Here is a 57,671-nt window from a genome sequence, read left to right on the forward strand (position 1 = left end):
TGTCGCTTATCGATAAAACCGTAAGCAAATGAAGAGATCAACTGCACAGCGTACTTAATTAAAATGGGTAACAATAGAAAAAAAATGGCCACACGCACAGGCGTTAATGCACCGATAGGGGTATGCGGAATGGTCAACGCCAATACAAATACCGCCGCTGAAATTAGGTAAAAAAAGGTAACCCAGAGCGCAAAAGGGCTCAGTTTTTTTATTGATTGAAACATTGAGAGTAACGATTCCCCGGTAAACCATTGTCAATTAAAACTGACGAATCGACCCGTCTTTCCCTGAGTGGGTATATGATTATTATTGGCGCGAAATTATGCCAGCGGTTGAATCGTTTAAACAGTGCTTTGTTATTTCTTTTTGAACTGGCTCACAGAAGTCGATGTTTTACAAATCAATAAGTAGGTGAACAATGCCCTTCAGCGAACGACCTCAACAGGCACAATTAAATGCTTTGGTACATCTGAATAGTTCTACATTCACTATGCCTGTCAAAGTCATAATCCTTTACATAGCTTGAATAGCGTATTCGCTTCGAATGTTATTTAGCGACACCGAGTCCGGCAAAATACTGCTTAAAGACCGATGCTTCAATTGCAAAAGTACCATCCGGGTTCGCCAACTGAATCGGACGCCACCAGCTCACATCGTGCAAGTACACAGTACCACTACGTGAGCCTACGGAGGCTTCCTTTTGTCCCCAAGGGTTTCGCAACAACACGTATTTTTTGTTGCAATGATAATCCCAACCTAAAATGGTATAACAATGCGAACCAACGATATTGGCATCGTTATAGTCCAGACCATCAGGCGCACTACCATACGTCCAACAAGTCATGGGATGAATAGTACGTCGCCCCATAGAATTACTGCGAACCAGATCCCAAATCTGATTACCACTTAATGACTCATTGTTATAATAGAAGCGCTTACCACCATTAAGTTGTGCAGTAGCATACACACAATCCCCCCAACCGGTCGCTGTGATGTCTGGGTGGTCTGTTGTAGTACCCGTTTCTAATTTGGCAAATGCTTTTTCATAAATTGCTGGCCAAATCTCACCTGCCTCGCTAGAACGACAATAGATAAAGTTACCCGTTGTACTGTTCACCGGAACCGTATCGGTCACTTCAACTTCTTTATCAATTTGACCATTACTGTCGGGCTTAAAGAACTTAATTAAATTAGTGAATTGCTGTTGGCCGGTACCGGTCGCTCTGGTTAGGTGTGAAACACGATAGGGCGTCGCCCAGGCGACAGCAGACAAAGCGGCAATAAAATAACAGTTTGCCACCGCGCCCTGAACCGGATCAAAAAACTCGGCGGTTTCATTAAAGAAAGTCCCTTTGTCTTGCCACACTGCATTAGCCGGTGTCCAGCCATCCTTTTTACCGTGTTTCATTTCTGGATCAAAAGCCACTGAATTAATGATTTCTGGGCGAAAAACTTTGGCCAGCGATTGCAACCGCTCTTTTTCCGGAATTCGAATAGTGAGAGCGATTGTATGCGGATTGCAAAGATCAATTTTCTGCACTTGCAAGCGCGTAACATCGTCTACCTGAAAACGCGCCCCTAAATCACCTAACTGTTTCACTTCGGTTAATTGGTCGAGCGGTAACTCGAGATCATTAATATCAGTATTAAGTGTTACATCCAGTAGAGGGGAGCGAAATCGTTCCAGCTGTTTTTGTTTATTTAGCTTTAATCCAATATACAGAGGCCCTTCGAACTTCGGGTCAAACAGTTCCTGGTAAGGTGTTTGTAATAGGTTTTCCAACAACTGAGGCACATCATCCACTTTGTGCCAATCGATTCGCCGGCCAGAAATATATTCGGCGAGCGCATACGGGTTGATCACGCCCACCTTTCGTGCTGCATTTTTATCGCTTTCAAACAGTGTTTTTTCCATGATGATTCTCCATTACAATTTATGGTAAAAGTACTTTTACTTTGCCACGTTTCTTGAGCAAGGACAGAAGGGCTTCTTCTTAAACAACACATCGCTTTTAGAAATAAAGTATTTGGAGCAGCACGCAAAACAAGAACGCCAGATTAGAAGTGGTAGGAAGGAAGTCGAAATTGAAGTGCTGCTTCCTATTACTCAAGAGTAGACATTCAATAGTCTAGAAGGCTTTGCAAAAACAGCAATGTCATTACAATCACAAATCAAGAAATACATCGACTTTTAATCCATTTATCTCACTTCAGAAATGCCAACTTGCGATAAAGGAATGGTTTCCACCTTTAAATACCTAAAGAATGATCAATGATTGCTCGCAATAGCAATCTCCATTAATCTCTGCTCAAGACAATCCAACTTGTGAAATCTCGAAAGACTATTATTCTTGTAACAGAGGGTTTTGAATTTTACTGGTGTTGTACAATACCGGTGACTGATCCTTCAGATAAAATTAAGAACCAAAGTTGTACTGAGGAATACCACCAATGGAAGATCTGAAAGAGGGACAACCCGCTGTTGTTTCGGACTCTATTACCCATATTTGGCAAATTGGTAATCATCGGGTCGATTTTAACCAAGGTACTATCACAAGGCCCAATGGCGCTACTGAATCGATTCCCCCAAAAGTACTGCATACTCTGCGGGTATTGATCGCCAATCGACACAAATTCATCAGTATTCCCGAACTGACTCATTTGATTTCGGAAAAAGTGACCATAGGAGAAACATCTGCGCGCCAATATATAAGGCAGATCCGAAACTTACTCGAGGACGATGACAAAACCGGCATTGAAACCCGCCCCGGATACGGTTACCGATTCAACTTTCCGGTAAGCCCTTGCCCTGCAGCTTCTCGCAAAAACAACTCACTTAGCCGGTCGGCAGCACGCTTCGGCTCTCCCGTTATCTGGCTATCATTACTCATGTCGCTGGCCACCATCGCGGTTATCAGTTGGCTTCTTTTTCCATTTCCAACCCATGATAAAACACGGCTTTACAGTCATGGCTATACCCCCGTGACCTACCTTGATGGATTGGAGTTTTTCCCATCCACTTCTCCAAATGGCAAATACCTGGTTTATAGCTATCAGCCGCGCGGAAAATCCAACTGGCAGTTGTATTTACGCGACTTAAATTCTGAGCTATTGCTACCTCTAACCGACGGACGTTATAACGACAAACACGCTAAATGGTCGCTAGACGGAAATTTCTTGACGTTTACACGCTTCGAAGGCAATCACTGTACATTTATGGTGGCCGAGTTTGATAGTGAACTGAAGCAGTTACGTCAACCACGGGCCGCTCGAGCTTGCCCGCAAGGCACTATGGGAGCACAGGCAGTGCTCTGGAAAGATAACCGCGGACTGTATATCGCTGAAGACGATGCACTCAACTCACCTTACACGCTCTATTCCTATGCATTCGATACACAGGAAAATATTCAGCTCACAACCCCTTACCCAGCGAGCAAAGGCGACTACTTTCTCGAACTCTCACACCAAGGTGACAAGCTGGCTTTTTTACGTAGCAAAACCAGTGATAAAAAAGAAGTTTGGGTGTTAGATATTGCGACGGGTGAAAGCCGTCTGGTAGATTCTGTAAACTTTACCCTGTATAAAGTCAGCTGGTCAGCGGACGACCGCTTTTTGATTTACAAAGATGATTACAACCGAGTGATTCGGAAAAACCTACAAGAAGGTAAAAAAGAAATCATAGCGCAGGCCTCAACGCCCATTTATGCGCCCGTAATTATTGATTACCAGGATAACCGCATAGCGGCAATGCAAGGCGGACTCTCACGCACAGCTATTGTGAAAGATCGACTCGATAACAAAGCCGCCATTCCAATGGTAGAAACCTCGTTCCGTGAGTACCTACCCACCGTATCCAGCGATGGCAAGCGATTGGCTTGGATTTCAAATCGCACCGGTCTGTATCAGATTTGGTATCGAGATGAAATGGGGCAAGAAACCCGGCTGACCAAGCTGCGTCGTATTACCCGCTTCACTTCGCTGAGCTTTAGCCCTAATGGTCAAAAACTGGGAGGCAGCGCCGACGGTCAATGGTTTGTCTACGACTTTAATACCGAAAAGCTGTATTGGAGCACCCAAAAAGAAGCCTATATCAACAACTTTTCCTGGCGAGCAGACTCTGTTCACGCACTCATTGCCAAACACAATAACGGCCACCACAGTCAATACCAGCTCAATACCGACAGTGGAGAAGACACTCTGTTTGAGTTGTTTCCGAATGCGTTCATGGTCATCGAATCCGTTGATGGTGAGTTTCTTTACGCTTGGAACTTTCATAGTAAACGCATTCGCTACATCAACACCCAAGCTCAAACTTCTCATGAGCTACCTATTACAACCGACTATGCCAGCACTAACCAATGGAGCTTGACACAACAAGGCCTATACTTGGTGCGCCAGACAGGACCACATCAACAACTGTATTTCATATCTCGCAATGGCGACAAAATTGAACTGATCAATCCCGAGTTAGGTTCGACTCAAATCAGCGCGCCTCAGTCGGGCGAGTGGCTCGCTACCACTCGCTCAACGCAGGGATACACCGAGTTTATTCTTTTGTAAGCTCAATATTTATTATCGAGATAACTTAAGCTATTTTCTCAATGCCCGATATTATTCACGCGTTCTATCACTAGAAATCACACCTCTTTTTTTTCAATCCCTTACACTCTGACTTAGTGAGACGTCTCAACTAAGCCGTTAATTTTTTCCGCAAACCACAAGGTTAGAGCTATGTTAATGAACAATTTCTGGTGGTTACTGATCGCATCGCTATTTGGCGGCGATATAGAGCTGTCTACAACTTACAAGTCACAAATACAACCCTCAATAATGGAACAACCAATAATACAACCCAAAAGCTGTACCCCATATCCAGAGTGTGAGGACTGGGAGCAAGATCCGAATAAAAGCGGCTCTAACAACGGTTGAAGTAACTGACTTTAAGCTTTGAATAGACACCACTTTGTAAATGGAAGACGACTCAAAATAGCATGAGCAGTGGTACTTTTTTTCAAGGAATGACGCTATTTTGTGCCGACTTCTAGTTACATCAAGCGCAAAACCGACCTATGAGACAAGGAACTCCTGTGGCAGGACGCCACTTATTTTAAACGGCAACCTGTTCAGCTAAATAACAACCCACCCCAACCTTTGACAAACATAGGGGTTTCACAGTATAACCTCCCACATGAACGTAATAATTACCCCCAACAAGTCTTCAGGCGCCATTTTTGCCAGCCGCAACGGCTGCAAAAACGTCTACATTTAAGCACGAACCTCATTTCAAATTACTGCGGTATGACCTTACTGTTTGCGCGTTCTATTTCAACTACAATAATCGGATACCTTTGAAGGAATGAATCATGACCGAAAACCGTTCAAATCCCAGCCAGCGCATCGATTCAAAAAAAGCGCCAGAGCCCGTTGGTCTTTATCCGCACGCACGCCGAGTTGGCAATTTATTATTTCTCTCTGGAGTCGGCCCTCGCCAGCGGGGTAGCAAAGACATTCCCGGTGTAACTCTTGATGCCAATGGCCAAATTGTCGACTACGATATTGCCGCACAGTGTCGCAGTGTGTTCGATAATATTCGTTGGATCCTCGAAGAATCCGGTTCCAGTTGGGAACAGTTAATCGACGTCACCGTTTTTCTAACGAACATGAAAGATGATTTTAAAACCTACAATGAGGTTTATGCCGAATATTTCAAAGACAACCAGCCTTGTCGAACGACGATTGAGATCAATGCGCTGCCCACGCCTATAGCAATCGAGCTCAAATGCGTTGCAACGATTGATTAAAAGTAAGCCAATAGCAGCTCATAACTTGTAGGCTGTGGTGGTGGAGTAACGCAACCCAACGGAAACACACTGGGACTGCCCGTGCAATTAAAATTTAAAGTTTGAAACCAGGAGTCGCTATGAGTGCACCGATGCAAGTGATCAATTTTCAACAATGGATCGATAACAACCGTGACAAACTGAAGCCACCGGTGTGCAACAAAGAAGTCTACCGCGAAGGTGACATGATCATCATGGTGGTTGGTGGGCCAAACGGACGAAAGGACTTCCACTACAATGAAGGTCCAGAGTTTTTTTACCAACTCGAAGGTGAAATGTTACTACGTACCCAACAAAACAACCAAGTGGTCGATTACCCGATTAAAGCCGGCGAAATCTTTTTATTACCACCCAAAATTCCTCACTCTCCTGTAAGGTTCGCAAACTCCATCGGTCTGGTGATTGAGCAGGTGCGTCGGCCGGAAGACACAGATGCCTTAATGTGGTTTTGCGAAGCTTGTAACCATAAGTTGTACGAAGAACGCTTTCCACTTCGCGATATTGAAAAAGACTTTGGGGCCGTGTTCAATCGTTTTTTATCCAGCGAAGAATTACGTACCTGCGATGCTTGTGGGAACGTCATGCCACACAACCAATACGAGTTTGAATCATGAAACTGATCCTGTCTTTGGCGGATAACCGCTATCGGGTAAAAGCAAACGAGCCACATTCATTGGCTATTCCACTCGATTTCAACGGACCGCAACCCAATCACTTTGGTGCAAAAAAAGCCACCCAACTAACACTGGAAGACAATGGTTTTGTCGGCGATACCTCTCGAGGTGGCAGTTGCAATGTAAAACAAGTCACACTGGTACCGCATTGTAATGGCACCCACACCGAATCGGTCGCTCATATCATTGATTCTCCAGTTGCCGTTGGCGAATTAGCATGCGAGCTTGTACCAGCAACGGTCATTACTCTGTTACCGGAACATGGCGCAGTAACACACGATAGTTATCGACCTGAGCTGGAAGAAAACGATAAGGTGATATCGAAAGCCATGTTGGTGCAGGAGCTTTCAATGATTGATCATCATTGGTTAGAAGCGCTCGTCATTCGAACATTACCCAATCCGCAGGTAAAAATGCGCCAAACATACGATATCGATCATCAACCGCCCTTTTTCACCAGCGAAGCCATCGACTATTTGAACGCAAAAGGCGTCAAACACTTATGCGTTGATTTCCCATCGATCGACAAAATGTACGATGAAGGGTTACTGAGCAATCATCACCAATTCTGGCAGGTAAAAGATAAATCGCTCGAGCTCGACGGTCACGTGCTTCAGCAAAAAACCATTACCGAAATGATCTACGTCAGTGACGCCATCAACGATGGTCATTACCTATTAAGTTTAAACATTGCCCCTTTTCAATCTGATGCGGCGCCGAGTCGTCCGCTGCTATACCCTGTGGAGATAATTGAATGAGTTACCGCTTTCCATTCAAAAATACCTTAACTTTTGCACAACAAATGGATGCCGATGATCCCTTACACGATCTGCGCAATGAGTTTCATATTCCAAAACAAGCCAATGGTGAAGACGAAATTTATTTTTGTGGCAACTCACTGGGTTTGCAACCAAAGCGAACACAAGAATATTTGAATTATGAATTATCTCAATGGCAAAAACTTGGCGTAAAAGGTCATTTTTCAGGAGATTTTCCATGGATGCCTTATCATGAATTTTTAACCGATGGCTTTGCCGAACTCGTTGGCGCACAACCTTCTGAAGTGGTCGCGATGAACTCCCTCACCGCTAATTTGCATTTTATGATGGTAAGTTTTTATCGCCCGACGGAAAAACGTTTTAAAATTTTGATCGAAGATCATGCCTTTCCTTCCGATCACTACGCGGTAGAGTCTCAAGTAACATTTCATGGTTTCAAACCTGACGATGCCTTGTTATTGATTAAGCCGCGCGATGGAGAAAGTACCTTTCGGACTGAAGACATTCTCGATGTGATCGAGCGCGAAGGCGACAGTATTGCCCTAATTATGTTACCCGGCGTGCAATATTACACGGGGCAGGTTTTCGATATGAAAGCGATCACCGAGGCCGGTCATGCCAAAGGATGCAACGTTGGTTTTGATCTGGCGCATGCGGCCGGCAATATTACGATGCAACTGCACAACTGGAACGTGGATTTTGCCTGCTGGTGTACTTATAAATATTTGAACTCGGGTGCCGGTTCTGTCGCGGGTTGTTTTGTGCATGAGCGACATCATAGTAATAAAAACTTACCACGCTTTGCAGGCTGGTGGGGACATAATAAAAAGACGCGCTTTAAAATGGAAAATCACTTTGATCCCATTGAAAGTGTCGAAGCCTGGCAGTTATCGAACCCTCCTATTCTGTCGTTAGCAGCTATTCGTGCTTCGCTCGACACCATCAAACAAGCTGGAGGTATTGACGCGCTACGCGAGAAGTCATTAAAGCTCACTGGATTTCTGCGCTTTTTATTGCAACAGGAATTGGGCGACGATATTGCCATTTTAACACCGGAAAACAGTGATGAGCATGGGAGTCAACTGAGTCTTACTGTTGATACACACGGATTGGATGGCAAAGTGGTATTTGAACGTATTGAAGCTGCAGGCGTTACCGGAGACTGGCGTTACCCCAATGTGATTCGAGTGGCACCGGTTCCGCAATACAATAGCTTTGAAGATTGCTACCGTTTCGTTCAAATACTAAAACAAAGTTTGCAGGTCTAACGGAAGCATTATGAGTCAAAACACACAGCAAAAAATCACTTTAATTGGTGCCGGACTGGTAGGCAGTTTAACTGCCGTATTTCTTGCCAAACGTGGCTATTCGGTCGACATTTACGAACGTCGCCCCGACATGCGAAAAGAAAGCATTTCTGCCGGTCGCTCCATCAATTTGGCATTGGCCAATCGCGGAATTTATCCATTACAACAAGCTGGACTCATGCCAGCAGTGGAAAAAATGTTAACACCAATGAAAGGGCGCATGATCCACGACATAGAAGGCAACCAAACTTTACAGCCATACGGACAACGACCGGAAGAAGTGATTTATTCGGTGTCGAGAGCCGATTTAAATAAACTGTGTATGACCGCCGCAGAACAACACGGCAACGTTAACCTCTATTTTAATCAACGCTGTATCGATGTTGACTTTGACAATATGCAATTGCTCTTAAAAGATGAAATCAGCGGTGAAGAATATCAACGCCCCTTTGAACGCGTGATTGGCACCGACGGCAGCGCTTCAGCCGTTCGCGATGCCATTCATAAGCGTCAATCGACACACCATTCGGTCGAACCACTGGGTCACAGCTACAAAGAACTCAGCATTCCACACGATGCTAACGGCCATTTTAAAATGGAGTCTGAAGCTCTGCATATTTGGCCGCGTGGCGGCTATATGGTTATCGCGTTACCAAATAAAGACGGCAGTTTTACGGTTACATTGTTTATGCCTAATCAAGGCGACATCAGTTTTCAATCCATTAACGATAGCGCGGCACTGCTCGCGTTTTTTCAACAGCAGTTTCCCGATGCGTTAGCGCTTATGCCAGAACTAACTAAAGATTATTTTGAAAATCCAACCGGCAACTTGGCAACGGTGCGTTGTGCTCCCTGGCATTATCAGGATAAAGCACTTTTAATTGGCGATGCCGCTCACGCCATTGTGCCTTTTCATGGTCAGGGAATGAACTGCGGTTTTGAAGATGTATCCGAGCTGGATCGTCAAATCGATAAGTTCACGGGCAACTGGCAACAAATTTTCTCCGAAACCGATCGTTTACGTTACCCCAACGGAAATGCCATTGCCGATATGGCCATCGAGAATTACATTGAAATGCGCGACTCGGTGAACAACCCACGTTTTTTGTTAAAAAAGCAACTCGCCTTTGAACTGGAAAAACGTTGCCCCAATCGTTTTGTACCACGTTACTCGATGGTAATGTTTCACCGGTTACCTTATACCGAAGCCAAAGCACGAGGCGAAATACAAAATGCCATCCTCGACCAATTGACAGAAAACATAGACAGTTTATCAGCGATTGATTACCCGTTTGCTGAGCAACTGATTATGGATAAACTTTCTGTAGTTGAATTAAATCCTCAATAAAAAGTTCATCGAATTATTAGAAGGTTTCTAGCTCTGTTCGTTATTAACAGTAGAAACCTTCACTTATCGTCCTATTCAATATGAGCGGCGACCTGTTTTTTCTTTTTGCCCCATTGCTCCCAATCGACTTTGCGTGTCAACAACATGATGAGTGACAAACAACCAAAGCACAAAATGGCTCCTGAAATAAGCGCATAATCTTCCGATAGTATGATCAGATAGAGCACAGCGTATAAACCCATCAACCCAACCAACAATCCTATTGCTTGAAGCTTGCCCAATTGGTAACTCATATAACTCCAAATAAGTAATGAACAAGCGGTAGAAGAAAGCCAATAAGAAAATCCGAAAGACAAATGTTCCGACAGCGCCACCAATAACAAATAAAAAACCGTCAGTGCGGTTCCAACAAGCAGATAATGTACCGGATGCAGTCGTATGTTTTTGATCACTTCAAACAAAATAAACCCTGCAAAGGTCAGAAAAATAATCAACAAACCATACTTGACCGATCGCTCCGACATGGAATAGTGATTAACCGGTTCAATTTGCTTAACACCAAAGTTAAGCTGAATTAAAGCCGAACAATCTCCTTTGCTGCACTCTTCTAATCTTTCATCAACAGCGGAAGCAAAATAACTGGTACGCCAGGAAGCTCGATACCCTTGCTCACTGATGTCTCGTTGATCCGGTAAAAAAGCCCCTATAAAAGAAGGATGTGGCCAATCACTGCTGACGGAAAGGTCAATACTTCGAGCACTGGGTAAAAACGCTAATTGACTCATTCCTTTTAGGTGAAAACTTAAAGTGACGGTCTGACTTTTTTCAAGAGATTGAAGTTCCACTCGAAATCCGTTCGGATTGAATTCTAACCCGCTTCCGGGAATGACGTTTGCCAACTCGCCATCTAGCGTTAATTGTGGATCACCGCTAATACCACGTTGGTCGCTCACACCGATGGCCAAATAAGGCGGTTGTTGGAATCGTACATCGCGACTTTCTTTAAATGACAAATAAGGCGATGCATCGAGCCAACCCTGCATATTGACCTCAGCCTGATACACCGGAATATCAAACAACCCACGCTTCAGTTTTTGTGACTTTAGCACAGCCTTCATGTTTGCAGATTCCAGTGGAAAATAAGCGACTTGATTCAGATAACGAGGCTCATGACGATAAAGCCGCTGCTGCTCGTCCCATACTTTTTCATTAACCACTTTTTGATAGGGTACGACCAAAATTGGAAACACCAGCGACTGCTCACTGGTCCAGCTTTGCGCAACCGAGTGCTGCGCATGCTGCTGAAAATCTTCGCGTTCACGAATGGTACTCTCAATGTTGATCAGCATGATAAAGAGTACAAGCAAAATAAGCCCAAGGAAGCAGGCTTTCCAGAATAGTGAAAAATTCATTGTCTTCTCCGTTCATTGAAATAGACAACGATACGGATGAAAACGGGCAAAAAAATGGCGCAGCTATGGTAATGCTGAGGTAAAAATGTTTACCGTGAACTTATGGAAAAATTACTTAACAGTGAGTTCATTTTCGGTAATAGCAGAAAGTATCCTTACTTTAACGGCCTCAAGTTGTTCGGCTTGATAATTTTTGGCCGGATGCGCCCCCCAAACCGGCCCTGGCCAGGCAGCATCGTTTTCAAACCGAGCAATCACATGAATATGCAGTTGACGAACAATATTTCCCAGCGCGCCGATATTGATTTTAAGTGGAGAATATAAGTTTTTCAGTAGTTTGCTGATCTCTGCAATTTCCGTCCAGAGCTGCTGCTGTTCGGGAATTTCAAGTTCGTACATTTCTTGAACCTCCGCCACGCGTGGTACTAAAATCAACCACGGATATTGGGCATCGTTCATCAATAACAATCGACTTAACTTAAGGTCAGCAACAACCTCACAATCCTTTTGTAATCGGGTATCCAGTTGAAACGGCTTCATGTTTATCTCGGTCCTGCTATTGTGCTTTTTCAAACACTATAATTACGTAAATGAGTAAATTATTTCAAGCTTTTATATTGGTAATTTAACCTAAACAGTTAAGTACTGTTTACGCTTTGAACATCTAGCATTCGTTATACTCGGCAGGGATAAATCCAGCAACAAAAGGCTGGCAGTCGCCAAGCCAGCCCGACTTGGCTTCGACAATTCCAGCTGGCTTAGTCAACGTCAGCGGCTCGTATTCGATTTGGCGAATAGCATCCATCCACACCAACATCGCACCGGAAGCGCCGGTTAATCCTGTTGGTCGGTTATCATCTATTCCGAGCCAAGCAACAGCCAAGTAATTTTCACTAAAACCAGCAAACCAGCTGTCCTTTAAATCATCGGTTGTCCCAGTTTTACCTGCCACTTGCAGCGAAGGAATACGACTACCAAGAAAGTGCGCGGTTCCATTGCGCACGACCTGTTGCAAAATACGATTAACCAAATAAACACTTTCGGCGGGTATAACTTGTTCCGCTGTGACCGGATATCGGTCAAGCAACTGCCCTTGACTATCAACGACTGCTTTAACAATGGAAGACTCGACTCGTAATCCTCCTGTAGCCAACAACTGATACAACTTCAACAGCTCCCAGGGCGACATTTCCTGCGCGCCCAGTGCGAGCGAAGGAAACGCTTTTAGCTCTCGTTGAAATCCGGCGTCATAGAGCGTATCGACCAGTTTGTCGACACCGACCTGCAACATCAATCGCGCTGTAGAAAGGTTGTAAGAATGAGTGAGCGCTTGGTGCAGTGGCACTTCACCATGCTCTTGCTTATCGTAATTTTGTGGCGTCCATTTGGAGCCATCACTGGCCGTTAAACTGAACTCGCGATCTTCTAACAATGTTTCCCAGGAAAATTGCGAAGCGCGTTGCAAAGCCGTCAGGTAAACAAAAGGTTTGATGGCGGAACCGGTTTGTCGATAGGCGTGAATAGCGCGATTAAAGCCTGCATAATCAGGATCGCGATCGCCCACCACGGCTAGAATATCTCCGTTTTGCCGATCACTGATAACCAACGCGCCTTGCAATGCATCGGGAGTCTTGGAATGGTTATCGAGCAACCACTGTGTTCGACTAACAAGTGCCTGTTCCGCCGATTTTTGCACCAGCGGATCGATAGAGGTAAACACGGCAAGGTCATCATGATTGAGCTGCTCCAACGAGTAAAATTGTTTGAGTTGATGTCGAACCATGCTCATGACGGCTGGCATATTGCCGCTGCTCTTGCTGCGTGAAGCAATCACTTGCAACGATTTTTGCTGAGCACTTTGCCACTGCTCGGGAGTGATGCGATCCTGTTCTAGCATTTGCTCCAGAATAAGGTTTCGACGCGCTAAAACGCGCTGCGGGTATTTATGTGGCTGATAATAGGACGGGCCACGAACCAGTGCCACGAGTGTAGCCGATTGAGACAAAGACAACTCACTGATATCACGATCAAAATAAAACCGGCTGGCGCGAGCGAAACCGTGGATCGCTCGGCTTCCTTGTTGCCCAAGATACACTTCATTAATATAGGCCTGAAGAATCTCGTCTTTACTGTAACGCCACTCCAGTATCAGCGCCATAATCGCTTCTCGCGCTTTACGCCAAAACGATTTACGATTGTTGAGAAAATAATTTTTAACCAACTGTTGAGTCAGGGTACTACCACCCTGGGTAATTTTTCCTTCGCTCAGATTTTGTGAAAGCGCACGTGCAATCCCACGTAAAGACAGTCCCCAATGCTGGTAAAACTCACGATCTTCCGACACCAATAACGCATCGATTAATACAGCAGGAACTTGATCCAATGTCACCAGGTTACGATCTTCACTCACCAATGGGTTGGCACGATCAATCAACAAGGGTTCCAGTCGCAGTGTCCATTCACTAGCGCCTTCCATCAACAATCGAGAGTCAACAATTCTCCCTTGCTGAATTTTCACATCGGTTTTTCTCGCCGGCGCAAACCCTTCAGCAAAATGAAAGCCACGCAAGTAGATAATAAATTCGTTGTCGTAGAGCTCAAATTCGCCGGGACGCGTTGCTTTAATAACCGGGCGATAATTAAGCATTATCAGTTCCCTTTTCAGTGCATCAGTCGTAACAACCTCCCCCGCAATTAAGCTCTTTGAACGCGCATATACCTTAGCAGGAACAAGCCAGCGATTTGATGCAAACTTTTGTTGAACTTCGGAATCGCAATAAATGACCAACCCTGCTAATAAAACAGTAACGATCAAAGATAACCGTAAGAAAAACTTTTTTAAGGTCAATTTTTTCGTGTTATTGTTTGTAGTCATAACCCGTCTGGCAGGATTGAGTGATAATTACAGCAACGCAGATGTTATCACATAAAACCGACTTATGAAGCTAAGCAATAAAGGCCAACACCGACTTTTTTTCGCCATTGACTTCAGCACTGAGTTAAAGCAGAAAATTGCACTTTGGGCAAACAGCCAGCCGATAAATGGCAACCGAACCGTGCAAGATAATTACCATATTACATTGCAATTTCTAGGAAATGTCAGCAATCATCAGGTATTTAATATTGTGGATGAAATGACGGTTCCGCAGCAGCCACCCTTCGATATATCTTTTACACAGTCAGGCTACTTTCCGAAAAACGGCACCTTATTTCTTGAGGTTCAGCAAGGTCGAGAAAGCCTGCTCCAGTTGTCAAACTTTATTCAGTCTCGATTAAGAGACTTCAACTTTATTAAACGAGAAAAGCGGCGCTTTCATCCGCATCTCACGATTGCTCGCGATGCCAAACCTCCGGTAGATTTCTACTGCAATCCGCCAATATCCACGAACGTTAAATCATTTTGTCTTATGGAGTCCGTATTTATTAAATCTGGCGTTCACTATCAAATAGTCGAGCGATGGCCGGTTTTTCGACCGAGTGATAAAGAGATTTTACTGGGAAAATTGAAAGATTAACGCTATGGTAATGAATAACTGGAAGTACCAAAATTTACTATGAGACCTAAAAACCGAATAACAAACTGGTTATTTCTACCTCAACTTCAGATATGGGATCAACTGGCCTTACTGGCCTTGCGCATTATGGTCGGTAGTTTTTTAGTTTGGGGTGTAGCCGATAATATTGTTAACCAAGAGCGAATGCTGGAATTTACCCACTTTTTGCAAAAGTACGGCTTTCGTTACCCATCCACCATGGCCTGGATTTCAGTATGGGCACAGTTTCTTATTGGGCTCAGCTTTATCTTTGGGTTGTTTACTCGATGGGCCGGCTTTTTATGTGCGGTTAATTTTACCGTCGCGCTGCTCATGGTGGATATAAACGGTGGTATACGGGCCTCTTTTCCGTCTGCCTGTTTGATTGCCATTGGCCTGTATCTGTTTACTCATGGCGCTGGACCACTTAGTTTGGATCAGAAATTGGTTCGATTTTAAGCCTGCAAACCTTCTCGGCCATCCAATTTGATGTTGAAGCCAACCACATGTCGAGCTTTGCAAGTAATACTCGCAGAAACTTAAACTACCTTTCTATTTATTAATTAATTTAGAGTCAGTCAACTTAGAAAAAAACAAAACACCTAACTGAATTAAAGCACAACTTATAGAAGCGATCTGAAGCCATAAATTATTGTCGTACTCCGCAAAAAAAGTCGTTACTGTAAAAACTAATGAAACGCCTGCAGTCATTAGCATTGAATGAGACTTTCGTAAATCACCAGAATAAAATTTAATCCAAATTAACTGCAGTGGAATGATAAAAAACAGTGACCATAAACTCCCATGTAATAACTCAAAAAAAACGACTACCACTGACAAGCCAGCCATAACGGCAAACTTATAGTCCCAATCGCCATAGCGAACATTCGCGTAAATTTTTGTTGTATAGTAAGCTTTCATGTAATCACTCCTTGAATACCCTAGTCTTTTCATTTGCATGTTTATTACAAATAAGTCTATCTCGCCATAGATTAAAAGTTCTATCTTTAGCTTAAGGTCTCATTTCAGTTGCTCATAATTTTCATCAACTTTGTTCAAATAGCTCTCGGTTTGAGCCTATTTGCAGACAGTCGCCACAACTCGAATTATGAAGAATAAACGCGCTCCAATTCATCCGGTTAAATTTATCAATACGTTAATTATCGAAAGTATAACCAACAATATTTCAGACACAGATATTTCAACCTAAGATAACGCATCCAATCTCAAAATTAATACACCTGCACTCCTATCGCCTTGATCAATAATTATGCAACAATTAGTGTCAATAATGAGACGTTCGTACAATAAAAACAGAGGACCAACCATGAAAATAAAAATACTGGTGTTATTGGCAGGTGTGTTTTGGCAATTCGCGACTGCCAACGACTTGGAAAACTTTCGCAATAGCTGGACCTATAAAGCGCTACGACTGCAGCAACAACTCGATATGGGTGAACCCATCGGCAAAATCAGTTTTCAATACACGCACAACAGTTACAATTCCGATGCCTACGCTAATCTTGGTAGCTATTGGGATCCCAATCAACAATACAGTTTGGTGGACCAACTCGACATGGGGATCCGAGCGTTAGAACTAGACGTACATTACAGTTATTCGAAACTCATACTTTGTCATGGCACGAACGATCATACGGGCTGCTCCACATTCGATCGCCACTTTGCCGATGGTATTAAGGAAGTCGCTACATGGCTTAATCAATCCACCAATCGCTCCGAAGTGATCATACTTTACTTAGAAGAACATGTGGACGGTCGCTACGATCAGGTTGTCGATATTCTCGATCAACATTTAGGGGACCTAATTTATCGCCCCGGCTCCTGTCGCTCACTTCCCATGAGTATCAGTAAAGCGGATATTTTAAACAGCGGAAGCCAAGTACTGATTATTGGAGGCAACTGCGGTAGCAGTCGATGGGCGAACACGGTTTTTAATTACGGCTTTCCAACTGACAACGACAATTTCCATCCCTACCCAGCATGTAACACCAACAAGTACTCCGCCAGTTACGTACAAAATAATTTAGTGCGCATTTATGAAGACAGCACGCAATTGTCGAACCTATTTGGTGATCCACCACAACCGATCACGGCATCGCTCATGTCACAAGCCATGCAATGTAACCTTGGCATCATCGGTCTCGACCAGTTGGTGCCCTTTGACACGCGACTGAACGCCGCTATCTGGAGTTGGAGCAGCAATGAACCCAATGACTACAACAACAACGAAGACTGCGCCGAACATTGGGGTAATGGTCGGTTCAACGACAATCAGTGCAATGCATCTCGCAGGTTTGCATGCAAAGCGGACGACAACTGGGCGATCACCAGCCAAAGTAACGCCTGGGAGTACGGCGAGTTTACCTGCCAACAGGAGTTCGGCAGCCATTATCATTTTGCTGTGCCCAAAAACGGTTACTCCAGTCAAATGTTGAGCAATTTAAAACAGTCACAAGGCGTCACAACCGTTTGGGTAAACTATTCCGACCGGAATAACGAAGGCCAATGGCTGCCCGGCGATCACCCACACATAGTGCCACCTAATGACAATGGTGAAATCGTTTGGCGAAAATTACGCAACGACAAAGGGAAGTGCCTCGATCTGGAAGGCCGCAATACCAGCAATGGCACTGAAATTCATCAATGGTCTTGTCACGGTGCCGATAGCCAATTGTGGTGGCAAGATCAATACGGCATGATCCGAAACAAAAGTGCACCACATAAATGTGTTGATGTTTCCGGCGCAGGAACCAGTAAAGGTTCACGCATACATTTGTGGGATTGTCATGGCGGCGCCAATCAAATCTGGTTACGCGGCACCAGTAACTCGTTTAGAATTTCCAACGCGACGCATATGGCAATGGACATTAAAGATCCTTTTTGGGGTAATGGCATGCGCGCGCATTTATGGAGTTTTCACGGTGGCAAGTCGCAACGTTGGAGTTGGGATTAACACTTCAATTCGCAAGCGAGGGTACTTTGTACCCTCCTAAAACCAACACACCTAATATTCAAGTTACCGCCTTTAAAATTTCAATTTTATATAAATCCAAATACACCTGCTAACTGACTCACAGAACTCACAATTACTGTATACATTATATTTCATCTGTTAACTGAGTATACAAACCAAACGGACAATAACGATACGCTACTTGCGTTCCAGTTGTATGAGAACACGGGAATGTTTCAACTGATGAGGAAAATTTTATGACTCTTAAATCGAAGACGGTAAAAAGGATAATCGATACGACTTTGTACGCTTTGATCCTATCTTCCAGTACCGCAATGTTAGCTGAAGGTAAACAAGCGCAAACATCAACTCAAGCGATATCCAAAGCACAACTGGTTTACAGTTACGATGAGATGTTTAATTTCGATATTAAAGCTTTTTTAAAACGTAAAGCCCCACACTTGTTGCCACATGCAGAAGCCATTTCACATTATGCAGGTTATTCTTCTATAAGTCCCAAGCTGTTAATCGCGTTAATGGAACAGCAAAGCCACGCGGTTAGCGAACCCTCGCTTGCAAAGCAGGTATCCGACTCACCCTTTGGTGAGCTTTCTGACAAACAGGGATTTAATGAACAGTTAGCTGATATCAGTGATCGATTGGCCATTGAGTTTTATCGTGATCATGGCTTTACTGATACCGGCATTAATGAAAAGAGAACCTCCGATAAAGACGCAATAAAAGCACTGAAAAGCCTGTACGAAGATGCGCATAAAAAAAGAGGCGATTCATACGATGATACTCTTTTGATGGAGCAACTGAATGAAATTTTTCAGCGGCTTTTTAACCAAGAGCATTCAACATTAATCGATGAAAAAGGTGAGTCGTCCTCAAAACAATCTACCGAACACAATTCGTTAACCAATAAGTCATCTGCTAAAAAGTTATATTCAAACGCAAGCAACGTCTCTCAAGCTCAACGCGCTGCCATCAACAACATCGGTAATTATTTTCAATTACCCTTTCCAGTAAATGAGCGCTGGACCTACGGTGGAAGTCATACCAACACCGGAAGCGGTTCTTATCCTCAATCCTCGCTCGACTTAAACCGTGGTGGCTATTGGGGATCGGATCTGCGTCATATCTATGTAACAGCGGCAGCCCCCGGACGCGTGGTGGTACACTCTTCGTGTTTTATGGAAGTGGTACACGACGAAGGTTGGTCTACGACTTATTATCATTTATCCAACATTCGCGTTGCTCATAACGCCACGATCACACGTAATACAAAGATTGCCAATTACGCCAGCAATCGCAATCAGGCGTTATGCAATGGGGGATCTTCTTCGGGTCCGCATGTGCATTTTTCGTTGAAAAGAAACGGTCAATATTATCATTTGAATGGCATTCATTTTTCCGGCTTTAAAGTAAAAACCGGACGTAACAGCTACGACGGTCATTGCAATTATTTTTGGTTAGAGAAAAACAGCAGTCGTTATTGCGCCTGGAGTTGGATCGATAATCCGGGAGTGGATGACGATCAGGAACCACACATCTGGCCAATGGAAAACGGTCAGGTAAGAAGCAATATTTACGGCGGTCAAGGTGTGTTTTATTACTACCGGATCACAGTCCCCGAGGGTGCCATACAACTCAATATTCAATCCTATAGTGGCAATGGTGACGCTGATATGTACGTACGTCATGGCGATTTACCCACGACCAGCCAGTACCATTGTCGTCCTTTCAAAGGCGATAACAACGAAACGTGTAGCTTTGATAATCCTGCCGCAGGAGATTGGTACATCATGTTGCATGGTTTTAAAGCTTTTAACGGATTGAATTTAAAAGCGGAATACAGTGCGGCTGGTGGTGGCTACTCACAGCATAATTTGTCATTGGCAAAAGGTCAGTGGCTTAACTACTGGATTAATGTACCGGCAGGAATGAGCCAACTTAAAGCAAAAATCACTGGTGCTAACGGCGATGCAGATCTTTACGTAAAGAAAACCGCTTATCCCGATTTGAATAATTACGATTGCCGTCCCTACAATCAGGGCAGTAATGAAACTTGCGAGTTTAATAATCCGGAAGGGCGTCAATGGTATATTTCTATCCATGCCTTTCAGGCCTTTTCTGGCTTAAGTATGGAAGCGGAATGGTCGCCTTAGCAACTCGCATCAATTGATTGATCAATACGAAAAAAAAAGGCTGAACGAATGGAACGTTCAGCCAAACTTTAGGGTTAAAGAAATAGTAAGTAAAACGTTATTGCTTAAATTGTCTTCTTCGCAATATCCACAACATTGGCAGTCCGAACAACAAAATGAAGTTGATTGCACCGCCACCGTCATCTGAACTAATCGCTTCTACTGTTATCGTAACTTGAGCCTCTGCAACTGCACCATTCTCATCACGAATAACATAAATAAATGATTCGCTGCCACTGAACCCTGCTTCCGGAGTATAAGTTACCGAATTATCAGTAAATGTTAGGGTCCCATTTCCTGAATAATTTATGGCAATAATTGTTATAGAATCGCTATCGGGATCATTGTCATTACTCAGAACATTGAATGAATTGTCATTCGAATTTTGCTGAACGGTAAAGTTATCGTTATTAGCAATTGGTAGTGCGTTCACGATTACAGTAACCGAGGCTTCTGCAGTTGCTCCACGCGAATCAGCGATGGTGTAATCGAAGGTTTCACTTCCATAGAAGTCAGATGCAGGAGAATAACTGAGCACACTATTCTCAATGGTGACGCTGCCATTACCGTTATATTCCACGGCGGTGATCATTAACGAATCATCGGCATCCGCATCGCTATCATTTTCTAACACATCAAGCGCATTTTCAGCAGTCCCCATTGTTACAGTGAAACTATCGTTAATTGCAACAGGGGCCGTATTAGGAATTACAAACTCCGCAACCAAAGTCGCATTACTGAAGTTTGAATACGCATAGGTTTTTGCGAAATAAGTACCAGTCTGTGGCGTATTGATTGCACAGGTTTCGTTACTACTACTCGTTTCACTACGACAAATAATGTCACTGTTGGTTTCTGCAATTCCGCCAAAGCTAATGTAAAGGTCGGCGTCACCATTATTCCCTTGCGTTCGAAACGTAACGCTCTCTACGCCTTCCGGTACATCGACATAAAAGTCACGGCTTTCGCCACGATTGCCTTCGATATTAACAGGAACATTAGGCGTTAATTCATCGGCCAAATCCTTATCTGAAGCCGTTGTAAAACTGAAGACTGAAGACGTTGTTTCACCGCATGCATTCGCAGCAATAACGCGCCAGTAAAGTAAAGTTTCTTTGGGTAACGGCTGCGATGGTCGATAGTTCGTTCCATTAGATACATTACCAACAGCAATCACATTGTTAAACTCGGCATCGCTGGCAATTTCAATAGTGTATTGACGTGTATGCCCAGAGGAGCTCCATTGTAAAACAGGTAATGTTGCTATTGTTTCGGCACCATCGACAGGAGAAGTTAAGGTTGCGGTTGATGTTGACTCAACCACAGTCATGTTCACTTCCACCTGACGAGAATCAACATCGGTACTGCTACCTTCAATAGCAAAGGAATAGTCGCCTGCAGTCGCATCATTAGCCAATGATAAAATGGTACTCGATGTTTGGCCAGATGACACCGGGTTAACCGAAAAATTCCCCGAAAAAGCAGCGGGTAAATCGGTATAAGCCAGTGTGACATTTTGATCAAAATTATTGTATCCGTTTATCGAAACTTCAATGGGATCGATTTCACCGGTAAGACACACTTCGTGCGACAAGGGTGTGGCTCTCATTGTAAAACCAGGGTCGCTTGAACCAAAACCGGTACAACCCGGAAACTTCAAACTGGAAATGCGTGTATGCCATTGTCCACCTGCACCGCCGTATTCTGCGGTAAACCAAAACGTACAATGATCAACCGGATCGACCGAAAGATGACTGTAATCACCATTCCGTTCGGTCGCGATACTACCATCGGCCTCTACCAAAGAAATTTCATTGCTTGAAATGGTGCCTACTGGATCGAAAGTGCGACGTCCGGTTGCTCGAATACTTGGGTACTGATCAGCGCCGGTGATCATATAGGCCAATGCCATATTGCCATCACCATCTTGCGCGGCACCTGCCATGTACCGGCTGTTATTGTCATCAATCGCAACAATACCTTCTTGATACAATGACCAGTCACCATCGGTACTTCTGAGCTCAAACCAACGCAATCCTGCAATATTACCGTCTAATCGGGTAACAAAACTGCCCGTAATGGATTGATGACTGTTGAAATTACGATACTGAGGTTTGTAGTTAACAACTTCTCTTAACGGATCGAGTGTCGATAACGACTGACCCGCTTCCGGTCTTTGTTCCAAACAGCCAAAACCATCGGGACACGTAAAGTCAGAATTGAGCTCGTCAATTTCAATATTAATGGGTCCCACTAATTCACTGTTAGCGGGGTTCGAAAAATCCGGTGAAAATTGCCACAATTCCAGGTAATCCTTTTCACCATTATTACTGCCAGAAGCATGCAGCTCATCGTCATTGTGACGAATAAATAATCCCGGCGTGCCATCAACTGGTGGATTAAGTCCATCGGAGTCAATGGGCGAAATGGATTGAAACCCAAACCCATTTAATCTGGGTATTGTGCTACGTACGATAGCTGCAGACTCACCCGCCAACATTTTCGAGCGTTCCAGCGCATAGACCGCACCTCCCGATTCGTTGGCACTCACAAAATATTGACCGCCCCATACCGAAAACTTGGGATAATCTGGGAACGCAGGTGCCGTAAATTCATAAGCATACCAGCCACCCGAAATTGGATCGGCAGATTGCGAAATATAAACACACATTTTGTTGCCATTTCGCGAAAACTCAGAAAGAAACCATCGAGATGCATATTCATCATAAATAATGATGGGATCGCCTAAACCAGTGGCACAATCACCGCCATTAGCTAATGCGCTTAAGTTAAAGGTATTACCAACTTGCTCACCGGTAGTTTTATTAAAAATAGCAACTTCAGCACCACTGTATCCATTGATTGCGTTAATGTAATAAACCTCGCCGACTTCACCACTTGGGTCAGGCGGATTGACACCATTAAAGTCAAACGACTCTCGATTGACACCGACTTCAAGATCAGTAAGACGTTGCGTCGCTTTGTTTTGCTTTTCAACCACTCGTAGTGAACTTTTAGTCACTGGGTTAACAGGCGGTAAAATGTTCTGTACATCATTAATGTGGCGAGGGTTCGCCACTTTAACAGCATCACCAGGCTGCCATTGACGCACTGGATTGATAGTGCGTATATCCTTTTTCACAACGCTGGGTTGAGCAACATCAACCAGTTCAGCCCCTCGATAACGACGAACCCGATTGCGGTCATCGAGTTTTGTCTGTTTCGATACCGGTTGCTTCAGTATCGATTTTGGAAGTGCCTTTTCTTTAGCTGTCACCGAAAAGGTCATCAACGAGAGTGTCGCTGCGCTTCCAGTCATTAATACACGGTTAACAATCCGCGCGAATTTATTGTGATAGAACATTTAGGTTCCTTTTTATTTTCTCATATTAAATTTTTACAATCGCGCTCACCCAAGATGAAACGCATGAAACATCGGTGCGACGGAAAAACTACTGCCCATCCTTTTTTTGCAGAGGCCTTTTATCTTTCGATTTATCACTGCGACCGTCCTGAACTTCCTGAACAGCATCACCGGGTTGCCACTCTTTTACAGGAGGTAACTTGATTAAGTCACCCTCAAATGTTTGCGGTTTACTCTCTGAAGAAGATGATTGTGCCAGTGTATTAATATTGACCTTCCCGCTTACACTGCTCACATTAAATACTCGGAATACCTTTTGTCCTCGCCAGATCAGCTTTGATGTTTGCTTTTCTGCTTGAACCGCCGCTTGGATTTGCTCCGAATCAGAAAAAATTCCCTGTGCAGCAGTGGCATTGACCACAATGGGCGCCTGCTCGAAAAAATAAAAGGTGACGTCACCTGATTTCGACTGGATTGTATTGATATGCTGCTTTTTATCTGAATGAAAAAAGGTTTCTTGCCACGGCAGTAACGAAACGTCGACATTACCTTGATCGCTTTCCGCCCAAAGCATACCGTTCGTTGACGCTTGTATATTCCCAGTGACGGTTTTAGCGCTTAAATCCGACTGGTGTTTTTTTATTTTAATGTCTCCAAACTCGGTTTCCATTTCAACAATCACCGATTTGGGTACATAAACACCAATATCCATTCGACCAATACGGTTGTTGTACTTATCAAGCGTCGCGGTACTGTAGGAAACTTCAAGGATTGTCATGCCATCTTTATTGCTGATAACCACTTCTGGCTCAGGGGCTTTAGGGCCAACTTTCTGAATGACACCGGTCACTTCAATTTTAGAGTAACTGGTATTACGAGTAGATATATTGCCGTATCGATTGATTACCCGCAGCTTACGAGTTTTTGGGACGTCGCCTTGCCATTGATACTTTTCCAATACGACGTCTTTGCTTGTATATTGTTTCGGTGGTTCATCTTTGTGACAGCCAATCAGGCCGAGCAACAGAAAAAAAGAACTCAACGTAAGTGTCATTTTTGTGATTTTCATTCAATAACTTCTTTATTAAAACGCTTTCAATTCGAGACGGAGTATCAATAATTGGTTCCAGCCTAAGGTAAGGAAGGTGCCCATTGGTTCTGCACGAATACTAATTTAGGAAAACAACGAAAAATGAGACTCCTTTCGTAAATAAATCATTGAAAAGTGGCAATATTCACAACGCGGACAATACAGACGAATAAATTACGGCGCTCTAGGTTTTATAAAAAGAGCTTTTTGCATCTAGCAAAATTACTAATAGGCCAAATGATTATAAAAGAAAGAGAATCAATAAGTTACGCACTTTGCAATACGTACCTCTAAAGCCTCCTCCAATTTAATAAAGGCAAGCAAAATTCTTGTGTTCTATACTAAGTCTCATTGAGATATCGCTTCGTACGCGGGAATACTGTAAATGCCCTGTGAACTTGACTGCAAATACCGGGAGTTATTGTCGCTCACCGAAAAGTTCGATCTCCAATCGCTGAACGAACAACTACAGCTGGTAAGCCATCAGTTTTTCCCTGAGCATCAAATACAGTGGTGCTTCCGTAAAGACATGTTTTATTTGGAGCCTGGGCAAGAGTTTCAGCTAAAAATCAATGATGAGTCGAGTGAGCCCTTTATTATTGTACTGTGCCAAGACACTCCTATCGCTCACGTTACGGCAGCCTGCCCTGTTACCGCAGAGCAAATGCAAACGCTTAATCAAATCATCGAAGTTTACTTTAATATCATCTGTCACATTTCCTTATCAAAAATCGACCAACTCACCGGTGTTTTTAATCGTCAAGCCTTTGTTCAAGATTTACATGCTCTGAGTAATAAGGTGACCGAACAACGACGCCGAAAAAACGACCTTCCTCAATTTCTGGCATTAATGGATCTTGACAACTTTAAGCAAATTAATGACCAATTCGGTCACCTAATAGGAGATGAAGTACTGGTGATGTTTGGGCAAAAAATGCTGGAAACGTTCAGAGAGTATGACCAATGCTATCGTTACGGAGGTGAAGAGTTTGCAGTCATTATTAGTCAGTCCACAGAAAATGACATATCTAATATATTAAATCGATTTCGAAAAACCATAGCCAAACACCGCTTTCCTCAGGTGGGACAAGTTACTGTAAGCATCGGTTACAGCATCATCACGCCTCAATTTATTCCCAGTGAGTTGATGGATCGTGTTGATAAGTCACTGTATTACGCTAAAGAAAATGGACGCAATCGAACCTGCGATTATTATCAGTTATTATCGGAAGGTAAAATTAAAGAGCAACAACGTTCAAATTTCGAATTCTTCTGATAATAAATCTTCGAAAAACCATTCAACGCATCACCTTTTACGCTTCCGAATCTCGACGGCAACCATTAAAAATTAGTTAGAACCGTTTAAACTTTAAGATACCATTTTTTACGATAACAACCATACAAAACAGACCACTGTATTAAAAGCAGAGCGATGCAACTGAATAGCGGTTGATAACGCACATCCATTGTGCGCACAATACCGCCAAACAAACTTTTATATACGTACGCCCAGTCAAACAACGCCGTTGAAAGGTAAATAGCAATAGCGTTTATGCCGATCACAGCAAAAAAAAGTCCCAGCATTTTTAGTTTTAATACATCAAACAGAAGGAAAAACAAACAAAGCAGTAGACAGCTGTAGCCTAGACTAAGCATCACAAAAGAACTGGTCCAAAGTACTTTATTTATCGGTAAAACCGTACTCCATATAGAGCCAACGAATAAACAGAATATTCCAATAACAATAAGATTAAACGCTTTTTGTTGATGGCTATGTTGACTGGCCAAAATTTGACGGCCAATTATGGCGCCTGCCAGTGCATTTAAAATGGATGCCATATTTGCTACCAAACCTTCGGGGTCCAAAGGTTGTGCCTGATAATACACACCAGGCAAAAACTGTTGATCAATCCAGGTATTTAGTGAATATTGAGCCGAGTACTCTCCACCTCCGTAATTTCCAATCATTACGAGCTCTTGTCCCCCCCAATAAGCCACCAATCCAATCATCAAAAAAAATATTTGGGCTCTAACATTTAAATGCCAAACGATAAGTGCCGTTGCTCCCCAAGCTATTGCAATTTTACCAAGTACGCTGGCATAACGAATATCATCGAGAGACAAAGGAACTCCAATGCCCCAACCATGGTTGTATATGATGCCAAGAACAATTAATACAGTGCAGCGTTTCAACACCTTAAGGTAGTAAGGTTTACGTTGCGACCAGCTTTTATCAGCCAGTGAAAACGAACCAATTCCAATACTGACACCCGAAATAAAAATAAACAATGGAAAAATCAAATCATAAGCGGTCAGTCCATGCCACTCACTGTGCTGCATTTGCGCCGCTAAATCGTCCCAAATAAAGGCAGGAAACATTACCGCCAAGGCCGCAAATAGTTTTTCTCCGCCAATAATCCAAAACATATCAAAGCCGCGCAACGCATCGACCGACAACAACCGCGATTTTGCAACGCAACTACTCAAATATTTTAACCTTTGAAGAAAAGTATTTTACAGAGATCACCGAAGCAATAAATACGGAGAAATACATAATGGCATCACTCCACTCTTTAAACACCAAACTGCCCGTGGTGAATAAAATGGTATAAGCCATGACAATCGCACTCACCCAGCAAATAAAAAGTTGCAACAGGCTTTTGTTTCCATGCTCTTCTTGACCGCAAAATGGTTTCCAATTGCCTGCCGGCCTAATGCGGTCGTAAAATTTTTGTAAAACCTCACGATCGGTTGTGGGTGTAAGGAAAGTAACAACCACCCAAACCACTGCCGTAAAACTCAAAGTGAAGACAAAGCCACTAGGATCTTCAATGATCGGCTTACCCCATGAAGGGTCAATATAGGGAGCAAAAACAAACTGCGTCAGTGAATAGCCTACAAAAGGAGCAATGGTCGCTGAAATTTCACTCCAGGCAGAAACGCGCCACCAGTACCAGCGTAAAATCAAAACCAATCCTAACCCGGCACCGGTTTGCAATAAGAAGTTCCAGACGCCAGCAATGGACTCCACCTTGGATGTAACATATAGCGCCACCAAAATCATAACAAATACAGCGACTCGTGAAGTTAACACCAATTGCCTTTCATTAGCCTCAGGTTTTATAAAAGGCCTGTAAAAGTCGTTGATGATGTAACTGGTTCCCCAGTTTAATTGTGACGCTGTCGTACTCATATAGGCGGCAAAAAAAGCTGCCAATAGTAAACCTTTAAATCCAGTGGGTAGAAAATCCTTCATCGCCAGCACATAGCCCATGCGTGCTTCAGTGATTTCCGGATATAAAACCAGTGCTGACAAGCCAACCAATACCCAAGGCCACGGTCGAATACAATAGTGTGCAATTTGAAAATACAAGTTGGCGTATACCGCATTTTTCTCATCTTTTGCACTCATCATTCGTTGCGCGACATAGCCGCCGCCTCCAGGTTCAGCACCAGGATACCAACTGTTCCACCAAGGCAACAAAATCATTGCTAAAAAGCTACCCAGCCCTAACGCGAGAATTGTTCCTTTGGAACTCTCACCATCAATGGTTGGAAAAAAGCTTAAGGCTTCTTTTGGCAAGCTGGCTTTTAATCCATCGATTCCGCCAATTTGCTCTGAGTTCACAACAATCACTGCCAATATAATGCTGCCGGTCATCGCAACAATAAACTGTACAAAGTCGGTGTAAACCACACCAAGTAATCCCGAAAAACCCGAGTAAATATATACGATTAACATGGCGGCTAACGCGTACCACAAAGATTCCTCTGGCGAGATACCAAAAAACACTTGCAGCAAAGTAATAAGAGCAAGATTAACCCAACTGATCACCAAGGCGTTAATAAACAATCCCATATACAACGCACGAAACCCACGTAAAAACCGAGCTGGTTTTCCGGAATAACGTATGTTGATCAGTTCTACATCGGTTAGGATATTTGCTCGACGCCAATATCGAGCAAAAAAGAAAGTGGTTAACATGCCACCGGCTAACATATTCCACCACATCCAATTACCGGCGATTCCACTTTGTCGAATCAGTTCGGTAACCGCTAATGGTGTATCGGCAGCAAAGGTCGTTGCCACCATAGAAGTACCGGCCAACCACCAGGGTAAACTCCGCCCGCCCAGAAAAAAGTCACTGGTGCTTTTGCTGGCTCTTTTACTGAAATGCAGTCCCAATAAGGTGATGGATAGGATAAAGCCTACGATGATGACATAATCAATCCAAGCAAGCGTAAATTCTGTTTGCATAGTCGGTCCTGTTAATGTTTTTTTTGGTGGAATAACTCTCCACTCTTTCTAAAATTGAGTAAATGATTGCAACCGCAATCACAATGAGAAAACTTTTTCTCCAGCGACCCAAGTTGTAATAACATTTTGCTTATTATCTAACAATACAAAGTCAGCACGATAACCCAATTCGATAGCACCCATGGAGTTTTGAAACCCAAGAAACGTTGCCGGAATAGTCGATGCCATTTGCAAAGCTTGAAACAGATTAACCTTTATTAATTGTTGTGCATTTCTAATCGCACTCGACATCGTCAAAACGGAGCCGGCAAGCTCTCCGGTCGTCGATGTGAGCTTATCACCATTACGAATAATTTCGCGATTGAAAAAAGGTAATGACTTGTCGTTCGTTCCCACGTGAGCCATGGCATCGGTCACTAACATGAGCTTTTCGATACCTTTACACTGCAAAGCCAGTTGCAAACTTTTCGAATGAACATGGTAACCATCTACGATAATTCCACAATAGCTTTCACTATCAGTTAGTGCAGCTCCAAGCATACCTGGTTCGCGTGCACTCAAGCTCGACATAGCGTTGAACAAATGAGTAAATCCGGATGCACCGGCTCTTAATGCCTCTTGTACGCTTTCATAATCGGCATTACTGTGACCGAGACATACCTTAACGCCATTACTGGTTAATTCTCTGACTTGCTCAATTGGAATCACTTCAGGAGCAAGTGTCACTAAAACCTTTCCGCAGTCTTTTCGGCAAAATAGTGCTATTTCACTATCCGAAAAAGCTCGAATACGGTCCGCACAGTGTGCTCCTTTTTTAATTTCGGAAATGCCCGGACCTTCATAATGAATGCCAATAATACCCGGTAAATTTTGAGCAATCGCAGAACTTACACTATCTGCAGCTCTTTGCATCACATCGAAATGATCGGTTATCACCGTTGGCAACATGGCCGTTGTGCCAAAGCGAGCGTGCACTTCACTTATGGTTTTTAACCCTGACAACGTAGGTTGTTGATTAAATAACACCCCACCACCACCATTCACCTGAACATCGATAAATCCGGGAACCAACAATCCTTCCATACTTTTTATTTTGCTTTCACCTGTCATGTGTTTAAGCATGAAGTCACTGTCACCCATTCCGACAACTCGACCATTTTCTACGGCGACTATTTGGTCTGATAGAAGCTTATTACCGTTAAAGAGTTGTTCTACCCGAAGGTAATCGATGCTCATTGATATTTTTCCAGCTCAAAGGGTTTGCGTTACTTTTTTTAACCCGATCGGACAATCTGGATTGCGATTCATCGCTTGCGCAGCTTGTTCGATATCCAGATAAAATCGAAGCAACAGGGTTAAAGGCGCCAGTCGTTTTGGTAAATTGCGATTCAGTTGAGTCAAATTTAATATTTTTGCGCCACGTTGGTGGAAGTCTTCAACTTGCTGACTGTGTACAGAAAAAGATTCATCTTCCACCAACACGTTTAACATGAGCAGTTGGCTGGCGGCCAAAGTAACCGGACCATGTAAAAACTCGGCGCTACTAAATGCCTCAGCATGAATTCCGCACACTTCTTTTATTTTTAAAGCCATTTCTTTTGCAATCGCGTAACCGAAACCACGCCCAACAACCACCAGATGACTTTCATTGATTAACAAGTGTGAAGGAACTTGAACTTCCGACTTGATCACTTTTTTCAAATTTTGAGGCAGTAAAAGTAGTTCCTGCTTTAACAACGTGTCTTCATGCCAATAAGCAACGATTTGAAGCAGGGCCGCTAAGGTACACAAATAACTTTTGGTTGCAGCAACCGATCGTTCCTCACCCGCTTTTAACGGTATAAACAACTCCACATGAGCTCTTAAAGGTGCCGACTCATCGTTTACCAAAGCCAGGGTTAATGCACCCGCTTCTTTTGCCATTTTTGCTTGAGCTATCACATCGGGACTGCGTCCGGATTGCGAAATAATAATCACCAACGCTGTATCGAGCTGTAACGTTTTTCCATAAACACTCGATACAGAAGGTGCGGCAGAAAATGTCGGAATACCCAACTCAATTTCAAACAAATATTTGGCGAAAACGCCTGCATGATCGGAAGATCCTCGTCCAATAACCATGACCATCTTCGGTTTAAAACTTCGGATCCTATCAGCAACCTGGTTAAACAAAGACTGTTGCTGTTGTTGCTCCGCGATCCTGATGGGTGTTTCGCAGGCTTCCAATCGCATTAACGATTCAGACATTCAGTTGCTCCTCACTTTGCAGTGCAAACAAAACGGCGCCCACCTCGGGCGATTGTAATGCGGGAGCGATTCGGTCTTGCAGATCGGTCGCTAACCAAGGCGATATTCGTTCAGCAATCCCCCCGATCAAAGACAACCTAGGAGGATTACGATCCAATAACTTGTAAGCAACGTGCGAAAGATACTGGCCAGCCTGTCGTAATATTTCTTTGGCAACAGGATCACCTTCATTGGCCGACTCAAAAACAAAAGGTGCCAACTTTGCGTAAAATCGTGGAGGTTTCCCAGAAACCTTTTGCACCAACTCAATGGCATCATTTGCCTGAATTTTTCGACACAACAAACTGGGAGCGCCTAATTGATCCAACGCTAACAAACAATATTCTACGGCTTGTAATCCGATCCACGCACCACTGCCCTTATCGCCGTGTGGAAACCCATGCGCACCAAGTGTGAGTGATTGACCATTCACCGTAACATAACCACAAGAACCTGTACCGGCAATGATCACTGCACCGTCACCACCATGATGAGCACCTAAGCAAGCCGCATGAAGGTCGGTTAATACATAATGTCGTTTAAACGGACTTTTCCATCGCTGCATTTGCTTCATCGCCTTAGGGATATTTACTCCAGCTAAACCAATTCCAGCGTTCATTTGAGATAGCATCGCTTGATTTAGATTAGCATCCTCTAACGCTAATCGACTGGCTTCGACAATTGAACGTTGCGTCAAAACCAAGTCTTGGAAAGCATTTGCCGGTCCAGACAAACCTCGCCCCAGAATACCACCCGTTTGACAATAAACCACCGCGCGACACTTGCTACCGCCGCCATCGATACCGATGTAGTAAGGTCGTTCTGGCTGCGTAGAAACCTCCATTAACACAAGACCCTCGCTTGAGTTGTCATTAGAATGGTGACAGTCTAAAACATTATGACAGCGCTGTCATTAATTAAATAAAGTATCCTTTAGTACCGATAAAATTGTATGAACGTTTAAAAAAGGTGAATTTAAAGAAGTTATCAAAATTAGATGACGGAGAATTGTACGAGGAACTTGGAGAGGATGATTTCTTGTGAACAAGAAATCATTATTCCTCGCTTTCTCCGTCATCTAAAACTCTGGATTAACGACTCAACATCAGTGGCCTTCCGGCTCTTTGTTTATTCATGGAAAGCGCTCTTACCCAAACGCGATCGATTTCGCTTACAATACCCGTTACCGGTTGTTCATTAATTGTGTACCAGTTTTTTTTATCTGTGGAATATTGCAAAGTCAGACCAGGTAAAATGGCATTCACTCTCAAACCCTGTTCATTCCAACGCGCTCCAATCGTTGGAATACGATAACGAATGTTTGCCTGCTCCAGTTTAGAAAGCTCTTTTAAATTCAACGCTGAAATAAAAGAAAACCAATCTTCGTCTCGTTTTACTTGTAACGTATTGGAAAAATGATTGGAGTGCTCTGAATATCGTTGCCCATGATGTTGGTAGTCGAGTTCCCAATCGGCCTTGTGCCACGCTCGCTCAGCAAAAGCCAACAATCTGGGAAACAAAAGGTAATCAACGTCTTCCTCGCTCCGAATGGTTTCACTCCATAATTGCGCTTGGATGCCAAACAAAGCTCTATTTCTATCTATCGGCTGGTGCTTGATATTTCCTTCTTCATCTTTTTGCATTCGATCGTCTGCCATGTATTTCTTTCCTTCTCGGTCATGCCATATTTCGGCGTGGGCGGGAAGATTGTCCGGCATAAACTCAAATACTTTTCGTGTATTGGTTCTACGAGATCCCCAATAGTACCCAGGTTCTTTGGGGTCCACTTCGTAAGGAAAATCGAAATAAAGTACATCTGGATGTGAAGCAATAACTTGCCAACCACGGTTAATTAATTGATGTGCAGACTCATGTCCGTCCCAGAACAAGGTTGACCACTCATTCACCTGTACATTTTTTGGCATTTGTTCGAGCCTAGTTAGCTTCATACCATCGCTCCAACCGCCAGCAATAATATTTTTTTGAGCCAGAGAGTTGGCAATACGCTCAATAAAATAGCCACTTAACTGTTCAACGCTTTTAACGCCAAAATCATTGTTTTGAATAAACTGTTGACATTCCGGCGAGTTCTTCCATGCACCGGCTGTTTCATCGGCACCAATATGATATCGTTGCAGCGGCTGTCCGGCCTCCCGGTGCATACGTATCACTTCGCTTAAGACTTTATCAACAAAACGAAAGGTCGATTCCATGCAAACATTGATGGTATTATCATGGTAATACTGCACCGATTCATAACGCGTGGTATCGTTAAAATCACTCAACAAAAATTCAGCTGCTTTTTCTCGGTTACCGTTTCGCATGAATGTTTTATAACGATGCTCCATAGCTTTAACTGCCGCGCGTGAATGACCCGGCATATCAAACGATGGAATCACTTCAATATGATGTCGTGCTGCCCAACTTAAAATATCCTTATAATCTTGCTCACTATAAAAACCGTTCACTGAATGATTTCGAAAAGGACCGCTACCTAATTGAGGCAACAAGCATTGATTGTTTTCGGGAGGAAAACATCGAAATGCTCCTATTTCAGTCAACTCCGGTAGATCTTTAATTTGCAGTCGCCACCCTTCATCGTCAGCCAGATGTAAATGCAATTTATTTAATTTATACGCGGCCATCTGGCGAATGATTTTCATCAGTAAGGCTTTACTATGAAAATTTCGCGCGACATCAAAATGCAAACCACGAAACGTATATCTCGGTGCGTCATTAATTTCCAGAGCAGGAAAATTCAGATTATCAATAGCAATGAGCCCAGAGATCGACATCAATCCATAGAAAATTCCACTTTCATGGCTTGCAGTAATTGTTATAGCGTTAGTTTCCGCGCGCAATCGGTAACCTTCTATTGGAATTACATCGTCAGTGACTCTTTTGAGTTTGAGCAGAACACCTTTCGGGTTAAACGTTATACCGAAGCCAGACAATCGGTCAAAACCAGCCTGCAAAAACTTCGAATCAAAGTTGTGTTCTTGTAAATGTATACCAAGTGAGAGGTCAACCGCATTATTCTTTTTGATTCGAATAAGCTTTTTAGGCTTCGGGATTAATCGATATTTCGGTATAGATACCGATTGCGCATTGAGCTTTTGATTAATATCGTACAAATACTTTGTATCGCTTAGTCGAGTTTGATCATTTTTCCCTCGTAGTAAAAAGTCTTTGTGCTCAGGTATGCCGTTAAAAAACCAATCGCCTGACTCTTGCAAATCTGTTTTGTTCGTTTCGTTGGTATTAGCCACAATTTCTGGACCTAGGCCATCCACATACAAAAAATAGTTGGGCATAATATCGGATTCTGACAAATGCCAAAAATCGGCATTAAACTCAGCCGTCAATGGCTTCTCTTGAGTAAAGCCGGAATATTTTTGGTTTGGTGTAATACGGTGCAAATCTCCATTGATATGCTCTAACGTCAAATTGTCGCTTCGAAATGAGCGCGACGGTGCGATATGACTAAAGTATAAAGACCAATTGTTGGCCTTTAGTGAGCCAGGAAAGGTTAGAGATATTTTCGCAATAAAACAATGACCTTCCGCAAATTGCTTATCGCACTTTTCCTCGGGTTGATTCTCAATTATTTCGTAATGAACTTTTAAAGTTTCAGAAAATTTTTTTAATTGTTTTTGTGTAATAATTTGCTCAATCGAATGGTCATTTTTCCCTTCCTTTACATTATGGTAAACCAGGAACACCGTCCAACAAGCAATCAAAAGAAGAAGCACTCGCAGAAGCCAACGACTCATATTCGGATTCTCTCAATTATTCACTTTAAAGTCTTTAGGTCACGTCCATGTTGACCTGAAGTTATCCGTTTCTAAAAGTTTGCTTGGACGCCTAAAACATATCGACTTCCATTTTTATAGATAGACATTAATCGAGCAGGGGTGCCATCATATTCAACAACTTCCTCATCCGTTAAGTTTATTGCCTCAAATGTTAAGTTGAGATTATCGGTAAGCGCATATGAAGCACTAAAGTCTAACTGTCCGAATGAGTCGTTCCATGCTTCCGCACCCGTCCAGTGCACGCCTTTATACCACTCGCTTCGGTAGTTATACATTAAGCGTGCACCAAATGTTTCATTTTCGTAAAAGCCTACCAGGTTGTACATATGTTCAGATGCACCTGCTACGATTGCTGAGCCTGCAATTTCAGAATCACGCTCTTGATCACTGTTTGCGTTTGTGTAGGTGTAATTCGCTAACACGCCAAAGTTATCAAAGTTAGTTTGAAATGAAATTTCAAACCCGTCTGTTTGACCGCCCAACCCATTCACCGGTTGGCTAAATCTTACGTCAACCCACTCACCTTGAGACTCGTTGTATCTCGGCTCTATATAGCTACGAGTAGAGCGATAACTTGCAATATCTTTATAGAAGTAAACCATCGATAACATTGAACTATCGTCAAAATACCACTCCCAGGTAAGATCAAATTGATTAGAAATCGTTGGGCGTAAATTAGGATTACCTGCAGAACCAACGGGCTCCAAACCATTCAGGTCTCCTGTTGACTCAACTGGAGCAAGGTCAGAAAAATTAGCTCGGGCCATCGTACGAGCAGCGGAAAAGCGAACAATAACGTCTTCCGATATATCAAATGTGAAATTTGCGCTCGGTAGAATTTCGGTACTTTTATTCGATTGCATTACCCACTCTAAATAAGAAGGTGTTAACCAAGTTCGATCGATGGTATGAAAGCCCCAAGAGTCCATACTAAAGTTATAACTTTGAGCGGTTAAATCCGTTTCAACCACACGAACACCAATATTTCCTCGTACATTTTCGGTATTAAAATTTCCTTGAATATAGAATGCGGAAATGGATTCATTAATATCCCAAATTTCGCCTAAAACATTGCTTATAGCAAAATCGGCATTACCACCGAACCCAAGCGCCATAAATGCATCGTAACTACCATCTAACTGGTTGACTACATTTCCACTTATTACATTCCCTGCGACGGAATGAATACCTGTCGATTGCCCACAGGTATTCAATGTTGGGCATTGAGCGAAGATGTCCCACATATAAGCCGAATTTGGATCCGATGAAGTGCCTGGACCATGCCAGCTGTAAGCTTGGCGTCCTTGTGTGCGATCGTGATCTCGAAACTTAATTCCGGTTTCGATCGAATCAAAGGCACCAAAATCCACTTCGAAACTCAAATCCAACTGAAGATAGGTTTCATCATCAGTGGTCGGTTTGTTTCCACCCCAAGTCCAGTTTTGCATCCACAAAGATCCATCTGTTGGATCAACATCAATGTTTATCGATGGAGTTCCCGAAAGATCGAAAGAATAGCCGGTTCCTGTTGATATATTTGGAACAAAACTCCAAGAAGTTTCATTAAACGTTCCTCCTTTTGCAGACGTCTTACCAACCTGAGTATGTAGCTGGTATCCTTGACCGTCATAATTCAGATCGAGATCGTAGCTACTGGTTTCTGTACTCGATTGTCGGTTAATGAAATCCCACTCATAAGATCCTCCATCAAGTACCGTTGCTGCATAAATATTATTTCCATGGGCTTCAAAAGAATCCAGAATAATATTTCTGTCGTCTGGATTATCCAACCAATCATTTTGTGGACGTATGAGTAAGTTAATATTGTGGTTGTTTGCATCCATTGAAGAGTCAAGAACATTAAAAGTAAGATCCAAGTTTGAAGTCGGTACAAATTGAATGCTCGCAAAAAGTGTTTCTCGTTCTCGCTCTTGTCTAAAAATTGGGTTTCCAATGTCTTTAGGCGCTCGCATACCGTTAGCAGACGGCGAGGTCCACCCTAAAACCTCTAGCCCCTCACGTTGCACAGTGCGATCATGTTTAGAAACAGACAACAAAAAGCCAAGGTTTTCTTCATCGTTTTTCCAAGAGTACATTGCATCAATTAACGGATCCGTTTCACCGGAGGTCTCAGAGTACTGAGCTTGCACACTGGCATTTACGGCTCCTTTTTCTAACCAAAGCGGTCGATGCGTTTTAAGCGTTACTTGTCCGCCAATTGAGCCCTCATCATTTTTGGCAAGTGGTGTTTTAGCAACCTCCAGCTCTTTCACTAAAAACGATGGTAATAAAGTGAAATTAAAACCACGAGAGGGGTTATCCAATATAAACCAATCTGCAGTAGCTACGTTTTGACCATTGAGCAAAGTACGATTAAGTGAAGGGTCAACGCCTCGAATCGTAATTTTTTCTCCTTCACCAAATTCTCGACTAACGCCAACACCTGTGATTCGAGACAAAGACTCAGAAACATTCTTATCGGGAAACTTTCCGATATCTTCTGCGGTAATCGCATCAACTACGGCTACCGCATATCGTTTCGCAGCAATATTTTGCTTTAAGCTTCCACGAAACCCACTGATTACGATCGTTGGCTCATCTTCTGATTTTTCGGCGTTGTCTTCCGTCTTTTCAGACGCGAACGAAAGTCCTGTCAGCCCGCTCAACGTCATAGCAATCAACCCCGGCAAGCATTTCTTTTTAAAATGAGGCGTACTCATCGATCTGTCCCTCTTATGGTTATGTTGTTGATTCGAAATTCGCGCCCAATGACAGCGTTGTCATCAATATTGAACAAACACTACACAGATTTATTGACGAATGCAACATCTCAAAAGCCGGAAGCACTCATTTTTTGACAACGCTGTCATTCCTATTGATTATATATCAATGAAGCTCGCACTTTTAAAGCAATGATTTTTCAGTACTTTTAAATATTTTTAACGGTCGATAGTCTAAGAGTTAAGTGAGATTTATAAAAGGAGAGAGAGAGAACTGTGCGATCATGCATTGCAACAGAGCCGTTTTAGAGCAACGCCTAATGAGTAGGATTCTTGGATAATTTCCTCGCTCAACAAGTGAAAGGTTAATTCCTTTTGAACTGACACTCAGGTAAGTTTTTCATTTGTTCCATCGATAAAATTTTCGCTCGGCAGCCCAGTCCACTTTCAGTAATTTGACGTTCAAACTCCAGTTGTTCCGATTTGCATTCGCATTGCAAACCTTCGATGGTGTAGTCTCCTTCTAAGATCACATCATCCAGCACAATAGGCGTTACTTTCGTAGTGTCGTCACTGTCTGGAAAAAGTGCATAAATTCCCACCGCAATAAGCGTAATGACACTAACGCCAACAACACCACCAAAAATTGCTACTAAAAATCGCATCAATACTTTTCTCCAAACCGCTTTGCCACGGCATTTTACAGCGATAACAAACTTTGTGCCAACAAACCAATATTACGATAACATTGCGCTCGAAAACTGGTTCTACGCCAGATAAACCCGATCTGCCGCTCGGCATTTTCAAAGGGCATGTCGAGCGCAACCAAATGCGTGTTTTTCAACAAGCCGGCTTTAATTGCCATTTCTGGCAGAAAACTGATGCCTTCACCGTCTTCCAGCATGGTCACTAAAGTCGTTAAACTGGTCGCCGCAAATGGATGAATTTTTTCAGTCTTCGACAATCGACAGGCTTCCAGCGCATGTCCGCGTAAACAATGCTCTTTTTCAAGTAGCATTAAGCTGCCGTCAGGCACCTGTTTAAAGTCCTGCAACATTTGCAGCTCATTTTTTAACTGCTTATGTGCCACCATCAGAAAACGATCCTGGCCTACCTGCATAACGTGAAAAGAACCGGTTTCTATCGGTAAAGCCAATATCGCAACATCAACTTCGCCTTTTTCCAGTTGGCTAAGCAATTGTGCCGTAGTATCTTCAACGAGCCGTAAACGTAATCGAGGGTATTGTTTTCGACTCGCTTTTGCCAATTTGGGAAGCAGAAACGGTGCAATCGTTGGAATGCAACCCAGCCGAACTTCCCCAGCCATAACATCTCCATCGGCCTCTATAAGTTGCATCATGTGAGTGGATTGGTCGACAATCATGCGAGCCTGCTCAACCACTAGCTCGCCCATGGCCGTAAACATCAGTTTTCGATTGTCTCGCTCAATTAACTGTTGCCCTACCAGCTCTTCCAGGTTATTTATGGCCACAGACAAGGTCGACTGGCTGATATGGCAAGCCTCGGCGGCACGATTAAAATTTTGCTCTTTGTGCACGGCAAGCAGGTACTGAAGTTGCTTGATACTGGGCAGATTCATAATGAAGACTGTCGATTAATAAGTTTAATGTAATAGATTTTAGCGAAGATAAACTTGAACTGCCAGTGCCGATATAGCACTCGATGAGTATTCTATTAAAAGCTCAAGTTTAATGAAAACGGGCCTTTACTGTGTAATGCACAATCAAAAGCAATTTGCTACATTAGTAAAGGAAGTGAAAAAGAATCGTAAATAATATTTTACCGAACAACCGAGTCGCGAATTATGCCAACCCCAAAGGAACGACGTTTGTTTCAACGCGTAGAGTTCGACAACAGCTGTCAGCTCTCTATCGGCGGTCGCCAATTCAATTGCACAATTCGCGACTTGTCTCTGAAAGGTGCTTTGCTGGATTTATCCCACTACAGTAACTTGCAACCGGGGGATAAAGGCACTTTAAGTTTCGACTTGGGCGATCAGCTCCATGTCATTATCATGGAGGTGGAAGTCGCCCATTGCGAAGAGGGGTTGATAGGCTTATACAGCACTCATATCGATGTGGACAGTATTAGCCACTTACGCCGACTGTTGGAACTCAATACAGGTGATGCGCAGTTATTACAACGCGAGTTAAACGCTTTACTCAGCGAATAAGCTCCCCACTTCAAAGCGCCTTAGTCTAGGTGTTGCAAGGCTTCCTCCAGCCGCTTCACACCGATTACCGTCATATCTTCAATCGCCGTTTTCGGTAAGTTACCATGCGGTACGATCGCGCGTTTAAAACCGTGTTTGGCAGCCTCGCGCAATCGCTCCTGACCATTAGGCACCGGTCGTATTTCACCGGCCAACCCTATTTCGCCAAAAATCACCAAGTTTTGATCGAGCGGCCGATTTTTTAAACTGGATAATACAGCACACACTAATGCCAAATCGGCGCTGGTTTCCATTACTCGTACGCCACCAACCACATTCACAAACACGTCTTGATCGTAAGTAGCAATACCACCGTGTCGACTCAGCACAGCTAACAACATCGCCAAGCGGTTTTGTTCTAGACCAACCGTCACGCGACGAGGATTTCCCAAATGGGTTTCATCGACCAGCGCTTGAACTTCTACTAACATGGGTCGTGAACCTTCCCAGGTGACCATCACCACACTACCGGAAACACGTTGTTCAAAACGCGATAAAAAAATAGCTGAAGGGTTTTTCACTTCTTTCAGACCGCTTTCGGTCATGGCAAATACCCCCAGTTCATTCACCGCACCAAACCGGTTTTTCACGGCACGCAGAATGCGGTATCGACCATCGCGTTCTCCTTCAAAATACAACACGGCATCCACCATGTGTTCCAATACACGAGGTCCCGCTAGCGCGCCATCTTTGGTTACATGACCGACCATAAACAAGGCTACATTGTGCTGTTTCGCGTAACGCACCAACACTGCAGCACTTTCTCGCACTTGCGCCACACCACCCGGTGCGGACTGCAACTGCTCGGTATAAATGGTTTGTATGGAATCCACCACCATCACTTGTGGTTGTTGCTGTTTTGCCTGCGCCAGAATCGTTTCTACCTGAGTTTCGGTGAGCAACTTCAACGCTTTACCATCGAGCCCTAACCGATGCGCACGCATCGTGACCTGTTGTAGTGACTCCTCTCCAGTAACATAGAGCGTTGGTAATTGTTGACTGAGCAAACACATGGCCTGCAATAATATGGTGGACTTACCAATTCCAGGATCGCCACCAATCAAAATCACCGACCCCGGTACTAAACCGCCACCAAGCACACGATCCAACTCCGAAAGTTGTGTGCCAACCCGCGGCACTTCCTGCAAATCGACTTCGGCCATGGTTTGAACTTTACTGGCTTCACCCGCATAACCTGAAAATCGCTCCGAACGAGCCGTTTTTGCCACTTGTGTCTGTTCTATTAGGCTATTCCATTCACCACAATCGTTACACTGTCCGGCCCATTTAGGATGCACCGCCCCACAGGCGTTACACACAAATTGCACTTTTGCCTTGGCCATAAATTTGAATCCCCCGTCCGGTTATTACCGGAAAAATCATGGACTTGCACTACACTTAAATCATCGATAACTGCGAAAAAAGGTCGTCACTTGTCCGATAAAAAGAAAGTCGTTGTCTCGCATTATAAATCCGTTGGTCGCTCCGGCAAGCAACTGGTAGAAGAAGATGTTCAATCCGGCTCCGATACCGCACGTTTTCTGGAACGAATGGAACACAGACGTTTATCGATGCCTTGCCATCTTACCATTGATATGCGAGGAAAAGTTGCTGATGCCTGTCGTCTCTATAAGTTTCAAGGGTTGGATCATTATATGGATCAAAAGTGCATCGATATTTTTGAAATCGAAGCGGCAAAATACGATGGTAAGTACACGGTGGGTGTTTTTGAAAAAGTACAAGCTGCCGATCATACCTTTAAAGCACAGCATGAGCGAGAAAACCAACTAAGACTCGCTGAAAAGAAAAAACGAGAGCAGCAACGGGCCAGCCACGTTCCGAAAGATCCTCTGTTTGCTGGCGCAGAGGAAGAAGAAACCGTAGTTGAGGCCGAAAAGCCAGTGTCAATGGAAAATGAATCGCATGATATTCAATTAATTCCATTCGGCTATCGCACACAACGAAAAGAAAACCGCCTCAACTTTGCTTCATCCGTTCATGTCTTTTTACCGAACAATCATGAGGTGACCGGTAAAACCAGCGATATTTCGATCACCGGTATTAAAGTCAGTTTAATGGCAAACATTGAAAAGCTGGCCGCGAATACACCGATCCAGATTCGGTTCGATACGCTGGAAGAGCAACAGCAAAAAAGTTTTGGCAAAATCGATTATCGACTCATTGCCCAAGAGAAAGATCATCACGGCCGAGTGTTGTTACGTCTGGCGCGAAGTGACGCATCCGAGCAAGAAAGCTTTAATCGTTTTATCGGCGAATTTATACAATCGCATCGCAGACGCTACAAAATCGATTTGGAAGATGATTTGTTAGCGCTTTACGCCAAAGCCTTTGAGCGCATTTACACTCTCGCAGCCCCAATCACAATTAACTTGCTCGACCTTTCTTCCGATAAACCTCAGTGCATATACAGCGCAATGCGTCCTGGTGAACAAGGTCAAATGAAACACTCCTTAATTGCATCCATTTCGGCCTCATTAGATCGCTTTATTCCAAATGATGATCATCACCACTCTCTGTTGCTTGAAACTTTTTTAGTCAAAGGTGAGACACGCCACCGAATTTATTGCGCACTTCGCGAACACTTAATGGAACAGGATCAATTTGATGAGTTTTTACGTGTTGGAGCCCAATGCCATCTAGTCGCCCGATTATTGATCACTTTACAACCGGTCAACACCCAAGACTTGGATTCCGCTCTTACAATTCTGCAACCTTTAAATGATGCCGATCCCATGCGGTACGAAACTCTGGGTAACAATTGGAAGCGTATTACACATATTGCCTACCTATCCATCATCGAAGAAAAATCCAATCCGGACAGCATGCTTACTGGGCAAAGCCTCCAAGTGAAAACTTTCGACGACTATCAACTGGATACTGACAACCTACGCGTTTGGCAACTGGGTTATCGAAACGAGCGCAAAGAAAGTCGCTACCTGTATTCAACGACAGCGAATATTGTTCTGGGGCGACAAAAATTTTCCGGTAAAACAATTGATTTTTCACCTTCCGGGTTACGCATTCAATTGCAAAATGCTGACTTTATTCCTACGGCACTTGAAGTGAATACTATCGTCAAAATCACGTTACCGGATTTGCAAAAATTAGCCAAAAAAACCGCTAACTTAAGCCAGCTTTCTTATCGCGTCACTCAGTGGCACCCACATCAAAAAGCCATTAGTTTAAAACGCGACTTTGCAGTAAAAAATCACGATGGCGCCACTTTTTTTGCGCGGCTAATCAAGTCTAACGAAGACAAGTTAAAACAATGCGTTGAAGACTTGGAATATACCTTGATGGCGGAAAAGCTGGAAAACCTGGTGAGCGCTTATTTACCTGGTATTCCACTTTTTATCAATCGTTTTCCAGGCGGACGCTACGCAGTCGACAGTGTCGCCGCTACGGAAAATGCCAACCCGGTCTTGTGGCGATTTCATCTTCACGAGCTTCATCGTTTCGATTTTCACCCGCTTAACCTAGAGCTCTTGTTTGGTGAAATGATCAAGTCTCATATTAATCGGCGAGGTCAGCTGACCAAGTTACAAACAACCCGTTTGTTTGCTCGGTTTCCGAACGGCTCAAGCGAGGAAGAGCCAATCGAAATTATTGCTGAATCTTCGATGAAAGACACGCGAGAAATTGCTCGCTTTATTCTTAAAACACGCAAAAGCCCGGATTTCCGTATTTTACGTGCGATTTTTTTGCCCCCCCCCTATATTAAGTTGGAGGAGTTTAGCGAAGACCTAAAACTCATTCGCAGCAACTCACCTAATCGGGCACGCGACTTCGAACAAAAACTGCAACAATTAGCTGCCATTGTTGAAGTTGAAGACATCAGTGCTTTCTATCGAAGTTGAACAGCGAATTGTGAGGAAATAATGAATTTTTTTTTCGCCGATACTGTGATTTGAACGGCTTTCACTCGAAACTGCGATTATGACATTGGCATAATCGCCAGCAAAGAGTAAGATTGGAACAATCTATAGTCCCGGAAAAGTAGTATGTGGACACCCACTTCCTGGCAACAAAAGCCTCTTGAACAACAAGCAGACTACCCTGACAAAGGCGCCTTAAAATCGGCAATCGACGAACTGAGTCAATTGCCACCGCTGGTCAGTTCAGAAGAAGTTTTGCAGCTTAGAGCGCTAACTGCACGAGCAGCAGACGGCGACGTTTTTTTACTGCAAGGTGGCGACTGCGCAGAGTCTTTTATGGATTGCAACCCGGCATCCATTCAACGAAAGTTTCAACTGCTGTTGCAAATGGGTCTGCTTCTGACTTACGGCTTAGGACGCCCGATAGTTCGTGTTGGTCGTATGGCGGGCCAATACGCCAAACCACGCTCAGCACACACCGAAACCATTCATGGTGAAAGCCTGCCTTGCTATCGTGGTGATTTAATCAACGATGTCGAATTTCACGCTGATAAACGCATCCCTGACCCAGCTAGACTACTCAAAGGCTACAGTCTTGCTTCTCTGACACTCAATTATATTCGGACCATTAGTCAACAGTCTTATGCCGATTTATGTGCACCTGAATTTTGGAAGGCTGATAACCTCATACAAGGCTCAGTGAGCGAGACTATGGAACGTCAGCTGGAGGAAGTGCAGCGTGCTTTTTCGCTGGTACGTCATCTGGCACCCGATCATTGGTTGTCGCAGCAAAACTTCTATACTTGCCACGAAGCGTTACACCTGCATTACGAACAAGCCCTAACACGTCAAGTTAAGGATCGCTGGTTTAACTTATCAACCCACATGCCCTGGGTTGGCATGCGTACCGCCAAACCAGATTCTGGACACATTGAATATTTACGCGGTATTGAAAACCCGGTCGCCATAAAAGTAGGGCCAAGAATGTCATCCGACTGGTTACTCTCCATCTGTGAAAAACTCAATCCGATGAACCAGCCTGGACGTATTACTTTGATCACCCGATTCGGACATCAACAAATACAGCGCCTATTGCCTACTTTAATCCAGTCCGTGCAACAGTCAGGAGCTGCCGTAACCTGGTGTTGCGATCCGATGCACGGCAATACCGTTACCACTGCTCAAGGCGTAAAAACGCGTTATTTTGACCATGTCATTCAGGAGCTCATGCTCGCAGCCCAAATTCACCAAAACCTGAATAGCGTCTTGGGTGGCGTCCACCTTGAATTAACGGGCGAAGCGGTAACAGAATGCATTGGTGGTCAATGCGGTATTCGAGAAAAAGATTTGGCCCGCGCCTATCACTCATTGGTGGATCCCAGGTTAAACCACCAGCAAGCGTTGGAATTGGTTTTGCATTTAATCGAAAATTATAAAAATCAAGGCGTTAGCCAAGGTTTTCAAGCATTGCGAAAGGCGCCTTAAAGGCTCGATTTTTAACCAATAATTCGTTACAATAGCAAATTGTTATTTGGATTGATGCAGTAGAGGAGGCAACCATGAAAAAGCCATTAATGTTAGTTGCAGCGTTTATGTTTTCTTGCGCTACTTTGGCAGACTCCTCCATTGACGCCACCAAACAAGAGTTTGAACATCCTCAAGATCCGAAAAAGTGCCTTACCGAACTGCAAGTTGTTAAACATTCCGAAACAGAAGTTAAGAAAGACGATAAAGACCCCAAAAAACAACCTTCCTGGTTCGAAAAACTGGTAAAGCACAAATTGGGTACACTTCATTTTCAAGACATTATTGAGCTTTTCCATTAAAAGCCACTGATCTTTCATTGTTTTATTCGTTTTCTCTGACCTATACTGCGGGCTTTCTACGCCACTAAGTTCGTCATTGTATGTCTAATAACTCTGAAATACCGCCCAAAAAACCAGGTTTTTTTTCTGTATTGCAAAGCGTTATTGCCGCCATGTTTGGCGTACAAAGTGATGCCAAGCGCAAGCAAGATTTCGAGCAGGGCAATGCCATCGAATACATTGCGCTGGGAATAGTGATGGTGATCCTGTTCATTTTAGTCATCATGTGGGTGGTTAACGGAGCAATTGCCGACTACCAAGCAGGACGTTAAATACTATTAAAACACCCTCTCAATACCTAAGACTTAAATTAATTTGCGGCAAGTAACCACTCACTTGCATCGGACCATAACTGTTGTGGTGCTTTTGACGAGAAAAAACCAAAGTGCCCCAGTTGCTTAACACCAAAGTCTATCGGTCGATACAATTGAGTTTCAATTTGAGCGTTATGATAATGTCTTTGCAAAGCTTTAATAGCCGTAAGTGGCGCTAAACTTCGGTCGTCTTCGAAGGCCAAAAATCGCATTTTTCTTTGTTTACCAAAGTGTGCCGGTAGCGGTTGGCGCTGCTCATCACAAAAGTAGTCCGTATAAGTACACCAACGCCGCCATTCGTCAGCCACTCCTCCTGGAATGTCCATGCTTCCACCGAGAAAGCGCCCCGGAACGTAACCGAGTGAACGGTTTAACAGGGGCACTAACAAATACCAAGCCAGTAACATTTTAGGTTGATGACGCTTGTCAAAATGCTTCCAGTAACCCACGCCAGAAGCCACATTCAAAGTTGCAGAAATTTCATCGTTATTCTCAGCCAACCCTTGAATTTGTCCCCCCAAAGAGTGTCCGATAGCCACCAGTTGACGGTTAGGAAACTGATTAACAAACCAGTCAGTTACCGCTGCATAATCAAACCGCCCCCACTGCTGAAGCGTAACCGATTGCCATTGTTGGCTCCGGCTCGAACCAATGCCTCGGTAATCGTAAGTGAGAACGGTGAACCCCTGCTCTGAAAGAAAACGCGCAAATTTATGATAAAAGGTTTGAGCAACAGCCATAGCCGAATTGATCTGTACACAGGTCCCGTTACTGCGCTTTGGCTTAAACAACGTTGCGCTGAGTTGAGCATCGTCCTGAGTTGTAATCGTGATGGGTAGCATGATATTGCTTAAATTGGTTGGACCAGTCTGGCTATTGTGACACAAACCACTCTTCCCTGGAATCCAAGCGGTACCATTCCTATTTTACGAAAGGGATAAAACAAAAACGCCAGCGATCTTGCTGGCGTTTTTTTGAAGGTCTTTATCGACGTCTTATTTCTTAGCAGAAGCTTTGTTCACTTGTGGCTTTGCAACCAAAGTATCCACTTTGGATTCAACAAACTGCTTCCACTCATCGGACATTTGTTGACCCATTGTTAGCAAAGCACTGGAGTCTTCGATCAACTTACGAGAAATCTCACCAGATACCTTAAGCTGCTCTTCAGCAAGCGATTTCATATCATCAAAGTTTTGAATTTTTGCCGCTTTATCCAACTGGGACAGCCCCATTTTCGTGTACTCAGTGGCCATTTCCAATTGCTTTTGACCCAGCTTTTGAACTTGACTTAAAGCGATACGATTAAACTCCAGAGCAGGCTCAAAAAAGGCTTTGCTTTGCTCCGCTGCATTGCTAAATACTTGTGCAAACATGTTGTTCTCTCCCTTTAATGGCGAGTAATAGTGAAGGTTCTTTGACTTGCTGCACCACAGCATAGACAATAATTTTGTGCAGCGCAATAATCAAAATGAGATTATTTTATGAACAATTTATGAAATTAAAGTAATGCTTTAAAAACAGCCTTTAACTCCCTGCTTTTTATTTCAAAACTCGTCCAAACAATCTCACTAAGCGAATATTTGTAAACAAGACTATTATTTCTCATCAAAATGACGTAAAAATGACATTTTCGCATCGCAACATAATAAATCATTACTTTCATTAATCAGCATCGCACACCAAAACAGAAAGGCGAGACGCAGAGTGATGAGTAGCCAGACCAACAATTCAGCCAGTAACTGATGGAGAGTAAAAATGGGATCGGAAAACTCAAAAGCTGACTTTTTTGACATGCTCAACCAACTCAGTCAGCAAATGATGACAACCGCAGAATTGATTCAGAAAAATGCACAACGCATGTGGTTTGACTATCAGCGTCAGGCAATAATGGCGCAGGAACTCACCGAAGCTTTCACACAACTCTCGCAACACCCTCAGCTGCTTCAGGCGTATCAGGAACAACTGACTCAATACTTAAGTAACGGCTTACCATTACCAAACGAAGCTAAAGATCGGCGCTTTAAAGATGATGCTTGGCAACAACCGGGCTTTGCCGAGTTAAAGACTCTGTATTTGGCTTTCTGTGATACCACTATGGCACTTTTTACAGACTTGCCATTAGGTGATGAAGATAAAAAGCAACGCATCTTGTTTTACGTTCGCCAATGGTTATCCGCTATTTCGCCCAGCAACTTTTTAATGTCTAACCCGGTAGCGCTGGCTGAAACTCAGAAAACCGGTGGTATGAATTTACTGCAAGGTATGAAACATTATTTGGAAGACTATGAGCGCGGCCAGGGATTACACAATGTCAGAATGACCGATCTCAACGCATTCAAACCTGGTGAAAACTTAGCGACTACCCCCGGTAAAGTTGTGTATCAAAACGAAATGATGCAACTGATTCAGTATTCCCCCACTACCGAAAAAGTGAATGAAACTCCCCTTTTGATAGTCCCACCTTGGATCAACAAATACTACATTCTCGATCTAAAGCCAGAAAACTCATTAGTGCGATGGTTAGTGGAACAAGAGCAAACCGTATTTATGATTTCTTGGGTTAATCCCGATGCTTCATTAAAGGATAAAAGCTTCGCCGACTATATGACTCAAGGCATCATCGAAGCGCTCGATGCCATTGAAAAACAAACAGGTGTAAAAAGCGTGAACACCATGGGTTATTGTCTCGGTGGAACTTTGCTCGGCGCAACCCTAGCGTATCTTTCAGCGACAAAAGACGAGCGCATTAATTCAGCCACTTTTTTTACAACGTTGCTCGACTTTTCCATTCCGGGCGAATTAGGTTGCTTCTTATCGAAAGAACAATTGGATATTCTCGATGAACAAATGGCAACCGAAGGTATTCTGGATGGCAGAGCACTGGCGCTTGCGTATAATTTGTTGCGAGAAAATGACCTCTACTGGTCCTATCATGTTAACAACTATTTGCTAGGTAAAGAACCGCCTGCATTTGACTTGCTGTACTGGAATTCTGACGCAACCAACTTACCAGCAGCAATGCATTCATTTTATTTGAATAACATGTATCTCGAAAACCGCCTAAAAGATCCAGGTGGTATCGAGCTCAATGGTATCGCTATCGATCTTTCACAAATACATGTCCCCTGTTATTTCCTTTCGGCAGAAAAAGATCACATTGCATTATGGAAAAGCACCTACCTAGGCGCACTCAAAATGTCCGGACAAACCACCTTTGTTTTGGCAGGTTCCGGACATGTCGCGGGCGTTATTAACCCGGCACAAAGTGGCAAATACAGTTACTTCATCAATGATACCCTTTCTGAAGACGCCGATACCTGGCTCCAACATGCCGAACAACACTCTGGTTCCTGGTGGCCACACTGGGCACAATGGCTGCGAGCCCAAAGCAATACACCCGTCACTGCACGAGATCCTGAAAAAGGAAAACTCAATCCGATAGAAGATGCGCCAGGAAGCTATGTATTGAAAACATTGTCTTAGTGTACGAGTTGCGAGTTGCGAGTTGCGAGTTGCGAGTTGCGAGTTGCGAGTTGCGAGTTGCGAGTTGCGAGTTGCGAGTTGCGAGTTGCGAGTTGCGAGTTGCGAGTTGCGAGTTGCGAGTTGCGAGAAATGATGAAAGCTCCATTTCGTTCCGTCAAGTAAAGTCTAAAAACTCCGACTGATTACTTGCCGTTCATAACTCGCAACGTTTTATTCATCCAACTTTCAGGGTTCGATAAAAGCGTTAGGACTGATAGCAAAACGCTTTGATAACGCTCGAATATGACGGACGGTGAGCGAGCGCTTGCCGTTAAGTATTTCTGACACGACGCCTTGACTGCCCACTTCCTTAAGATCGGACTGCTTGATCTTATGGACTTTCATCAGGTATTTAAGTGCGGTTATGCCACTGCCCACTTCATTGACGAGGAACTTCTCCTCGTACTGCTGAGCCGCATGCGCCATGCTCTCAATTAGGCCATTCAACGGACTGTTCACATCGTGCCCACTCAGCGACATGGCTTCTTCCAGATGGTTCACCAGGGCTTCGTAATCACGCTCAGTGTCAGGCCGTTGGATCAAGGGGGCTACTGCGTCCCAATGATTAATGGCTTGCTGCAATTGTTCATTCATAACACGTATCCCTCTGCTCTATCAGTTACATCACCCCAGGGCGCACATCTTTTACCATGGCGACCTGAGCCGTAAAGTTGATCATTGCCTTTAATAACAGGGTGGTACCCGGTACAAGAAACCAATACTCATTGCCCGAATTTCTGAGTTCAGAAAAAGTACGGCGTAACGCAATATCCGATGGGAAATCAGTATAATTCATGATCCGATACCAGCCATCCAGTGCTGTTTTTGAAGCGGGAAACTTCTCTTTTGCTTCAGCGAGTCGGTGCGTTGCTACGACTTTCACTTGTAAGTTCTCCTAACTTAAGCTCATCTCCAGTTGAGAAGATGTTCATCGATTGAATTTCATTATAAGACACGGATCGGCCTTATGGAGCGTGATTGAACACAATTTGTTATAATTGTGAACCATTTCATTATATACCATTCGATATATTCTGCCCGCGAATTAAACGGTAAATTTGTATAAGAAAGGGTCAATATTTGCCTTGAGAAAGCTTACAACTGTACGAAGCGCGATTCGCAAAAATCGAGCAAAGTCGCATGATAAAAGGGCTTCAGAGCGGAAATAGAAATTTACAACAGATTAATCAACTCAAATCATGCAAATCTCATCTTGGTAATATTTCCATACCCATGCGGAAAGGGTTCATTCTTGAGATGTCGTAATTGAAAGAGACTTGGCTTTTAGAAATTCGCTCAGATAGGCCGGTAAATCGCCAATAACTCATCAGCATGGCCACGTTGACCGCCATTGCAACTGATAAAACGACGCACCGGAAAGCTGACAATATCAGCGGGTTGGTACATGGCGCGGGTGATTTCGTTTTCATGATTGGAAATAACCACCGTAACATTTCGATTCGAAAGCTTTCTTGCTTGAAACGCCAAGCGCTCTTGGTCGTGCAAGCTGAACCCCGTTTTCGCGTAACTGGTAAAATAGGCAGTAGGAGAAATCGGCACATAAGGAGGGTCACAATAGACCACGTGATCACGTCGAGCTCGCTTCATAACCGTCTCGAAATCCTGACATACAAAATCCGCTCTTTGTGCCTTTTGCCAGAAGTGTATTAACTCGGCTCTTGGAAAATAAGGGGCTTTATACCTGCCAAAAGGAACATTGAAGCGGCCTTTTAGATTATAGCGGCATAAACCGTTGTAACCGTGGCGATTCAAATACAAAAAAAGTGCGGCCTTTTTTTCATTTAATGACGAAGCATTGAATTCTTCACGTAACCGATAATAAGCTTTTTCATTGTTAAATTTCTGATGAAAGTAAGATGCAGAGTAATCAATGAAATCATGACCTTGCTGCTTCAAGGTTTGGTATAGATGAATAAGATCAGGGTTGATATCCGCTAACAAATAGCGATCGTAATCGGTATTTAAAAATACAGCTCCGGAGCCTAGAAAAGGTTCAATTAACCGTTTACCAGCAGGTAAATGCTCAGTAATTCGATCAATTAAACGATATTTACCTCCGGCCCATTTTAAAAACGGCCGTACTTGCCCAGAACGCAATGAATTTGTCTCTTTTTTAGAATTTGCTGCACTATACGAGATTTTGTTTTGAATTGCATGAGCAAATGGAAAAAAGTAAAAGCGACGGCACACTCATCAAGGATGCCATCGCTAGTACTGACTCAATTGATTTTAAATTACTCCGGTAATTTAATTTCTTCGACTTTATACCCAAGTGCTTCGAACTGCGGTTTCAATGTTGCCATATCACCAACCACCAGTTTGGCCATAGCATCAAACGTTAGCAGTTTTTTCGCCAAAGCGTTCAGTTCATCACGAGATACCGACTTTATGATTTTGGATTGCTGCTCAACAAAACCTGTTGTCAACTCATACTCCAGAACATTTGCCATAAAACCAAGCTTATCGCGTGGTGTTTCGTACTTAAGCGCATCTTGTTGCCCTATCGCATTACGCATAAAACTCAGCTCGTCTTCAGTCATTCCTTGTTCATGATAGGCTTTAATTTCTTTTTCAAATTCAAGAAAAGATTTATCCGTCACATCGGCACGCACACTAGCCGTTGCGGTATACCCACCCATGAACTCATCACCCCAGAAGTAGGAATGAGCACCGTAGGTATAACCTTTGTCTTCGCGTAAATTAAGATTAATCCTGCTGTTAAAAGCGCCACCCAGGGCAAAGTTCATCAGCTCCGCTTTGAAAAACTCTCCAGTAAAGTCGCGTGGCAATTGCCGCTTACCGATACGAATCACCGACTGTGCCGCCTTATCTTTGTTGACCATGTAAATGACCTTAGGATCGAATTCAGCAGGTTTAAATGTCGCTTGTGCCGCCACCGACTTACCCTGCCATTTATCCAGTGTGCCAAATACCGGCATCACTTCTTTTTGCGGCAGGTTGCTGACCACAATAACCTGTGCAGACTCCGGCTTGACGAACTGCTGATAAAACCGCTTAACATCCTCTAACGTTAACGCGGAAACCGATGAAACACGTCCTTGATTGTCGATTCCTGCAATCGTGTCACCATAAAGCAATTGCAACCATGCTTGAAGTGCCAAACTATCGGCCTGTTTTTTACTATTTTGAATCGACTGAATGATTTGCGCTTGCAGCCGCTTAAAGTCATTTTCATCAAAAGCCGGCTGTACCAACTTCTCGGCCACTAAGGCCATAGTCGGCTTCAAGTTTTTGGTTAATGAACTGACATACACATTAATGCTTCTGTCGGCTGCATTGATGCTCACCGAACTGCCCAACTTTTGCAAAGCTAAGCTCATCTCTTCCGTCGAGCGTTGTTGCGTCGACTCATTCAAAAGGTCGGCCGTAATCGCTGCTAATCCGGCTTTATTTTTTTCGGTTTGGTAATGGCCACCAGGAATTTTGATCAAAATTGAAGTCGTAGGCGTTTCCAAACTTTGACTGCCTAAAACCGTCATTTTATTAGCCGTCTGCGCTTGCCAGAACTCAGGAACGGATACCAGTGGATTCGCTCCTGCCTTCGGTTGAACACTGCGATCGAAGTCATCTTTGGCAATTCGTACATCAAGTTCGGAAGCTTTCGTGGTACTGGTCGCCACAAAGTCACGTGGCGGTTGACGGAAATTATCTTTTTTCGCCACCTGCTCAAGTTTACCGTTAGGAACAATACTCATCACAACAGCCGGTTTGTTTTTTAGGTATTGGTTGTAAACGCGCATGACATCCGCTTTGGTTACCGAGTTGTAACGCTCGATATCTTTGGCGATGTAATTGGGGTTGCCAGTAAACGTTTGGTACGCAGCTAACTGACTGACTTTACCCGATACCGATTGCAAACCAAAAATGGTGCGCGATTCGTGTTGAGCCTTGGCTTTAATTAAATCGTCATCGGTGACACCACGTTGTTCAAACTCTTCAAATGCGGCGCGCATGATGGTTTCCAGATCAGACAATGTTTTACCCGAAGCCGGATTTGGCAATGCAAACATAGTGAACTGACAAGCAAGCTCCTGGCATGGATGCGATACACCCGCTTGAACAGCAAATTGGTTTTTCACCAAGTTCTTATAAAAAATCGATGTTTTTCCACCGCCCAAAATTTCGGCTAACAAATCCAATGGTGCTTCGTCTGCGTGACGTCCATGAACGGTAGGAAAGGCAAAATAAATCAAGGGTAAATGTACATTGTCCTCCATCGAAATGTAGCGATCCGAATCAAGCGTGACCGGTGCTTTTACCGGCATGTCCACTTCGGGGCCACGAGGGATGGAGCCAAAGTATTTTTTTACCATCTTAAGCACTGAAAGGGTATCAACCGACCCACCAATGGTAATGGTCGCATTATTAGGGCCGTACCAACGTAAAAAGAATTTCTTCAAATCATTCACGTTAACACGGTTCAAATCTTCGATATAACCGATTGTTTGCCAAGAGTAGGGATGACCCGCAGGGTATAAAGCTTCGGCGACACGTTCGCGCAACAAGCCATAGGGCCGATTGTCGTAGCGCTGGCCACGTTCGTTTTTCACCGTTTCACGCTGTACTTCGAACTTTTCCTGAGTAACGGCATTAAGCAAAAAACCCATACGATCGGCTTCGAGCCACAGCATTTTTTCCAGCTGGTTTACCGGTACGGTTTGAAAGTAGTTGGTACGATCAGCATTTGTCGTACCATTTAAAGTACCACCCGATTCAGAAACAATTTTAAAGTGCTCTTCATCAGCAACATGTTCAGACCCCTGGAACATCATATGCTCGAAAAAGTGGGCAAAACCCGACTTGCCTGGCTCTTCACGTGCTGAACCTACATGATAGGTCACGTCCACATGCACCAGTGGATCGGAATGGTCTTCATGCACGATTACGATCAAGCCATTATCCAGTTGATACTTCTGGTACGGGATGACAATATCGTCATCTTTTTGAGTGACCGTTTCAATGTGCGTGATCCCTTCAGGCAACGCCTGCTCGCTCAACGCTTTAGATTCACCGGCATCTGCAACGGATGACTTTTCTTCATTTTGCTGGCAAGCCGATAATAAAGCGGTCAATACCAAAATTTTCCAGAGTTTCAAAATGTCCCCTCTCCTATCGTTAATTCGGCGTAATTAAAATATCGAACTGTAAGTACAAACCTTACTTGGCAGACTCAGTCTGATTGAGATGGGATATCTTACATGATCGGTTGGTGAACACCTAACCGAGGTTAAAAACAGTCGTTATGAGCCTTAGCGTCAGGCGACAACGCTTAAATACTCACCTTGCTCTGGCGCATCAACAACGCCCAAAGCGCGCAATTTAGACACAAATCGTTGTTGTGGTGACTCTTGTTGGGTTGATGTCGATTGTTCATCATCAACTTCAGGCTCAGGTTGAGCTTTTTCTGCAGGTTCGGCGCTTTGCTGTTGAAGCAGCTCGGCTCGCGCCTGGTTAGCCTTAGCTGCCGCTTGCGCCGCCACCTGGCGATCCTGACCTGAAGGATCCGCCGGTGCTAGCGCGGCTCTTTGCACTTGTTGCATCTTTTGCAAAGTCGCTAATGCATCACCAGGAATTTCAGAAGTGTTAATCGGCACTTCTCCTCCAACCGCATAACTTCGGCCATCGGGACCTCGTTTGAACGTAAAGCTGGGTGCGCCGGCGTATTGACCACCCACCGCAGCATGTGCCGCTTCATGAGCCCGTACTTCGCGGTCTCTTACTCTTAACTTTTGAGTTTCTGCTTGTTCACGCTGCTGCTGTCTTTTTTCGGCTTGTTGTTCTTTCTCCTCTCGCGAAGCATCTTCTTCGCTACGTTCCCGTCCACTCTCACCTTCCGACTTTTCGTTGACTTGTTGCTTTTGTTCATTCGAAGACTCGGTGCGCTGACTTTCGGTACGCTGTGATTGCTGACCTTCTTCCGGAACAGGTTTCAAATTGACCGTTTCGGTCGATGCTTTGGCTTCGGGAACTCTTTCTTGCAGACGAGCGTCATTACGCACCGATTCGGTGGGTACATTAACAGAAGAAACCGGAATCGCGACCGGTGCGGAATTAATTACCATAAAATCAATGCCTTATAAAAGGCACAACCGGGTTAAACCTCAATATCGATGATACTGCCCAAGATCCGATTTTGCGCTTCGATAGACTTAGCATTGGCCTCTGCATCGCGCTCTGCCACTTTTAACTCCACCAAAGGTTCCACCAAATCCTGCGTGCCTTCCTTGTGCGCACTGGCAGATGCAATCTCATGGGCTGCTTGCCCAGCACGATTCACCGCATTTTGGAATCCACCCAATGCCGCTGAAAGACCATCAATTTGCATAAAAACCTCTAACTTATTGAAATACCGTTACTTTTGGAGTTAACCATAAGACAATTGGTTCATCCATCTGGTGCTCCATATTAAGTTATCGGCTGGACGCTCGGTGAGTTTAGCAATAAATGAGATTTTTTAGTTGCGAGTTGCGAGTTGCGAGTTGCGAGTTGCGAGTTGCGAGTTGCGAGTTGCGAGTTGCGAGTTGCGAAGAAATCTTAAATTTTCGTTTTGCCCCATCAAGTAATACCTGGTGGTTTTAACTCGAAACTCGGTACTCGAAACTGTCTTACCCCCAAAATCGCTGGTAAGCCACAACCACCCAAACAATGGATAACAACAACAAACTGGTGAACACCAAAGCAGAGCCAATATCCTTTGCTCTACCGGATAACACATGGCGTTCCGTTCCGGTGCGATCCACAACCGCTTCTAATGCAGAGTTGGCAAGTTCGGCCATCAGCACCCAAAAAACACTGGCAATCAGTAATATCAATTCAATATGCGTTTGCGCTAACCAAAACGACGTCGGGATCAAAATGGCTGCCAATAAAACTTCCTGACGAAACGCAGCCTCAAATCGCCAGGCAGCTTTAAATCCTTTCATGGAATAAAAAAAGGCATCGTAAATACGTGCAACACCGGTTTTACCTGGCTTTGACATACTTTCCCCCAAAAGTGGCTCTTGTCGATAGCGCTTGTCATGAATTATTCAAAAAGCTGTCACCTAAATGACACGCCCTTAGCACAAAGTTATTTGTGACGACTCATTCAGTGATAACTGAGAGTAAAGTGCAAATTATGAATACATTTTTCGAAAGAATCCACACTATCGATACTCAAGCTTTCCTCTGGATCAATTTAAAGCAAGGGTGCCATTATCGAAAGCTCATTCGAAATATTTCACGCACTGGCGACGGTCCTTTATACGCGGTTGCCTTATTAAGCATTCTGCTAACCGAACCAAAACTTGGTCAGTTATTTTTTACTGCAGCAATAATCGGCTACGCCATCGATGTATTCGTTTATTTGTTAGTAAAAAATGCAATCAAACGCGATCGCCCGCAACAAAAACTCGATGGTTTTGAAGCTTTAATCACACCATCGGATCAATTCAGCTTTCCGTCTGGTCATACTGCCGCCGCGTTTGTTTTTGCGACGATAATATTTCACTTTTATCCGCCTTATGCACTAGCCTTATATATCTGGGCATCTTTGGTAGGCATGTCTCGAATTTTACTGGGTGTTCACTTTCCCGGAGACATTCTTGCAGGAGCGATATTAGGCAGCGTTAGTGCGCTAATAGGTATTCAATTAACCTACCTTGTTTTTTAACTTTTGGAAAATACAACAATGAAATTGCTTTACGGCGTGCAAGGCACAGGTAATGGTCATATTACACGCGCTCGGATCATGGCCAAAGAATTAAAAAACGCCAATATCGATGTGGACTGGATTTTTTCTGGCCGAATCAATAACGATTATTTCGATATGGAATGTTTCGAAAATTACCGTACTTTTCGTGGCCTTACCTTTGCTATCGAAAAAGGTCGCATCAATTTTTTAAAAACTGGCTGGCAATTACGATTCCGACAATTGTGGAAAGATATCAATGCGCTGGATCTGTCCTTTTACGATTTGGTCATCAGCGATTTTGAACCGATTACGGCATGGGCCGCAAGACGTCAACAAAAAGAGTCGCTAGGATTATCACATCAGTGCTCTTTTATTTATGACATTCCGAAAAAAAACAACAACTGGATTTCAGATAAAGTTATGAAGTGGTTTGCGCCAGTCAGTCAACCGATAGGTATTCATTGGCATCACTTTAATCAAACCATTCTGCCTCCCATTATTGATACTGAAAATTTAG

At 43.7% G+C, this 57,671-nt stretch carries 47 protein-coding genes (2 of these 47 cut by a window edge); 20 read left to right on the forward strand and 27 right to left on the reverse strand.

What is annotated here, in order from left to right; translation table 11 throughout:
• Both ACTUJY_RS14935 and ACTUJY_RS14940 read right to left on the reverse strand, forming a co-directional pair.
• Nucleotides 1-224, reverse strand: the 5' portion of a protein-coding gene (locus ACTUJY_RS14935) for a glycosyltransferase family 2 protein (protein ID WP_463616912.1). Its footprint begins 1,126 nt before the window's first position; only the first 224 of its 1,350 coding nucleotides appear in the window; the start codon lies at nt 222-224; its stop codon lies beyond the left edge, outside the window.
• A 323-nt stretch (nt 225-547) separates the two neighbouring features.
• On the reverse strand, nt 548-1,915 hold the full coding sequence (locus ACTUJY_RS14940) for a C2 family cysteine protease (protein ID WP_463616913.1): 1,368 nt from the start codon (nt 1,913-1,915) through the stop codon (nt 548-550).
• A 536-nt stretch (nt 1,916-2,451) separates the two neighbouring features.
• On the opposite strand from ACTUJY_RS14940, the gene ACTUJY_RS14945 reads away from it, so the two are divergent.
• The 7 genes from ACTUJY_RS14945 (at nt 2,452) to ACTUJY_RS14975 (ending at nt 9,948) form a co-directional block, all read left to right on the forward strand.
• Nucleotides 2,452-4,560 carry a winged helix-turn-helix domain-containing protein gene (locus tag ACTUJY_RS14945; protein ID WP_463616914.1) on the forward strand — a complete coding sequence of 703 codons (2,109 nt, stop codon included), beginning with the start codon at nt 2,452-2,454 and terminating at the stop codon, nt 4,558-4,560.
• 177 nt (nt 4,561-4,737) lie between these two features.
• The gene (locus ACTUJY_RS14950) at nt 4,738-4,929 is read left to right on the forward strand and encodes a hypothetical protein (RefSeq protein WP_463616915.1); all 192 of its coding nucleotides are present in this window, start codon (nt 4,738-4,740) and stop codon (nt 4,927-4,929) included.
• Nucleotides 4,930-5,363: 434 nt separating this feature from the next.
• Nucleotides 5,364-5,801 carry a RidA family protein gene (locus ACTUJY_RS14955; RefSeq protein WP_463616916.1) on the forward strand — a complete coding sequence of 146 codons (438 nt, stop codon included), beginning with the start codon at nt 5,364-5,366 and terminating at the stop codon, nt 5,799-5,801.
• 119 nt (nt 5,802-5,920) lie between these two features.
• The gene (locus ACTUJY_RS14960; protein ID WP_463616917.1) at nt 5,921-6,454 is read left to right on the forward strand and encodes a 3-hydroxyanthranilate 3,4-dioxygenase; all 534 of its coding nucleotides are present in this window, start codon (nt 5,921-5,923) and stop codon (nt 6,452-6,454) included.
• Nucleotides 6,451-7,272 carry a cyclase family protein gene (locus tag ACTUJY_RS14965; protein ID WP_463616918.1) on the forward strand — a complete coding sequence of 274 codons (822 nt, stop codon included), beginning with the start codon at nt 6,451-6,453 and terminating at the stop codon, nt 7,270-7,272. Before ACTUJY_RS14960 ends, ACTUJY_RS14965 begins: the two co-directional genes overlap by 4 nt.
• The gene (kynU, locus tag ACTUJY_RS14970; RefSeq protein ID WP_463616919.1) at nt 7,269-8,561 is read left to right on the forward strand and encodes a kynureninase; all 1,293 of its coding nucleotides are present in this window, start codon (nt 7,269-7,271) and stop codon (nt 8,559-8,561) included. Before ACTUJY_RS14965 ends, kynU begins: the two co-directional genes overlap by 4 nt.
• Nucleotides 8,562-8,571: 10 nt before the next feature.
• Nucleotides 8,572-9,948, forward strand: a complete 1,377-nt coding sequence (locus ACTUJY_RS14975; RefSeq protein WP_463616920.1) for an FAD-dependent oxidoreductase — start codon at nt 8,572-8,574, stop codon at nt 9,946-9,948.
• A 71-nt stretch (nt 9,949-10,019) separates the two neighbouring features.
• Here the strand turns inward: ACTUJY_RS14975 and creD are convergent, their stop codons facing one another.
• The 3 genes from creD to mrcB all read right to left on the reverse strand — a co-directional run bounded on the left by creD (nt 10,020) and on the right by mrcB (nt 14,235).
• Complete coding sequence (gene creD / locus ACTUJY_RS14980) at nt 10,020-11,360, reverse strand: cell envelope integrity protein CreD (protein WP_463616921.1); 1,341 nt, start codon at nt 11,358-11,360, stop codon at nt 10,020-10,022.
• A 111-nt stretch (nt 11,361-11,471) separates the two neighbouring features.
• Nucleotides 11,472-11,900, reverse strand: a complete 429-nt coding sequence (locus ACTUJY_RS14985) for an HIT domain-containing protein (protein ID WP_463616922.1) — start codon at nt 11,898-11,900, stop codon at nt 11,472-11,474.
• A gap of 124 nt (nt 11,901-12,024) precedes the next feature.
• Nucleotides 12,025-14,235, reverse strand: coding sequence for a penicillin-binding protein 1B (gene mrcB / locus ACTUJY_RS14990; RefSeq protein WP_463616923.1), 2,211 nt, complete (start codon nt 14,233-14,235; stop codon nt 12,025-12,027).
• A 64-nt stretch (nt 14,236-14,299) separates the two neighbouring features.
• Here mrcB and thpR point away from each other — a divergent pair, with 64 nt between their 5' ends.
• Together thpR and ACTUJY_RS15000 are read left to right on the forward strand one after the other, a co-directional pair.
• Nucleotides 14,300-14,875, forward strand: a complete 576-nt coding sequence (gene thpR, locus ACTUJY_RS14995) for an RNA 2',3'-cyclic phosphodiesterase (RefSeq protein WP_463616924.1) — start codon at nt 14,300-14,302, stop codon at nt 14,873-14,875.
• Between the two features lie 39 nt (nt 14,876-14,914).
• Complete coding sequence (locus ACTUJY_RS15000; RefSeq protein WP_463616925.1) at nt 14,915-15,352, forward strand: DoxX family protein; 438 nt, start codon at nt 14,915-14,917, stop codon at nt 15,350-15,352.
• Nucleotides 15,353-15,445: 93 nt separating this feature from the next.
• On the opposite strand, the gene ACTUJY_RS15005 is transcribed toward ACTUJY_RS15000, so the two are convergent.
• Nucleotides 15,446-15,814 carry a hypothetical protein gene (locus ACTUJY_RS15005; protein WP_463616926.1) on the reverse strand — a complete coding sequence of 123 codons (369 nt, stop codon included), beginning with the start codon at nt 15,812-15,814 and terminating at the stop codon, nt 15,446-15,448.
• A gap of 406 nt (nt 15,815-16,220) precedes the next feature.
• Between ACTUJY_RS15005 and ACTUJY_RS15010 the strand changes: the two genes are divergently transcribed.
• Both ACTUJY_RS15010 and ACTUJY_RS15015 read left to right on the forward strand, forming a co-directional pair.
• A complete protein-coding gene (locus tag ACTUJY_RS15010; protein ID WP_463616927.1) occupies nt 16,221-17,867 on the forward strand; it encodes a phosphatidylinositol-specific phospholipase C domain-containing protein in 1,647 nt (548 codons plus the stop codon).
• Nucleotides 17,868-18,124: 257 nt separating this feature from the next.
• A complete protein-coding gene (locus ACTUJY_RS15015) occupies nt 18,125-20,038 on the forward strand; it encodes a pre-peptidase C-terminal domain-containing protein (protein ID WP_463616928.1) in 1,914 nt (637 codons plus the stop codon).
• A 97-nt stretch (nt 20,039-20,135) separates the two neighbouring features.
• Here ACTUJY_RS15015 and ACTUJY_RS15020 read toward each other — a convergent pair whose 3' ends face one another.
• The gene (locus ACTUJY_RS15020) at nt 20,136-23,441 is read right to left on the reverse strand and encodes an Ig-like domain-containing protein (RefSeq protein ID WP_463616929.1); all 3,306 of its coding nucleotides are present in this window, start codon (nt 23,439-23,441) and stop codon (nt 20,136-20,138) included.
• Between the two features lie 88 nt (nt 23,442-23,529).
• Complete coding sequence (locus ACTUJY_RS15025; protein WP_463616930.1) at nt 23,530-24,510, reverse strand: hypothetical protein; 981 nt, start codon at nt 24,508-24,510, stop codon at nt 23,530-23,532.
• 406 nt (nt 24,511-24,916) lie between these two features.
• Here ACTUJY_RS15025 and ACTUJY_RS15030 point away from each other — a divergent pair, with 406 nt between their 5' ends.
• Nucleotides 24,917-25,807 carry a GGDEF domain-containing protein gene (locus ACTUJY_RS15030; protein WP_463616931.1) on the forward strand — a complete coding sequence of 297 codons (891 nt, stop codon included), beginning with the start codon at nt 24,917-24,919 and terminating at the stop codon, nt 25,805-25,807.
• Nucleotides 25,808-25,893: 86 nt separating this feature from the next.
• Here ACTUJY_RS15030 and ACTUJY_RS15035 read toward each other — a convergent pair whose 3' ends face one another.
• The 9 genes from ACTUJY_RS15035 to ACTUJY_RS15075 form a co-directional block, all read right to left on the reverse strand.
• Nucleotides 25,894-27,018, reverse strand: a complete 1,125-nt coding sequence (locus ACTUJY_RS15035; RefSeq protein WP_463616932.1) for an acyltransferase family protein — start codon at nt 27,016-27,018, stop codon at nt 25,894-25,896.
• Complete coding sequence (locus ACTUJY_RS15040; protein ID WP_463616933.1) at nt 27,011-28,789, reverse strand: sodium:solute symporter family protein; 1,779 nt, start codon at nt 28,787-28,789, stop codon at nt 27,011-27,013. Before ACTUJY_RS15040 ends, ACTUJY_RS15035 begins: the two co-directional genes overlap by 8 nt.
• A 78-nt stretch (nt 28,790-28,867) precedes the next feature.
• The gene (gene nagA, locus ACTUJY_RS15045; RefSeq protein ID WP_463616934.1) at nt 28,868-30,025 is read right to left on the reverse strand and encodes an N-acetylglucosamine-6-phosphate deacetylase; all 1,158 of its coding nucleotides are present in this window, start codon (nt 30,023-30,025) and stop codon (nt 28,868-28,870) included.
• A gap of 15 nt (nt 30,026-30,040) precedes the next feature.
• On the reverse strand, nt 30,041-31,036 hold the full coding sequence (gene nagB-II, locus ACTUJY_RS15050; protein WP_463616935.1) for a glucosamine-6-phosphate deaminase NagB-II: 996 nt from the start codon (nt 31,034-31,036) through the stop codon (nt 30,041-30,043).
• On the reverse strand, nt 31,029-31,919 hold the full coding sequence (gene nagK / locus ACTUJY_RS15055; RefSeq protein ID WP_463616936.1) for an N-acetylglucosamine kinase: 891 nt from the start codon (nt 31,917-31,919) through the stop codon (nt 31,029-31,031). Before nagK ends, nagB-II begins: the two co-directional genes overlap by 8 nt.
• A 247-nt stretch (nt 31,920-32,166) precedes the next feature.
• Entirely contained in the window at nt 32,167-34,848 is a 2,682-nt protein-coding gene (locus ACTUJY_RS15060) for a family 20 glycosylhydrolase (protein WP_463616937.1), read from the reverse strand.
• Between the two features lie 71 nt (nt 34,849-34,919).
• Entirely contained in the window at nt 34,920-37,610 is a 2,691-nt protein-coding gene (locus tag ACTUJY_RS15065) for a TonB-dependent receptor (protein WP_463616938.1), read from the reverse strand.
• A gap of 365 nt (nt 37,611-37,975) precedes the next feature.
• The gene (locus ACTUJY_RS15070) at nt 37,976-38,275 is read right to left on the reverse strand and encodes a hypothetical protein (protein ID WP_463616939.1); all 300 of its coding nucleotides are present in this window, start codon (nt 38,273-38,275) and stop codon (nt 37,976-37,978) included.
• A gap of 35 nt (nt 38,276-38,310) precedes the next feature.
• Nucleotides 38,311-39,210 (reverse strand): LysR substrate-binding domain-containing protein, encoded by a 900-nt coding sequence (locus tag ACTUJY_RS15075; RefSeq protein WP_463616940.1) that lies wholly within the window; start codon nt 39,208-39,210, stop codon nt 38,311-38,313.
• Nucleotides 39,211-39,435: 225 nt separating this feature from the next.
• On the opposite strand from ACTUJY_RS15075, the gene ACTUJY_RS15080 reads away from it, so the two are divergent.
• Nucleotides 39,436-39,804: a PilZ domain-containing protein gene (locus tag ACTUJY_RS15080; protein ID WP_463616941.1), complete on the forward strand. Its 369-nt coding sequence runs from the start codon at nt 39,436-39,438 to the stop codon at nt 39,802-39,804.
• A 20-nt stretch (nt 39,805-39,824) separates the two neighbouring features.
• Here the strand turns inward: ACTUJY_RS15080 and radA are convergent, their stop codons facing one another.
• A complete protein-coding gene (gene radA / locus ACTUJY_RS15085) occupies nt 39,825-41,186 on the reverse strand; it encodes a DNA repair protein RadA (RefSeq protein WP_463616942.1) in 1,362 nt (453 codons plus the stop codon).
• Between the two features lie 90 nt (nt 41,187-41,276).
• On the opposite strand from radA, the gene ACTUJY_RS15090 reads away from it, so the two are divergent.
• The 4 genes from ACTUJY_RS15090 to ACTUJY_RS15105 all read left to right on the forward strand — a co-directional run bounded on the left by ACTUJY_RS15090 (nt 41,277) and on the right by ACTUJY_RS15105 (nt 45,876).
• A complete protein-coding gene (locus tag ACTUJY_RS15090) occupies nt 41,277-43,721 on the forward strand; it encodes a PilZ domain-containing protein (protein WP_463616943.1) in 2,445 nt (814 codons plus the stop codon).
• Nucleotides 43,722-43,865: 144 nt separating this feature from the next.
• The gene (locus tag ACTUJY_RS15095; RefSeq protein WP_463616944.1) at nt 43,866-45,224 is read left to right on the forward strand and encodes a 3-deoxy-7-phosphoheptulonate synthase class II; all 1,359 of its coding nucleotides are present in this window, start codon (nt 43,866-43,868) and stop codon (nt 45,222-45,224) included.
• Nucleotides 45,225-45,298: 74 nt separating this feature from the next.
• The gene (locus ACTUJY_RS15100; protein WP_463616945.1) at nt 45,299-45,565 is read left to right on the forward strand and encodes a hypothetical protein; all 267 of its coding nucleotides are present in this window, start codon (nt 45,299-45,301) and stop codon (nt 45,563-45,565) included.
• 80 nt (nt 45,566-45,645) lie between these two features.
• Nucleotides 45,646-45,876 carry a DUF2970 domain-containing protein gene (locus ACTUJY_RS15105; protein ID WP_463616946.1) on the forward strand — a complete coding sequence of 77 codons (231 nt, stop codon included), beginning with the start codon at nt 45,646-45,648 and terminating at the stop codon, nt 45,874-45,876.
• A gap of 38 nt (nt 45,877-45,914) precedes the next feature.
• Here ACTUJY_RS15105 and ACTUJY_RS15110 read toward each other — a convergent pair whose 3' ends face one another.
• A complete protein-coding gene (locus ACTUJY_RS15110) occupies nt 45,915-46,760 on the reverse strand; it encodes an alpha/beta hydrolase family protein (RefSeq protein WP_463616947.1) in 846 nt (281 codons plus the stop codon).
• Between the two features lie 153 nt (nt 46,761-46,913).
• Nucleotides 46,914-47,291 (reverse strand): phasin family protein, encoded by a 378-nt coding sequence (locus ACTUJY_RS15115; protein WP_463616948.1) that lies wholly within the window; start codon nt 47,289-47,291, stop codon nt 46,914-46,916.
• A gap of 382 nt (nt 47,292-47,673) precedes the next feature.
• Between ACTUJY_RS15115 and ACTUJY_RS15120 the strand changes: the two genes are divergently transcribed.
• Nucleotides 47,674-49,401 (forward strand): PHA/PHB synthase family protein, encoded by a 1,728-nt coding sequence (locus ACTUJY_RS15120; RefSeq protein WP_463616949.1) that lies wholly within the window; start codon nt 47,674-47,676, stop codon nt 49,399-49,401.
• Between the two features lie 225 nt (nt 49,402-49,626).
• On the opposite strand, the gene ACTUJY_RS15125 is transcribed toward ACTUJY_RS15120, so the two are convergent.
• The 7 genes from ACTUJY_RS15125 to ACTUJY_RS15155 form a co-directional block, all read right to left on the reverse strand.
• The gene (locus tag ACTUJY_RS15125; protein WP_463616950.1) at nt 49,627-50,034 is read right to left on the reverse strand and encodes a helix-turn-helix domain-containing protein; all 408 of its coding nucleotides are present in this window, start codon (nt 50,032-50,034) and stop codon (nt 49,627-49,629) included.
• A gap of 25 nt (nt 50,035-50,059) precedes the next feature.
• Nucleotides 50,060-50,323: a hypothetical protein gene (locus ACTUJY_RS15130; protein WP_463616951.1), complete on the reverse strand. Its 264-nt coding sequence runs from the start codon at nt 50,321-50,323 to the stop codon at nt 50,060-50,062.
• 413 nt (nt 50,324-50,736) lie between these two features.
• Nucleotides 50,737-51,558 (reverse strand): Dam family site-specific DNA-(adenine-N6)-methyltransferase, encoded by an 822-nt coding sequence (locus tag ACTUJY_RS15135; protein ID WP_463616952.1) that lies wholly within the window; start codon nt 51,556-51,558, stop codon nt 50,737-50,739.
• Between the two features lie 137 nt (nt 51,559-51,695).
• Entirely contained in the window at nt 51,696-54,578 is a 2,883-nt protein-coding gene (locus ACTUJY_RS15140) for a M16 family metallopeptidase (RefSeq protein ID WP_463616953.1), read from the reverse strand.
• 159 nt (nt 54,579-54,737) lie between these two features.
• Nucleotides 54,738-55,544: a putative metalloprotease CJM1_0395 family protein gene (locus ACTUJY_RS15145; protein ID WP_463616954.1), complete on the reverse strand. Its 807-nt coding sequence runs from the start codon at nt 55,542-55,544 to the stop codon at nt 54,738-54,740.
• Between the two features lie 32 nt (nt 55,545-55,576).
• Nucleotides 55,577-55,807 carry a hypothetical protein gene (locus ACTUJY_RS15150; RefSeq protein ID WP_463616955.1) on the reverse strand — a complete coding sequence of 77 codons (231 nt, stop codon included), beginning with the start codon at nt 55,805-55,807 and terminating at the stop codon, nt 55,577-55,579.
• A 280-nt stretch (nt 55,808-56,087) separates the two neighbouring features.
• Nucleotides 56,088-56,462, reverse strand: coding sequence for a diacylglycerol kinase (locus ACTUJY_RS15155; protein WP_463616956.1), 375 nt, complete (start codon nt 56,460-56,462; stop codon nt 56,088-56,090).
• Nucleotides 56,463-56,599: 137 nt separating this feature from the next.
• Here ACTUJY_RS15155 and ACTUJY_RS15160 point away from each other — a divergent pair, with 137 nt between their 5' ends.
• Complete coding sequence (locus ACTUJY_RS15160) at nt 56,600-57,133, forward strand: phosphatase PAP2 family protein (RefSeq protein WP_463616957.1); 534 nt, start codon at nt 56,600-56,602, stop codon at nt 57,131-57,133.
• Nucleotides 57,134-57,151: 18 nt separating this feature from the next.
• Nucleotides 57,152-57,671: the start of an MJ1255/VC2487 family glycosyltransferase gene (locus ACTUJY_RS15165; RefSeq protein ID WP_463616958.1), read on the forward strand. Its footprint extends 548 nt past the window's final position; the window shows 520 of its 1,068 coding nt (coding positions 1-520); the start codon lies at nt 57,152-57,154; the stop codon falls past the right edge of the window.

The sequence above is a fragment of the Pleionea sp. WD8-19 genome (genome assembly GCF_055326765.1).

Bases quoted from the DNA above. Each gene is read 5' to 3' on its own strand.
- ACTUJY_RS15115 (WP_463616948.1), bottom strand. From the start codon at position 47,291: ATGTTTGCACAAGTATTTAGCAATGCAGCGGAGCAAAGCAAAGCCTTT.
- ACTUJY_RS14975 (WP_463616920.1), top strand. From the start codon at position 8,572: ATGAGTCAAAACACACAGCAAAAAATCACTTTAATTGGTGCCGGACTG.
- ACTUJY_RS15155 (WP_463616956.1), bottom strand. From the start codon at position 56,462: ATGTCAAAGCCAGGTAAAACCGGTGTTGCACGTATTTACGATGCCTTT.
- ACTUJY_RS15100 (WP_463616945.1), top strand. From the start codon at position 45,299: ATGAAAAAGCCATTAATGTTAGTTGCAGCGTTTATGTTTTCTTGCGCT.
- ACTUJY_RS15145 (WP_463616954.1), bottom strand. From the start codon at position 55,544: ATGGTAATTAATTCCGCACCGGTCGCGATTCCGGTTTCTTCTGTTAAT.
- nagA (WP_463616934.1), bottom strand. From the start codon at position 30,025: ATGAGCATCGATTACCTTCGGGTAGAACAACTCTTTAACGGTAATAAG.
- kynU (WP_463616919.1), top strand. From the start codon at position 7,269: ATGAGTTACCGCTTTCCATTCAAAAATACCTTAACTTTTGCACAACAA.
- creD (WP_463616921.1), bottom strand. From the start codon at position 11,360: ATGAATTTTTCACTATTCTGGAAAGCCTGCTTCCTTGGGCTTATTTTG.
- ACTUJY_RS15065 (WP_463616938.1), bottom strand. From the start codon at position 37,610: ATGAGTACGCCTCATTTTAAAAAGAAATGCTTGCCGGGGTTGATTGCT.
- ACTUJY_RS15095 (WP_463616944.1), top strand. From the start codon at position 43,866: ATGTGGACACCCACTTCCTGGCAACAAAAGCCTCTTGAACAACAAGCA.
- ACTUJY_RS15040 (WP_463616933.1), bottom strand. From the start codon at position 28,789: ATGCAAACAGAATTTACGCTTGCTTGGATTGATTATGTCATCATCGTA.
- ACTUJY_RS15020 (WP_463616929.1), bottom strand. From the start codon at position 23,441: ATGTTCTATCACAATAAATTCGCGCGGATTGTTAACCGTGTATTAATG.
- ACTUJY_RS14945 (WP_463616914.1), top strand. From the start codon at position 2,452: ATGGAAGATCTGAAAGAGGGACAACCCGCTGTTGTTTCGGACTCTATT.
- ACTUJY_RS15010 (WP_463616927.1), top strand. From the start codon at position 16,221: ATGAAAATAAAAATACTGGTGTTATTGGCAGGTGTGTTTTGGCAATTC.
- ACTUJY_RS15075 (WP_463616940.1), bottom strand. From the start codon at position 39,210: ATGAATCTGCCCAGTATCAAGCAACTTCAGTACCTGCTTGCCGTGCAC.
- radA (WP_463616942.1), bottom strand. From the start codon at position 41,186: ATGGCCAAGGCAAAAGTGCAATTTGTGTGTAACGCCTGTGGGGCGGTG.
- ACTUJY_RS14940 (WP_463616913.1), bottom strand. From the start codon at position 1,915: ATGGAAAAAACACTGTTTGAAAGCGATAAAAATGCAGCACGAAAGGTG.
- ACTUJY_RS15025 (WP_463616930.1), bottom strand. From the start codon at position 24,510: ATGAAAATCACAAAAATGACACTTACGTTGAGTTCTTTTTTTCTGTTG.
- ACTUJY_RS15120 (WP_463616949.1), top strand. From the start codon at position 47,674: ATGGGATCGGAAAACTCAAAAGCTGACTTTTTTGACATGCTCAACCAA.
- ACTUJY_RS15125 (WP_463616950.1), bottom strand. From the start codon at position 50,034: ATGAATGAACAATTGCAGCAAGCCATTAATCATTGGGACGCAGTAGCC.
- nagK (WP_463616936.1), bottom strand. From the start codon at position 31,919: ATGGAGGTTTCTACGCAGCCAGAACGACCTTACTACATCGGTATCGAT.
- ACTUJY_RS14985 (WP_463616922.1), bottom strand. From the start codon at position 11,900: ATGAAGCCGTTTCAACTGGATACCCGATTACAAAAGGATTGTGAGGTT.
- ACTUJY_RS15150 (WP_463616955.1), bottom strand. From the start codon at position 55,807: ATGCAAATTGATGGTCTTTCAGCGGCATTGGGTGGATTCCAAAATGCG.
- ACTUJY_RS14960 (WP_463616917.1), top strand. From the start codon at position 5,921: ATGAGTGCACCGATGCAAGTGATCAATTTTCAACAATGGATCGATAAC.
- ACTUJY_RS15160 (WP_463616957.1), top strand. From the start codon at position 56,600: ATGAATACATTTTTCGAAAGAATCCACACTATCGATACTCAAGCTTTC.
- ACTUJY_RS15015 (WP_463616928.1), top strand. From the start codon at position 18,125: ATGACTCTTAAATCGAAGACGGTAAAAAGGATAATCGATACGACTTTG.
- ACTUJY_RS15000 (WP_463616925.1), top strand. From the start codon at position 14,915: ATGAGACCTAAAAACCGAATAACAAACTGGTTATTTCTACCTCAACTT.
- ACTUJY_RS15080 (WP_463616941.1), top strand. From the start codon at position 39,436: ATGCCAACCCCAAAGGAACGACGTTTGTTTCAACGCGTAGAGTTCGAC.
- ACTUJY_RS15030 (WP_463616931.1), top strand. From the start codon at position 24,917: ATGCCCTGTGAACTTGACTGCAAATACCGGGAGTTATTGTCGCTCACC.
- nagB-II (WP_463616935.1), bottom strand. From the start codon at position 31,036: ATGTCTGAATCGTTAATGCGATTGGAAGCCTGCGAAACACCCATCAGG.
- ACTUJY_RS15005 (WP_463616926.1), bottom strand. From the start codon at position 15,814: ATGAAAGCTTACTATACAACAAAAATTTACGCGAATGTTCGCTATGGC.
- thpR (WP_463616924.1), top strand. From the start codon at position 14,300: ATGAAGCTAAGCAATAAAGGCCAACACCGACTTTTTTTCGCCATTGAC.
- ACTUJY_RS15060 (WP_463616937.1), bottom strand. From the start codon at position 34,848: ATGAGTCGTTGGCTTCTGCGAGTGCTTCTTCTTTTGATTGCTTGTTGG.
- ACTUJY_RS14955 (WP_463616916.1), top strand. From the start codon at position 5,364: ATGACCGAAAACCGTTCAAATCCCAGCCAGCGCATCGATTCAAAAAAA.
- ACTUJY_RS15105 (WP_463616946.1), top strand. From the start codon at position 45,646: ATGTCTAATAACTCTGAAATACCGCCCAAAAAACCAGGTTTTTTTTCT.
- mrcB (WP_463616923.1), bottom strand. From the start codon at position 14,235: ATGACTACAAACAATAACACGAAAAAATTGACCTTAAAAAAGTTTTTC.
- ACTUJY_RS14965 (WP_463616918.1), top strand. From the start codon at position 6,451: ATGAAACTGATCCTGTCTTTGGCGGATAACCGCTATCGGGTAAAAGCA.
- ACTUJY_RS15110 (WP_463616947.1), bottom strand. From the start codon at position 46,760: ATGCTACCCATCACGATTACAACTCAGGACGATGCTCAACTCAGCGCA.
- ACTUJY_RS14950 (WP_463616915.1), top strand. From the start codon at position 4,738: ATGAACAATTTCTGGTGGTTACTGATCGCATCGCTATTTGGCGGCGAT.
- ACTUJY_RS15070 (WP_463616939.1), bottom strand. From the start codon at position 38,275: ATGCGATTTTTAGTAGCAATTTTTGGTGGTGTTGTTGGCGTTAGTGTC.